This window comes from Pseudomonas sp. Cab53, assembly GCF_018325965.1.
Lineage (GTDB): Bacteria > Pseudomonadota > Gammaproteobacteria > Pseudomonadales > Pseudomonadaceae > Aquipseudomonas > Aquipseudomonas chlororaphis_E.
This window is the reverse complement of sequence record NZ_AP021902.1, coordinates 2,724,796-2,781,786: the sequence shown is the minus strand read 5'-3', so window position 1 is coordinate 2,781,786 and position 56,991 is coordinate 2,724,796. Positions and strand designations below refer to the sequence as shown.

At 62.9% G+C, this 56,991-nt stretch carries 52 protein-coding genes and 1 pseudogene (2 of these 53 cut by a window edge); 34 read left to right on the top strand and 19 right to left on the bottom strand.

Features of this window, described 5'->3' with window-relative positions; genetic code table 11:
* The 6 genes in view from KI241_RS12180 to KI241_RS28045 are tightly spaced (at most 39 nt apart) and all read right to left on the bottom strand, a layout consistent with a single transcriptional unit that may run on beyond the window.
* A protein-coding gene (locus KI241_RS12180; RefSeq protein ID WP_042728227.1) for a putative porin crosses the window boundary here: on the bottom strand, nt 1-791 show its start. Its footprint begins 901 nt before the window's first position; the window shows 791 of its 1,692 coding nt (coding positions 1-791); it begins with the start codon at nt 789-791; its stop codon lies off the left edge, out of view.
* Between the two features lie 39 nt (nt 792-830).
* A complete protein-coding gene (locus KI241_RS12175) occupies nt 831-1,535 on the bottom strand; it encodes an energy transducer TonB (RefSeq protein WP_042728226.1) in 705 nt (234 codons plus the stop codon).
* A 2-nt stretch (nt 1,536-1,537) separates the two neighbouring features.
* Nucleotides 1,538-1,963, bottom strand: coding sequence for a biopolymer transporter ExbD (locus tag KI241_RS12170; RefSeq protein WP_042728225.1), 426 nt, complete (start codon nt 1,961-1,963; stop codon nt 1,538-1,540).
* Nucleotides 1,964-1,973: 10 nt separating this feature from the next.
* Entirely contained in the window at nt 1,974-3,773 is a 1,800-nt protein-coding gene (locus KI241_RS12165; protein ID WP_047738120.1) for a MotA/TolQ/ExbB proton channel family protein, read from the bottom strand.
* Between the two features lie 17 nt (nt 3,774-3,790).
* Complete coding sequence (locus tag KI241_RS12160) at nt 3,791-5,395, bottom strand: ShlB/FhaC/HecB family hemolysin secretion/activation protein (RefSeq protein ID WP_212803754.1); 1,605 nt, start codon at nt 5,393-5,395, stop codon at nt 3,791-3,793.
* Nucleotides 5,396-5,421: 26 nt separating this feature from the next.
* The gene (locus KI241_RS28045; protein WP_338474783.1) at nt 5,422-5,757 is read right to left on the bottom strand and encodes a transposase; all 336 of its coding nucleotides are present in this window, start codon (nt 5,755-5,757) and stop codon (nt 5,422-5,424) included.
* Nucleotides 5,758-6,525: 768 nt separating this feature from the next.
* On the opposite strand from KI241_RS28045, the gene KI241_RS12150 reads away from it, so the two are divergent.
* A protein-coding gene (locus KI241_RS12150) for an IS3 family transposase (RefSeq protein WP_144419424.1) occupies nt 6,526-7,673 on the top strand; the annotation gives its coding sequence in 2 pieces (ribosomal slippage) (nt 6,526-6,781 and nt 6,781-7,673; 1,149 coding nt in all).
* Nucleotides 7,674-8,217: 544 nt separating this feature from the next.
* Here the strand turns inward: KI241_RS12150 and KI241_RS12145 are convergent.
* The 3 genes and pseudogenes from KI241_RS12145 to KI241_RS12135 form a co-directional block, all read right to left on the bottom strand.
* Nucleotides 8,218-9,015 carry a transglutaminase family protein gene (locus tag KI241_RS12145; protein ID WP_042728221.1) on the bottom strand — a complete coding sequence of 266 codons (798 nt, stop codon included), beginning with the start codon at nt 9,013-9,015 and terminating at the stop codon, nt 8,218-8,220.
* Nucleotides 9,012-9,963 (bottom strand): annotated as a pseudogene (locus KI241_RS12140) (alpha-E domain-containing protein). The gene KI241_RS12145 and the pseudogene KI241_RS12140 overlap by 4 nt, the downstream one beginning before the upstream one ends.
* Nucleotides 9,964-9,966: 3 nt before the next feature.
* Nucleotides 9,967-11,376 carry a circularly permuted type 2 ATP-grasp protein gene (locus tag KI241_RS12135; RefSeq protein WP_042728219.1) on the bottom strand — a complete coding sequence of 470 codons (1,410 nt, stop codon included), beginning with the start codon at nt 11,374-11,376 and terminating at the stop codon, nt 9,967-9,969.
* Between the two features lie 625 nt (nt 11,377-12,001).
* On the opposite strand from KI241_RS12135, the gene KI241_RS12130 reads away from it, so the two are divergent.
* From KI241_RS12130 to KI241_RS12095, 8 genes are all read left to right on the top strand, one after another.
* A complete protein-coding gene (locus KI241_RS12130) occupies nt 12,002-12,592 on the top strand; it encodes an amino acid synthesis family protein (RefSeq protein WP_212803753.1) in 591 nt (196 codons plus the stop codon).
* Nucleotides 12,593-12,637: 45 nt separating this feature from the next.
* Complete coding sequence (locus KI241_RS12125) at nt 12,638-13,471, top strand: alpha/beta fold hydrolase (protein ID WP_042728217.1); 834 nt, start codon at nt 12,638-12,640, stop codon at nt 13,469-13,471.
* Nucleotides 13,468-14,949: an aldehyde dehydrogenase gene (locus tag KI241_RS12120; protein ID WP_042728216.1), complete on the top strand. Its 1,482-nt coding sequence runs from the start codon at nt 13,468-13,470 to the stop codon at nt 14,947-14,949. Before KI241_RS12125 ends, KI241_RS12120 begins: the two co-directional genes overlap by 4 nt.
* A 12-nt stretch (nt 14,950-14,961) precedes the next feature.
* Nucleotides 14,962-15,447: a flavin reductase family protein gene (locus KI241_RS12115; RefSeq protein ID WP_042728215.1), complete on the top strand. Its 486-nt coding sequence runs from the start codon at nt 14,962-14,964 to the stop codon at nt 15,445-15,447.
* A 207-nt stretch (nt 15,448-15,654) separates the two neighbouring features.
* Complete coding sequence (locus KI241_RS12110; RefSeq protein ID WP_212803752.1) at nt 15,655-17,130, top strand: NAD-dependent succinate-semialdehyde dehydrogenase; 1,476 nt, start codon at nt 15,655-15,657, stop codon at nt 17,128-17,130.
* Nucleotides 17,127-17,531 (top strand): carboxymuconolactone decarboxylase family protein, encoded by a 405-nt coding sequence (locus KI241_RS12105; RefSeq protein WP_042728213.1) that lies wholly within the window; start codon nt 17,127-17,129, stop codon nt 17,529-17,531. Before KI241_RS12110 ends, KI241_RS12105 begins: the two co-directional genes overlap by 4 nt.
* A gap of 58 nt (nt 17,532-17,589) precedes the next feature.
* The gene (locus KI241_RS12100) at nt 17,590-18,342 is read left to right on the top strand and encodes a GntR family transcriptional regulator (protein ID WP_042728212.1); all 753 of its coding nucleotides are present in this window, start codon (nt 17,590-17,592) and stop codon (nt 18,340-18,342) included.
* 1 nt (nt 18,343) lies between these two features.
* A complete protein-coding gene (locus KI241_RS12095; protein ID WP_042728211.1) occupies nt 18,344-18,907 on the top strand; it encodes an NUDIX hydrolase in 564 nt (187 codons plus the stop codon).
* 143 nt (nt 18,908-19,050) lie between these two features.
* On the opposite strand, the gene KI241_RS12090 is transcribed toward KI241_RS12095, so the two are convergent.
* A complete protein-coding gene (locus tag KI241_RS12090; protein ID WP_042728210.1) occupies nt 19,051-19,347 on the bottom strand; it encodes a DUF1330 domain-containing protein in 297 nt (98 codons plus the stop codon).
* A gap of 83 nt (nt 19,348-19,430) precedes the next feature.
* Between KI241_RS12090 and ribBA the strand changes: the two genes are divergently transcribed.
* The 5 genes from ribBA (at nt 19,431) to KI241_RS12065 (ending at nt 24,862) form a co-directional block, all read left to right on the top strand.
* Nucleotides 19,431-20,540 (top strand): bifunctional 3,4-dihydroxy-2-butanone-4-phosphate synthase/GTP cyclohydrolase II, encoded by a 1,110-nt coding sequence (ribBA, locus tag KI241_RS12085; protein WP_042728209.1) that lies wholly within the window; start codon nt 19,431-19,433, stop codon nt 20,538-20,540.
* 382 nt (nt 20,541-20,922) lie between these two features.
* Nucleotides 20,923-21,948 (top strand): ABC transporter substrate-binding protein, encoded by a 1,026-nt coding sequence (locus KI241_RS12080; RefSeq protein ID WP_042728208.1) that lies wholly within the window; start codon nt 20,923-20,925, stop codon nt 21,946-21,948.
* On the top strand, nt 21,933-22,877 hold the full coding sequence (locus tag KI241_RS12075; RefSeq protein ID WP_199925066.1) for an ABC transporter permease: 945 nt from the start codon (nt 21,933-21,935) through the stop codon (nt 22,875-22,877). The genes KI241_RS12080 and KI241_RS12075 overlap by 16 nt, the downstream gene beginning before the upstream one ends.
* Nucleotides 22,878-22,883: 6 nt before the next feature.
* The gene (locus tag KI241_RS12070) at nt 22,884-23,693 is read left to right on the top strand and encodes an ABC transporter permease (protein ID WP_042728207.1); all 810 of its coding nucleotides are present in this window, start codon (nt 22,884-22,886) and stop codon (nt 23,691-23,693) included.
* 17 nt (nt 23,694-23,710) lie between these two features.
* Entirely contained in the window at nt 23,711-24,862 is a 1,152-nt protein-coding gene (locus KI241_RS12065) for an ABC transporter ATP-binding protein (RefSeq protein ID WP_047738112.1), read from the top strand.
* Nucleotides 24,863-25,160: 298 nt separating this feature from the next.
* On the opposite strand, the gene KI241_RS12060 is transcribed toward KI241_RS12065, so the two are convergent.
* On the bottom strand, nt 25,161-26,567 hold the full coding sequence (locus tag KI241_RS12060) for a cytosine permease (protein WP_042728205.1): 1,407 nt from the start codon (nt 26,565-26,567) through the stop codon (nt 25,161-25,163).
* A gap of 306 nt (nt 26,568-26,873) precedes the next feature.
* Between KI241_RS12060 and KI241_RS12055 the strand changes: the two genes are divergently transcribed.
* The 3 genes from KI241_RS12055 to KI241_RS12045 all read left to right on the top strand — a co-directional run bounded on the left by KI241_RS12055 (nt 26,874) and on the right by KI241_RS12045 (nt 30,072).
* On the top strand, nt 26,874-27,359 hold the full coding sequence (locus KI241_RS12055; RefSeq protein WP_042728204.1) for a flavin reductase family protein: 486 nt from the start codon (nt 26,874-26,876) through the stop codon (nt 27,357-27,359).
* A 181-nt stretch (nt 27,360-27,540) separates the two neighbouring features.
* Nucleotides 27,541-28,584, top strand: coding sequence for an LLM class flavin-dependent oxidoreductase (locus tag KI241_RS12050; RefSeq protein ID WP_047738111.1), 1,044 nt, complete (start codon nt 27,541-27,543; stop codon nt 28,582-28,584).
* A gap of 489 nt (nt 28,585-29,073) precedes the next feature.
* Complete coding sequence (locus KI241_RS12045) at nt 29,074-30,072, top strand: acyltransferase (protein ID WP_338498621.1); 999 nt, start codon at nt 29,074-29,076, stop codon at nt 30,070-30,072.
* Nucleotides 30,073-30,141: 69 nt separating this feature from the next.
* On the opposite strand, the gene KI241_RS12040 is transcribed toward KI241_RS12045, so the two are convergent.
* Complete coding sequence (locus tag KI241_RS12040; RefSeq protein ID WP_212803750.1) at nt 30,142-32,268, bottom strand: TonB-dependent siderophore receptor; 2,127 nt, start codon at nt 32,266-32,268, stop codon at nt 30,142-30,144.
* 271 nt (nt 32,269-32,539) lie between these two features.
* Between KI241_RS12040 and KI241_RS12035 the strand changes: the two genes are divergently transcribed.
* Nucleotides 32,540-34,336, top strand: a complete 1,797-nt coding sequence (locus KI241_RS12035; protein WP_047738109.1) for a methyl-accepting chemotaxis protein — start codon at nt 32,540-32,542, stop codon at nt 34,334-34,336.
* A 377-nt stretch (nt 34,337-34,713) separates the two neighbouring features.
* On the opposite strand, the gene KI241_RS12030 is transcribed toward KI241_RS12035, so the two are convergent.
* Together KI241_RS12030 and KI241_RS12025 are read right to left on the bottom strand one after the other, a co-directional pair.
* On the bottom strand, nt 34,714-34,911 hold the full coding sequence (locus KI241_RS12030; protein ID WP_042730733.1) for a YbdD/YjiX family protein: 198 nt from the start codon (nt 34,909-34,911) through the stop codon (nt 34,714-34,716).
* Nucleotides 34,912-34,927: 16 nt separating this feature from the next.
* Nucleotides 34,928-36,988 (bottom strand): carbon starvation CstA family protein, encoded by a 2,061-nt coding sequence (locus KI241_RS12025; RefSeq protein ID WP_212803749.1) that lies wholly within the window; start codon nt 36,986-36,988, stop codon nt 34,928-34,930.
* 338 nt (nt 36,989-37,326) lie between these two features.
* Between KI241_RS12025 and KI241_RS12020 the strand changes: the two genes are divergently transcribed.
* The 3 genes from KI241_RS12020 to KI241_RS12010 all read left to right on the top strand — a co-directional run bounded on the left by KI241_RS12020 (nt 37,327) and on the right by KI241_RS12010 (nt 40,230).
* A complete protein-coding gene (locus KI241_RS12020) occupies nt 37,327-38,682 on the top strand; it encodes a cache domain-containing protein (protein ID WP_042731930.1) in 1,356 nt (451 codons plus the stop codon).
* A gap of 35 nt (nt 38,683-38,717) precedes the next feature.
* A complete protein-coding gene (locus KI241_RS12015; RefSeq protein ID WP_042731937.1) occupies nt 38,718-39,350 on the top strand; it encodes a response regulator transcription factor in 633 nt (210 codons plus the stop codon).
* A gap of 88 nt (nt 39,351-39,438) precedes the next feature.
* The gene (locus KI241_RS12010; RefSeq protein WP_042731931.1) at nt 39,439-40,230 is read left to right on the top strand and encodes a transporter substrate-binding domain-containing protein; all 792 of its coding nucleotides are present in this window, start codon (nt 39,439-39,441) and stop codon (nt 40,228-40,230) included.
* 147 nt (nt 40,231-40,377) lie between these two features.
* On the opposite strand, the gene hpaR (KI241_RS12005) is transcribed toward KI241_RS12010, so the two are convergent.
* Both hpaR (KI241_RS12005) and hpaA read right to left on the bottom strand, forming a co-directional pair.
* Nucleotides 40,378-40,800, bottom strand: a complete 423-nt coding sequence (hpaR, locus tag KI241_RS12005) for a homoprotocatechuate degradation operon regulator HpaR (protein ID WP_042731932.1) — start codon at nt 40,798-40,800, stop codon at nt 40,378-40,380.
* 186 nt (nt 40,801-40,986) lie between these two features.
* On the bottom strand, nt 40,987-41,892 hold the full coding sequence (hpaA, locus tag KI241_RS12000) for a 4-hydroxyphenylacetate catabolism regulatory protein HpaA (protein ID WP_212803748.1): 906 nt from the start codon (nt 41,890-41,892) through the stop codon (nt 40,987-40,989).
* 184 nt (nt 41,893-42,076) lie between these two features.
* Between hpaA and KI241_RS11995 the strand changes: the two genes are divergently transcribed.
* From KI241_RS11995 to hpaI, 8 genes are all read left to right on the top strand, one after another.
* Entirely contained in the window at nt 42,077-42,754 is a 678-nt protein-coding gene (locus tag KI241_RS11995; protein WP_123578146.1) for a fumarylacetoacetate hydrolase family protein, read from the top strand.
* Entirely contained in the window at nt 42,751-43,521 is a 771-nt protein-coding gene (locus KI241_RS11990) for a fumarylacetoacetate hydrolase family protein (protein ID WP_123578145.1), read from the top strand. The genes KI241_RS11995 and KI241_RS11990 overlap by 4 nt, the downstream gene beginning before the upstream one ends.
* Before the next feature lie 5 nt (nt 43,522-43,526).
* A complete protein-coding gene (hpaE, locus tag KI241_RS11985; protein WP_042731936.1) occupies nt 43,527-44,987 on the top strand; it encodes a 5-carboxymethyl-2-hydroxymuconate semialdehyde dehydrogenase in 1,461 nt (486 codons plus the stop codon).
* A gap of 235 nt (nt 44,988-45,222) precedes the next feature.
* Nucleotides 45,223-46,080 carry a 3,4-dihydroxyphenylacetate 2,3-dioxygenase gene (hpaD, locus tag KI241_RS11980; protein WP_042732639.1) on the top strand — a complete coding sequence of 286 codons (858 nt, stop codon included), beginning with the start codon at nt 45,223-45,225 and terminating at the stop codon, nt 46,078-46,080.
* 24 nt (nt 46,081-46,104) lie between these two features.
* Nucleotides 46,105-46,497: a 5-carboxymethyl-2-hydroxymuconate isomerase gene (locus tag KI241_RS11975; RefSeq protein ID WP_212803747.1), complete on the top strand. Its 393-nt coding sequence runs from the start codon at nt 46,105-46,107 to the stop codon at nt 46,495-46,497.
* A gap of 52 nt (nt 46,498-46,549) precedes the next feature.
* Nucleotides 46,550-47,854, top strand: a complete 1,305-nt coding sequence (locus tag KI241_RS11970) for an MFS transporter (protein ID WP_047738101.1) — start codon at nt 46,550-46,552, stop codon at nt 47,852-47,854.
* A gap of 10 nt (nt 47,855-47,864) precedes the next feature.
* Nucleotides 47,865-48,668 carry a 2-oxo-hept-4-ene-1,7-dioate hydratase gene (gene hpaH, locus KI241_RS11965; protein WP_042732636.1) on the top strand — a complete coding sequence of 268 codons (804 nt, stop codon included), beginning with the start codon at nt 47,865-47,867 and terminating at the stop codon, nt 48,666-48,668.
* Nucleotides 48,669-48,686: 18 nt separating this feature from the next.
* On the top strand, nt 48,687-49,484 hold the full coding sequence (gene hpaI / locus KI241_RS11960) for a 4-hydroxy-2-oxoheptanedioate aldolase (protein WP_042732635.1): 798 nt from the start codon (nt 48,687-48,689) through the stop codon (nt 49,482-49,484).
* 209 nt (nt 49,485-49,693) lie between these two features.
* Here the strand turns inward: hpaI and hpaR (KI241_RS11955) are convergent, their stop codons facing one another.
* From hpaR (KI241_RS11955) to KI241_RS11945, 3 genes are all read right to left on the bottom strand, one after another.
* Nucleotides 49,694-50,116 (bottom strand): homoprotocatechuate degradation operon regulator HpaR, encoded by a 423-nt coding sequence (gene hpaR, locus KI241_RS11955; RefSeq protein WP_042732514.1) that lies wholly within the window; start codon nt 50,114-50,116, stop codon nt 49,694-49,696.
* A gap of 219 nt (nt 50,117-50,335) precedes the next feature.
* Entirely contained in the window at nt 50,336-51,277 is a 942-nt protein-coding gene (locus tag KI241_RS11950; RefSeq protein ID WP_212803746.1) for a p-hydroxyphenylacetate 3-hydroxylase reductase component, read from the bottom strand.
* Nucleotides 51,278-51,345: 68 nt separating this feature from the next.
* On the bottom strand, nt 51,346-52,515 hold the full coding sequence (locus tag KI241_RS11945; protein ID WP_042732512.1) for a p-hydroxyphenylacetate 3-hydroxylase oxygenase component: 1,170 nt from the start codon (nt 52,513-52,515) through the stop codon (nt 51,346-51,348).
* Between the two features lie 310 nt (nt 52,516-52,825).
* Here KI241_RS11945 and KI241_RS11940 point away from each other — a divergent pair, with 310 nt between their 5' ends.
* The 5 genes from KI241_RS11940 to KI241_RS11920 all read left to right on the top strand — a co-directional run.
* Complete coding sequence (locus tag KI241_RS11940; protein ID WP_042732511.1) at nt 52,826-54,124, top strand: FAD-binding oxidoreductase; 1,299 nt, start codon at nt 52,826-52,828, stop codon at nt 54,122-54,124.
* 42 nt (nt 54,125-54,166) lie between these two features.
* Nucleotides 54,167-54,532, top strand: coding sequence for a cupin domain-containing protein (locus tag KI241_RS11935; protein ID WP_047738093.1), 366 nt, complete (start codon nt 54,167-54,169; stop codon nt 54,530-54,532).
* Between the two features lie 157 nt (nt 54,533-54,689).
* Complete coding sequence (locus tag KI241_RS11930) at nt 54,690-55,349, top strand: LuxR C-terminal-related transcriptional regulator (protein WP_212803745.1); 660 nt, start codon at nt 54,690-54,692, stop codon at nt 55,347-55,349.
* Nucleotides 55,350-55,433: 84 nt separating this feature from the next.
* A complete protein-coding gene (locus tag KI241_RS11925; RefSeq protein ID WP_212803744.1) occupies nt 55,434-56,255 on the top strand; it encodes a molybdenum cofactor biosynthesis F family protein in 822 nt (273 codons plus the stop codon).
* A protein-coding gene (locus tag KI241_RS11920) for an SDR family oxidoreductase (protein ID WP_042728393.1) crosses the window boundary here: on the top strand, nt 56,248-56,991 show its 5' portion. The gene runs 60 nt beyond the window's last position; 744 of the gene's 804 nt are visible here — the first part of the coding sequence; its start codon is at nt 56,248-56,250; the stop codon falls past the right edge of the window. Before KI241_RS11925 ends, KI241_RS11920 begins: the two co-directional genes overlap by 8 nt.

Here is a 56,991-nt window from a genome sequence, read left to right as displayed (position 1 = left end):
AGCAGGTCGGTGGAGAAAAACGGGTTGGCGAAACGCCCGCCGGTCACGGTCAGCTCATCCGAGGGCTTCCAGGTCAGGTAGCCCTGGTCGAGCCAGATGTCTTTCTTGCCGAAACCACCGCCCAGGGTCTGGGTGGTGGACACCGGGTTGTTGTCCGAACCGGTGCCGATGCGGATGCCAGCGGTCCACTCCGGGGCGATCACCGCCTTCATGCCCAGGCGCGCCCGCAGGCGGAACAGGTTTTCCCGGTCTTCGCGGGTGTTGAGCAGCGGCGGCAGACCCGTGCTGCTGTTGGGGTTGACGTCGTACGGCCCCCTGTCGTTGAGCCGGGCGAAGTCGACGATCTGGTTGCTGTTGGTGCCTGAGTAGTAGCGCGACTCATCCCGCAGGCGAATGTCGCCATCGAAACTGATCCGCGAAACCCAGTCCGGAAAGGTGTTGGGCTGGGCCCAGTTTTCCTGTTTGGCGGTGGCCATGACTTCAGCCTTGACCTGGTCGCGGATCTGATCACGCACGATGTTCGGCACGTACTGCACCCGTACGTCCCCCGGCGCACCGGCCGGCGCCGCAGCCACCGCCGTGGCGGCCTGGCGCGCCTGCACCGCTTCGCGCTCGGCCTGGGCGATCAGGCCGTCGGCCTGGTCCTGCTTCAACACGCCTTGCTGCACGAGCAGGCGGATCAGATTGATCGTGGCATTCTCCGAGGGCGCCGGGGCGCAGACCCCGTGCCCGGCCAGGCTCAAGACCACCAGCCCAACCGCCCACGACAATCGATTCACATTGGAAATCATCTGCACACAACTCCTGTTGGCGAACTTTGAAATAGTCGATTAACCCGGACGCCGTCCCTGCAGGGACAGGCGTACCGGCAACGTCAGGGAAGCCGGCGGCCGCTCACTCAAATGCGGGGCGGCCCGCAGCGCAGAGATCACCTGGTTGTCCACTTGCGCATTGCCGCTGGACTTGACCAGTTCGACCCGGGTGATCTCGCCCACGGCGCTGAGCCAGACGTCGGCCTGCAGCGAGAACGCCAGGCTGCGCAGCTCGGGGTTCTCCCGCAGCAAGCGCTGGAAGGTGAAGGCCAGGAACTGGCTGTAGGTGCCATTGCCCAGCCGGCCACCGCCCGCGCCTGCCATGCCGCCCCCCTTGCCCGCGCCGATGTTGAAGGCGTCGTTGCCGGACTGGGCGTCGCCGTCCATCTGCATCGGGTTCGTCAGGTCATCCACTGGCGAGGGCGGCGCTTCTTCCTCGGGCTTGACCTCTTCGGGTTCCGGGGTCGGTTCGGGCTCGACCACCTTTTCCTCGACCTTGGGCTCCGGTTCCTTGGGTTTTTCCGGAGGGGGTGGCGGCGGTGGTGGCAGCGGGATGATGGTCGGCACCTTTGGTGCTTCACGGCGCACACCGCTCATGTCGTTGGCCCACTGCCACAGCAGCCAGGCGGCCACGCCAGCCAGCAGCAGGCCCGCGGCCCACTTGAGCAGGCGCAGCGGCGAGCGCTTCACCGGGGGCGGGTTGATGGGAAGTTTCGCGGTCATGGTCAGCCCTGGTTCGGTTTGCCGGTCACGAGGCCGACCTGGGACAGTTCCAGCCGCCGCAACAGGTCGAGCACTTCGATGACTTTCTGGTACTGCACCGTGGCGTCACCGCGCACGATGATCGGAAAGTCCGGGTTCTGGGCCTTCTCGATGCGCAAGCGCTCTTCCAGCTCGGCCAGCGTCACCGGGTAGGCGTCGAGGAACACCTGGCCGCCGTCATTCACCGAAATCGCCTTGGTCTTGGCCTCGGACAACGACACCGAGGCGCTGGCCTTCGGCAGGTTGATCTGGATGCCCGACACCTGCGCCGTGGCGGTCAGGATGAACATCACCAGCACCACCATGAGCACGTCCACCAGCGGCGTGATGTTGATGCTGTCCACTGCCGCGTCATCGTCGTCATCGTGTGAAGCATTTACGCTAGCCATCTCGATCCCCTCAGGCCGGTACGAACGATTGGGCGTGATGGTCGCGGCGATGGGCCGACTCACCGGCCTGGCCTTCACCATGCATTTCCGCCAGGCGGGTGATGAACTCGTCGACGAACACCCGCATGTCGGCGCTGACTTCCTTGTTGCGGGTGATCAGGCGGTTGTAGCCAAACAGCGCGGGGATCGCGACGAACAGGCCCATGGCGGTGGCGAGCAACGCGGCGGCCATGCCCGGGGCGATGGCGTTGATGTTCACGTCACCGGCCATCGCCGTGCCGAGGAACACCACCATGATCCCCAGCACGGTGCCGAGCAGGCCGATGTAGGGGCCGCCGGCGATGGCGTTGGACAGGGTCGAGAGCTTCGAACTCAGCAGTTGGTTTTCCCGGGTCCGCACGCCGTCCATGGAGCAACGGATCGCCTCGATGGTGGCGGCCGACACCGACGAGGTATCGGCGCCCTGCTCGCGCCGGGTGCGGATCTCCTTGACGGCCACCAGGTACAGGCGCCACAGCGAGGAATGCTGCAGGCGCTGGGCGAGGTCCTGGTCGTCGGCGAACATTTCCAGGCGCGTGCCGATCCTGGCGAACTGCTCGCGAAAGGCCTGGTTGGCCGCGCTGAGACGGCTGACCATGCGGTTTTTGCGGATCATGATGATCCACGACTGGAACATCATCAGCACCAGCACCGCGATGATCACCCAGGCGTCCAGCGGCACGGCGTTCAACAGGAACCCCAGGCTGCCGAAACCGAAACCGGACTGCTCTTCATCGACGCCGTAGGCCACCAGTTTCGATTCGGCGCCCTGGGCGTTCGCATCGGCCAGCAGCAGCGGTGCCGGACGAGCGACCTTGGAAAGGCGTGCTTCGTCCATGGCGCCGCTGAACGGTGCGAACGCACCGGCCGTGACGTCGGCGCCCAGCGCAATCGGCGAATTGAATGCCGGCATCGCCACGGCGAGGCTCGCGCTCTCGCGGCCGTTGACGTACAGCACCACCCGGTCACCCGAGGCAGTCAAGGCCAGGTGTTGCCATTGGCCGGGGTTCAGCGGCTGGGTCGAGACCGCCCGCTGGCCATCGATCGCCACGAACGGCACGCCCTGGTTCACCCCCACCAGCAGGCTGGCGGCGCCTTCATGGCGGGCCAGGACGATCTGCTCGCCGCCGGCCTGGTCCTGGCGCAGCCAGGTGCTGAACGTGAATGCCGCGCCGGCATTGTGTTGCAGCGAGGGGCTGGCGGGCAGCAGCAGCGGCTGGCCGCTGAACTGCAAGGCACGACCGATCACGCCATCGATGCTGGTGCCCGTTGCGCCCTGGGCATTGTTGCCGTAGGCGGTGGTGTCACGGGGCGGCACGCCGGTGGCGCCGTCGAAGTGGTACAGCGCGGTGTAGTCCGGGTCGAACGTCAACTGGCCGCTGCCGGTGGCCGGCGCTTTCTGGTTGCCGTAGTACATCCACAGGTCCTGGCGTTGACCGCCCTCCACGCTCGGCACATCGACCCAGATCAGCGCCATGCCCATCAACGGGTCGAAGCTTTCGATCTGGTGGTTGAGCACGGTCTTGTCGTCGGCACTGACGAAACGCAGGTCCGAGCCATCGTCCTTGACGCCGTCGAAGGTGAAGTTGCCGGTGTGCAGGCGCACCAGCAGCGCCGTGCGACCCAGGGCCTGGGCGATGGCGGCGCCCTGGGGCGTGGTGTCCACGGAAATCTGTTTGCGGTAGTGCCAATCGTCCTGCCACCAGGCATTGGCGGTCGCCGGAAGCACCAGCCCCAGGCAGATAAACACGGATAACAATAAGCGTTGCATGGACATGACTCCTGGGTTCAAAACGTCGCTTGCAGGTTGAAATGCAGGCGCGATTCCTGTTTCGAGGTGTTCGGCCCGTCGAGCAGCGGAAAGCCCCAATCGAGGCTGCCGGACAGCCATTTGCTCAGGCTCGCCCGAGTGCCGAGGCCAACGCTGGCAAGGGCGTAGTCGGCGTCCTGGTCGGGCAGCTCGTCACGCAGGTACAACTGCGCGCCCTCGGCGAAGGCGTAGAAGCGCCACTCCTGGACATAGCTGCCGAGGAACTTGGCCAGGGACGGTGTGCGCAGCTCCTGGGACAACAGGTAGCCATCGTCGCCGGTGCGTTCGGCCGCCAGGTAACCGCGTATGGATGTGGCGCCGCCGGCAGAGAATTGCTCGTTGGAGACCAGCGGCCCGGAAGCCAATTGGAATGCCGCTTTGGATGCGCTCTGCCAGTCGTTGCCGAAGGTGAAGGTGTAGTTGCCGTCGCCCTTGAGCACGGCAAAGCTGGGGCTGGCGCGGTAGCGCTTGTAGTCGAAGTCTTCGTCGGAACTGCCGTAGCCCAGCAAGCTGCGCGTACCCGCCACCAGGCTCAGGCCCAGGCCCAACTGGCTGCTTTCGGTGTAGCGCAGGCCGTTATAGGCGAAGGTAAAAGGCGCGTACTTGAGCGGTGCCTTGTCGCTGGAGCCACCCAGGCTCAGCTCTTCATCGAAGTCCTTGAAATCCACGCCAACGGAGAACGTGTTGGCCCAGGTTGGACTCGACGGGAGGCTGTAGATCGCCGAAACGCCATAGGAGTGGCCCTTGCCCAGCACGTTGCTGCCGCCGACGGTCGCCACGTTGCTGTCGGACTGGTAGCCAGAGAACTGCACGCTCCAGCGATCGTCCAACGGCGCCGTGTAGGAGCCCGACCAGACCTTGGCGTTTGCGGTGTCCTGAGGGGCGGTGAAGAAGGTCAGCGAAACGCTGTGGCCCAGTTGCCAGAGGTTGTTGTAGCCGAGGCTGGCGACGGTGCGCAGTTTTTCCGTGTCGGCGCTGTAATCGTTGTTCAGCCCGAGGCTGGCTTGCCAAGGGTTCTGGTCTTCGACCTGCAAGTCCACGTCCATGGTGCCGGGCCGCTGGCCTTCGCGCACCAGCGGCATCACCTGACGCCCCGGAATCTTGTTCAAGCGCGCCAGTTCTGCCTGGACCTGGGCGAAATCGGGCACCTCGCCCTCCTTCAGGGCCGGCACGTCGTCACGGATTTCCACCGGCGAATAATGCTTGGCCCCCACCACTCGCACGCGACCGACCTTGGTTTCGCTGACTTGCAGATAGACGATGCCGTCTTCGACCTTCTGCTCGGGCAGTTCGACGAACACCGATTGATAGCCGCGCGCCTGATAGACCTTTTGCAAGGCGTCGCGAGCCCCTTCGATGTCGCTCAAGGCCTTTTGCGGGCCGAGGAAAGGGTACACCGCTTCCTCGATAGCCCGGGCATCGAGCACGGTGTTGCCGCGCACGAAGTATTCGTTCACGTCCACCCGCCGCGCAGCAGCCGCCTCGGCCTCCTGCCCGCCTTCGGCCGCGAATGCCGACGGCCCGCCGACCGCCAGTAGCAACCAGCCCCACACCGCCGGCCGCGCTTTGGAAAAATGCTCCACACCACCCCCTGAATTCAAGATACGGCTCAATTGCTGGCAGTCGATGTCGTGGCGTGCCGGGCCAGCCAGGTGTGCAGCAGCGCAAAGTTCAAGGAGAACTCGGGCATTTGCAGCAAGGCGCCACAGAACACTTCACCGATGATTTTCTCGATGAGCCTCACCGCCCGCGCATCGCCCAGCAGCGTGGCGAGGTCTTTGCTCAAGACGTTGAAACTCCAGACCTTCTGGTTCAGGTCGAGGCCGACGAACCAGCGGAACAGCAGGTTGTAATTGAGTTGTTCGTAGAGTTGCTGCTCGCTGGGCACCGAATAGAGCAGTTGCAGCAAGAGGATGTGCATGGCGGTCTGCGGCGCGATGAGCATCTCGGCATCGGCGTTGAGGCCCTGCAACACGTCGCGATGGTCGTCGAGCAGGTCGTCGATCTGCGGACGCAGCAGGACCAGCGAATGGCCCTGCGGAATGTAGCTGGACACTTCCTTGAGCGCGCCCTGCCAGTCATCCTGGGAAACGATCCAGACCCACGGCGCGCCGTAGCGGTACACCGAAACCGGCTGCTTGCGCGCCGCCTCGACGATTTTCGACAGCCGCTGGTCAAGCTCCTGCATGCCCACTTTCGAATAACGTTCCATAGTCCCCATCGCCCTCACTCCCGGCTTCGCGCCCCGGCTCCAAACGACCCCAGAGGGGCCCCTCGAACACGTCACACAGGCATGACGGGAATGGCGATGTGCTACCGAACTTTTGTCATGAAAGCTTCATTCTTTGGCAAATGGAGGGGGTGTGGTGGGTGACTGAGCAGGTGCTTGAAAGCGGTTCTCGGGTGCTCACACCTAAGCAACGCCAGGCGCAGGTTTTGTGAGCATCCCCTACTTATTTGTGGGAGCGGGCTTGCCCGCGAAAGCGGTCTGTCTGGGCCGGTGATGCTGGCTGGGCTGGCCCCTTCGCGGGCAAGCCCGCTCCCACAGGGGATCTTTGGCTGGCGCAGGTTTTGTGGACATGCCCCATTTAATTGTGGGAGCGGGCTTACTCGCGAAGGCGGTTTGTCTGGGCCGACGATGTTGGCTGGGTGAGCTGGTCTAATAGCCCCGGACACCTCAATGGGTGAAACTACACTCATTGAGGAATATTCCATGACTAAGAAGTACAGAAAATTCGACGCCGAGTTCAAGCTGAAGGTCTGCAAGATGGTTGTTGATCAAGGTCTGAGCGTGAACTCGGTTTGTACCGATTTAGGCCTGAGCGATACCGCCGTGCGCCGCTGGGTTCAGCAGTATCAAACCGAGCAGTCGGGCGGTACGGGGATTGGCAAACCATTGACCAGCGACCAGCAGCGTATTCGCCAGCTTGAACAGCAAGTCCGCGAACTGAAGACGGATAATGACATATTAAAAAAAGCTACGGCCTTCTTTGCCCGCGAGTTGAAGTGATCCACCAGTTGGTTCACCAAGTCCAATGCAAGGCCTACCCGGTGGCGCGTATCTGCCGGGTGTTGCGGATCAGTCGTTCGGGGTTTTACGAAGCTCGTCAGCGGCGTTTGAAGCCAAAACCTGTGTGCTCGGTTTCCGCTCAGCTCAAGGCTGCCTTCGTGTCCAATGAACACTGTTATGGCAGCCGTCGTTTGGTGAAAGCGCTGCGTGACACTGGCGTCTCCGTTGGACGGAACAAGGTCCGCCGCCTGATGAAACAACAGGATTTGCGTCCGATTTGGAAGCGCAAGTTCGTTCATACCACTGACAGCAATCACAATTTTCCGGTGGCTGAGAACCTGCTCAATCGCCAGTTCAATCCCGAGCGCATCAACCAGTCGTGGGTCGCTGACATCACCTACATCCGTACCCGCAGCGGCTGGCTGTACCTGGCGGCCGTCATGGACCTGTACTCACGCAAAATCGTGGGCTGGGCCATGGCACCCCACATGCGAGCAGAGTTGGTATGCAGTGCGATGCAACTGGCCATCGCGCAGAGACAACCTGAACCGGGCTTGATCGCTCATTCGGATCGAGGCAGCCAGTATGCCGGTACGGATTACCAGAACTTGCTGACGCGACATGGAATGCGTTGCAGCATGAGTCGCAAGGGCAACTGCTGGGACAATGCGGTCATGGAGCGCTTCTTCTTGAATCTGAAGATGGAGCGTGTTTGGCGCAAGGATTACGCCAACCATGGCGAAGCGATCAAAGACATCACGGACTACATCGTGCGGTTCTATAACGGAAGGCGAATCCATTCATCCTTGGGCTATTTGCCGCCCAATCAGTATGAGCGGCAAGCAGCCTGAAAAACACCGATTGAGGTGTCCGGAAAAAATTGACCACCTCAGGGACGGCGTCTTCGCGGGCAAGCCCGCTCCCACAGGGGGATCTTTGACTGGCGCAGGTTTTGTGGACATGTCCCAATTTAATTGTGGGAGCGGGCTTGCTCGCGAAGGCGGTTTGTCTGGGCCGGTGATGCTGGCTGGGACGACCTCTTCGCGGGCAAGCCCGCTCCCACAGGGGGATCTTTGACTGGCGCAGGTTTTGTGGACATCCCCCATTTAATTGTGGGAGCGGGCTTGCTCGCGAAGGCGGTTTGTCTGGGCCGGTGATGCTGGCTGGGACGGCCTCTTCGCGGGCAAGCCCGCTCCCACAGGGGATCTTTGGCTGGCGCAGGTTTTGTGGACATGCCCCATTTAATTGTGGGAGCGGGCTTGCTCGCGAAGGCGGTTTGTCTGGGCCGATGATGTTGGCTGGGACGGCGTCTTCGCGGGCAAGCCCGCTCCCACAGGGGCTTTGACTGGCGCAGGTTTTGTGAACGCCCTGCTCGCGATTCAGTGGATCCCTCGTCTATTGATGTTGGACTTGCACCATCGAGTTCACCTGCACTCGGGCCTGCATGTGTTCCGCCCCGCCACCGCGACGCATGCCGCGTACAGGGCAGGCGTCGAGGTAGTCCAGGCCGACGGCCAGTTTCAGGTGACGGTCGGGGCGGGTCAGGCGGTTGGTGATGTCGAAGCTGTACCAGCCATCGTCCAGCCAGGCCTCGGCCCAGGCATGGCTGGCCAGGTGATGTTCATCGTCGGTGCACAGGTAGCCCGAGACATAGCGCGCCGGAATTCCCAGGCTGCGGGCGCAGGCCAGGAATGCATGGGTATGGTCCTGGCACACCCCCGCGCCACCGGCGAAGGCTTCCGCCGCCGTACTGTTCACCGCCGTGGTGCCGAGGCTGTAGGGCATTCGCGTGACCAGCCCGTCCATCAAGTCGGCCAGCGCCGCACGGTCGCGGCGCCCGGCACATTGCTCAAGGGCGAACGCACTGAGGGCCTCGTCGGCGAGCGTCAGCCGGCTGGTACGCAGGTACGGCAGCGGTGACTGGTCATCGGGTTCCTTTTCCACCGACTGATCGATTTCCACCTCGCCATAAGCGCTCAGCACCAGCGCGCCGTGGGGTTCGTCCATGGTCATCACGTGCAGGATGTTGCCGTACGGGTCGAGCTGGCTGCGCACCAGGCGCGGCAGTTCCAGGTGCCACTCCAGGATGCGCTGGCGCGGGGTGTCCCGGGGCGTCAGGCGCAGGAACTGGATGCTGGTGCAGACTTCATCGGCATAACGGTAAGTGGTGTCGTGGCGTATGGACAGTTTCATACGACCTCCAGGTAAGACTCATGAACGGTCTGGCCCAGGTGGCGCACCTGGCCAATAAGGTCGGTCAGCCATTGATGCAGGCCCGATGCGAGGATCTCGTCGATTCCCGAATAGCGCAGGCGCGCATGCAACTCCGCCGCCAGACGCTGGGCTGGCCGGCCGTTGTGGCCCGGCAGGCTGGCGAGGATCTGGTCCAGTTCCTCGATGCAGGCCAGCAACAGAACGCGGGACATCGGCACGCAGCAGCAACATCTCCGATACCTGCTCGGCATTGGGCGCATTACGGTAGATCTCGTTGAACGCCTCGAACGACGACAACGCCCGCAGCAAGGCGCTCCACTGGTAGTAACCACGGGCCGAATTGTCGCTGACCTCCTCCGACTCCTCGCCGAACATTTCGTAGCGTGCATCCAGCAGGCGCAAGGTGTTGTCCGCCCGCTCGATAAAGGTGCCGAGACGAATGAAGCTGTAGGCGTCGTTGCGCATGATGGTGCCCGACGTCGCGCCGCGGAACAGGTGCGAGCGCTCCTTGACCCACTCGCAGAAATGGCTGATGCCGTAGCGGCCCAGGCCGTTGCTGGCGATGTTGCGCATTTCCAGCCAGGTGGCGTTGATGTTCTCCCACATGTCGGCGGTGATTCGTCCGCGCACCGCGTGGGCATTGGTCCGTGCGGCCCGCAGGCAACTGTAGATGCTGCCGGGATTGGTTTCGTCCAGGGCGAAGAAATGCAGCATGTGCTCGCTGTTGAGGGCGTCATAGCGCGCGTTGTAATCGTCCAGGGTGCCGGCGGCCAACAACGACATGGCCAGCTCGGCGTGCCCGTCGCCGCGCCCGGCCTGAGGCATCAGCGACAGCGAATAACTGACTTCGAGCATGCGCGCCAGGTTCTCGGCGCGCTCCAGGTAACGGGACATCCAGTAGAGGTCCGAAGCGGTTCTTGAAAGCATGTCTTAGTCCTCCACGACCCAGGTGTCTTTGGTGCCGCCGCCCTGGGACGAATTCACCACCAGCGAGCCTTCGCGCAGTGCCACGCGGGTCAGGCCGCCGGGCACCAGGCGGGTTTCCTTGCCCGACAGCACGAACGGACGCAAGTCGATGTGCCGGGGCGCGATCCCGCTCTCGACAAAGGTCGGGCACGTGGACAGGCTCAGGGTCGGTTGGGCGATGTAGGCTTCGGGTCGAGCCTTGAGGCGAGCGCGGAAGTCCTCGATCTCCGCTGCCGTGGCGGCCGGCCCCACCAACATGCCGTAGCCGCCGGAACCCTGGGTTTCCTTGACCACCAGGTCCGGCAGGTTGGCCAGTACATGGGACAGGTCCTGGGGCTTGCGGCATTGCCAGGTCGGCACGTTCTTCAGGATCGGCTCTTCGGTGAGGTAGAAGCGGATCATCTCGTCGACATAGGGGTAGATCGACTTGTCGTCGGCGACGCCGGTGCCGACCGCATTCGCCAACACCACATTGCCGGCACGGTAGACGGCGATCAGCCCTGGCACCCCCAGCATCGAGTCGGGGTTGAACGACAGCGGGTCGAGGAAGGCATCGTCGAGACGGCGATAGATCACATCCACCTGCTGCGGGCCTGCCGTGGTGCGCATGTACACGTGGTCGTCGCGCACGAACAGGTCGGCGCCCTCCACCAGTTCCACGCCCATTTCCCGGGCCAGGAACGCGTGTTCGAAATAGGCGCTGTTGAAGCGGCCCGGGGTTAGCACCACGGCAGTGGGGTTGTCCAGGGGGCTGGAGCGCTTGAGGGTATCGAGCAACAGGTTCGGGTAATGATCGATGGGGGCCACGCGCTGGGCGGCGAACAGCTCGGGGAACAGGCGCATCATCATTTTGCGGTCTTCGAGCATGTAGCTCACGCCGCTGGGCGTGCGCAGGTTGTCTTCCAGCACGTAGTAACTGCCGTCACCGTCGCGCACCAGGTCGACCCCAGCGATGTGGGCGTAGATGCCCCGGTGCAGGTTCAGGCCCTGCATCGCGATCTGGTAACCCTCGTTGGCGAGCACCTGCTCGGGCGGGATGATGCCTTCCTTGAGGATGCGTTGGCCGTGATAGATGTCGGCCAGGAACATGTTCAGGGCCTGGACCCGCTGAATGCAGCCGCGTTCGACGGTCCGCCATTCGCTGGCCTTGATGCTGCGGGGGATGATGTCGAAGGGGATCAGCCGTTCGGTGCCCTGCTCATCGCCGTAGAGGGTGAAGGTGATACCGGCGCGGTGAAACAACAGGTCGGCTTCGCGCCGGCGTTGTTCGAGCAATTCGTGGGGCGTGTCCGCCAGCCAGCGTGAGAAGGCCTGGTAATGCGGGCGGCAGTCACCCTTGGCGTCATACATTTCATCAAAAAAAGCGTGGGGCATAGCCAACTCCCAGCCGCGTTCTACACGGCATTTCTTATCACTGCGTCATTCCAATGGTTCGGCCTTGCCTGGTTTTAATCAGCCCCTGTTTCTGCGAGCCCCTCTAATTGCAGCGGTCTCTGAACTGGCCTTTGCGTCTGGATGACGAGCGCCCCCTGGTTGAATCTGCGCGGTAATGGGCTCCTTGGGGTTTAGTCCTCTTGCGGTGGTTGCTGGATGAACCTTAGCAATCGCTGTGCCTAACCGGTTTTGGCGGGGAAAACCTGGGCGAATGTTCGCTAATGCGAAGGTGATTTGCGTGGTGCGGGTCGAAATCCGGCCTGCGGGGATGAAACGTTCAGCTCCTGCCGTCGGTGTGTCGCCTGGAACGGGTCGAATAGGTGCAATACGACGGATAACCAGCGCTCGTTGCACCGAAAGAGGGACATTATTTCCAGAGGATAGTCGGCCTTTGGCCTTTTTGTGGCCGCGAAGCCTGTTGTTACAGATTGCCCCTCACCGTGCACCCTCCCCGATCCCTCCTTTTGTCGCCCCTTGGAAACATTCTGAACGCCACCTCTTGCGCTTACAGTATTATGGTATACCATCATACGCACAGACTTCCTTCCCTCCTATGGAGCAGCTCATGAGTTTCGAAATTCGCAAGATCGTCAGCTATGTCGAAGAAACCTTCATCGAAGGCGGCAAGGCCACGGATAAGCCGGTGACCATGGTCGGGTTGGCGGTGGTCATGAAGAACCCGTGGCTGGGCCGTGGTTTTGTCGAGGACCTGAAGCCGGAGATCCGTGCCAATTGCTCCGACCTCGGCGCGCTGATGGTCGAGCGTCTGGTGGGCATCATCGGTGGTGCGCAAAAGATCGAAGCCTACGGCAAGGCCGCCGTGGTCGGTGCCGACGGTGAAATCGAACACGCGTCCGCCGTCATCCACACCCTGCGCTTCGGCAATCACTACCGTGAAGCGGTCAAGGCCAAGAGCTACCTGAGCTTCACCAACAAGCGCGGCGGCCCGGGCACTTCGATCCAGATTCCGATGATGCACAAGGACGACGAAGGCCTGCGCTCGCACTACATCACCCTGGAAATGCAGATCGAAGACGCCCCGCGCGCCGACGAAATCGTCGTGGTCCTGGGCTGCGCCGATGGCGGTCGCCTGCATCCGCGTATCGGTAACCGCTACATCGACCTGGAAGAACAGGCCGCCGAGAATGCGCAGTAATCCAGCCTGGGCAACCACAATAAAAAAGGCATGCAGGAGCGCTCCATGATTCGGCTCACCGCTGAACTCACCCCGGCCGGCACCAGTTACCTGGCGACCGGCCAAGGCCAGCCCGTGGTACTGATCCACGGCGTGGGCCTGAACAAAGAAATGTGGGGCGGCCAAGTCGTCGGCCTGGCCACGAAGTACCGTGTCATCGCCTACGACATGCTCGGCCATGGCGCCAGCCCGCGTCCGCAGAACGGCACGTCGTTGCTGGGCTACGCCGATCAGTTGCTGGAGCTGCTCGATCACCTGCAACTGCCCCAGGCCACGGTCATCGGCTTTTCCATGGGTGGCCTGGTGGCCCGTGCGTTTGCCTTGCATTATCCGCAACGCCTGCAAGGCCTGGTGGTGCTCAACAGCGTGTTCAACCGCAGTGCCGAGCAGCGCGCCGGGGTCATCGCCCGCACCGCCCAGGCCGCGGAGCACGGCCCGGACGCCAACGCCGAGGCCGCCTTGTCGCGCTGGTTCAGTCGCGAATACCAGGCAGCCAACCCGGCGCAGATCGCCGCGCTGCGCCAGACCCTGGCGCAGAACGACCCGCAAGGCTACCTGACCACCTACGAATTGTTCGCCACCCAGGACATGTACCGCGCCGACGACCTGGGCAGCATCCAGGTGCCGACGTTGATTGCCACTGGCGAACTGGACCCGGGCTCGACCCCGGAAATGGCCGAGCAACTGGCCGCGCGCATTCCCGGTGCCGACGTTGCCGTGCTCCCCGAGCAACGGCATATGATGCCGGTAGAATCGCCGCGCCTGGTCAATCAGTTGCTGCTGCAATTTCTCGACAAGGCGTACGCCCGACCCAATCCAATCAAGGGGATCGTTGCATGACTCTCGCACGCTTTTCGATGTGCATCGGCGGTGAATGGGTCGATGCCTTGTCCGGCAAGACTTTCGAAAGCCTGAACCCGGCGCTCGCGCAAGCCTGGGCCGAACTGCCCGACGCTGGCGAAGCCGATGTCGAGCGTGCCGTGCAGGCGGCGCAGACCGCCTTCGACAGCCCGGCATGGCGCGGCCTGACCGCCACCGCTCGCGGCAAGTTGCTGCGGCGCCTGGGCGACCTGATAGCCGAGAACAAAGAACAACTGGCCCAGCTGGAAAGCCGCGACAACGGTAAGTTGATCCGCGAAACCCGTGGCCAGGTCGGTTACCTGCCGGAGTTCTTCCACTACACCGCGGGCCTGGCCGACAAGCTCGAAGGCGGCACCCTGCCCCTCGACAAACCGGACCTGTTTGCCTACACCGTGCACGAAGCCATGGGCGTGGTCGCAGCGATCATCCCCTGGAACAGCCCGCTGTACCTGACCGCGATCAAGCTGGCCCCGGCGCTGGCCGCCGGCAACACCATCGTGATCAAGCCTTCCGAACACGCCTCGGCGACGATCCTGGAACTGGCCCGCCTGGCCCTGGAAGCCGGGATCCCGCCTGGCGTGGTCAACGTCGTGACCGGCTACGGCCCGAGCACCGGCGCGGCACTGACCCGTCACCCGCTGGTGCGCAAGATCGCCTTCACCGGTGGCGCGGCCACGGCCCGTCACGTGGTGCGCAGCAGCGCCGAGAACTTCGCCAAGCTGTCCCTGGAACTGGGGGGCAAGTCGCCGAATATCATCTTCGCCGACGCCGACCTCGACAGCGCTATCAACGGGGCAATCGCGGGTATCTACGCGGCCTCGGGGCAAAGCTGCGTGTCCGGCTCGCGGCTGCTGGTGCAGGACGAGATCTACGACGAGTTCGTCTCGCGGCTGGAGGAACGCGCCAAGCGCATCCGCCTCGGCAATCCGCAGGACGACGACAGTGAAATGGGCCCGATGGCCACCGCGCAGCAACTGGCCGTGGTCGAAGGCCTGGTGGCCGATGCCATCGCCGAAGGCGCGCGCCTGCGCTTCGGTGGCAAGCGTGCGCAGCAGCTGGGTGACGGCTGGTTCTATGAGCCAACCCTGTTCGAATGCGACCGCAATTCCATGAAGATCATGCAGGAAGAAGTCTTCGGCCCGGTGGCCTCGGTCATCCGGTTCAAAGACGAAGCCGAGGCCCTGGCGATTGCCAACGACTCGCAGTTCGGCCTCGCCGCCGGCATCTGGACCCGCGACCTGGGCCGTGCCCATCGCCTGGCCCGTGACGTGCGCTCCGGGATCATCTGGGTCAACACCTACCGCGCGGTCTCGGCCATGGCGCCGATCGGCGGCTTCAAGAACAGCGGCTATGGACGCGAAAGCGGCATCGATTCGGTGCTGGCCTACACCGAGCTGAAAACGGTGTGGATCAACCTTTCCCAGGCTCCCATGCCTGACCCGTTCGTGATGCGCTAGGAGTCCTGAGAAATGATCGAACCCGGCATTTACAAAGAAGTCATGGGCTCCTTCCCATCCGGCGTCACCGTGGTCACGACCCTGGACCCGGACGGGAACATCGTCGGCATCACCGCCAGTGCGTTCAGCGCCCTGTCGATCGATCCGGCGCTGGTGCTGTTCTGCCCCAACTATGCCTCCGACACCTACCCGATCCTGCGCGACAGCAAGCAGTTCGCCATCCACCTGCTGTCCGCCGACCAGACCGCCGAAGCCTACGCGTTCGCCGGCAAGGGCAAGGACAAGGCCAACGGCATCGATTGGCACCTGAGCGACCTCGGGAACCCGATCCTGGCCAAGGCCACGGCGATCATCGAATGCGAGCTGTGGCGCGAATACGATGGCGGCGACCACGCCATCATCGTTGGCGCCGTGAAGCACCTGATCCTGCCCGAGCAGGCGGTCACGCCTATGATTTACCACAAGGGCAAGCTCGGCGCCCTGCCCGCGCTGGGTTGAACAGGCCAAGAGGGTCCTGAGCCGAACCTTGTTGTGGCGAGGGGATTTATCCCCGCTGGGGCGCGAAGCGGCCCTGAAGCTGCTGCCCCGGTGCGTCAGGTCAACTGAGCAGGCAGGTTTTGGGGCTGCTACGCAGCCCAACGGGGATAAATCCCCTCGCCACAGGGAGCCAGAAGTGACTTTTCTATCTTTATTTCAGGAGCCGGCATGAGCCCAGCAGCCTTGCAACTGTTCCGCCAGCAGGCCTATATCGACGGCCAATGGCTCGAGGCGCCCGATGGCGCTTGCCAGGACATTTTCAACCCGGCCAATGGCGAGTTGATCGGCCGGGTGCCGAACCTGGGCGCCGCCCATGCTCGCCAGGCCATCGCCGCGGCCAACAAGGCCTGGCCAGCCTGGCGCGGGCTGACCGCCAAGGCCCGCAGCCAGGCCCTCAAGCGCTGGCACGGGCTGATGCTTGAACACGCCGACGCGCTGGCAGAAATCCTCACCCTCGAACAAGGCAAGCCGTTGGCCGAAGCCAAGGGCGAGATTCTCTACGCCGCCAGCTTCATCGAATGGTTTGCCGAAGAAGCCAAGCGCATCTACGGCGACACCATCCCCAGCCACAAGGACGATGCGCGCATTGTGGTGAGCAAGGAGCCCATCGGTGTGGTGGCCGCCATCACGCCCTGGAACTTCCCTGCCGCGATGATCACCCGCAAGGCCGGCCCGGCCCTCGCCGCGGGCTGCCCGTGCATCGTCAAGCCCGCGCCGGAGACGCCGTTCTCGGCCCTGGCGATGGCGGTCCTGGCGGAACAGGCCGGGATCCCGGCCGGTATTTTCAACGTGATCACCGGCGACGCCGTGGCCATCGGCGCCGAGCTGACCAGCAGCCCGCAGGTGCGCAAGCTCTCGTTCACCGGCTCCACGGCCATCGGCAAGTTGCTCATGGCCCAGTGCGCACCGACCCTGAAAAAGGTCTCGCTGGAGCTGGGCGGTAACGCCCCCTTCATCGTGTTTGACGACGCCGACCTGGAACGGGCCGTGGACGGTGCGCTGGTCGCCAAGTTCCGCAATGCCGGGCAGACCTGCGTTTGTGTCAATCGCTTCCTGGTCCAGGACGGCATCCACGATGCCTTCGTCGCACGCTTGTCCGAGCGGGTGGCCCAACTGACCGTCGGCAACGGCTTCGAGGCAGGCGTGACCCAGGGCCCGTTGATCAACGAACGGGCCGTCGCCAAGGTCGAGGAGCACGTGCAGGACGCCCTCGCCCACGGCGCCCGGTTGCTTTGCGGTGGCGAACGGCATGCCCTGGGCCATGGGTTCTTCCAGCCGACGGTTCTGGCCGGCGTGACCCCGCAAATGAAAGTCGCCCGGGACGAAACCTTCGGGCCCCTGGCGGCGGTTTTTCGCTTCGCCACCGAAGCGCAAGCCGTGCAGATGGCCAACGACACCGACTCCGGCCTCGCCGCCTATTGCTACACCCGCGACTTGGGCCGCGCCTGGCGCATGAGCGAGGCGCTGGAGTACGGCATGGTGGGCATCAATGAGGGCCTGATCTCCACCGAGGTCGCCCCGTTCGGCGGGATCAAGACCTCGGGCCTGGGCCGCGAAGGCTCCCGATATGGCATCGACGATTACCTGGAACTCAAATACACCCTCATGGGTGGACTCCAAGACAGTGGGAGCATGGCGCGATGAGCAACGACAAGTACGAACAGGGCCTCAGGATCCGCACCCAGGTGCTCGGCGAGGCCTACGTCAAGCGCTCCATCGAGAACGCCGACGACTTCACCCGACCGTTGCAGGAAATGGTCACCGAATACTGCTGGGGCCATGTATGGGGGCGCGAGGGCTTGTCCCTCAAGGAGCGCAGCATGATCAACCTGGCGATGATCTCGGCGCTCAATCGCCCGCACGAACTCAAGCTGCATGTGCGTGGCGCCTTGCGTAACGGCCTGAGTCGTGAGCAAATACGCGAAATTTTGCTTCAGGTCGGTATCTATTGCGGCGTTCCCGCAGCGGTAGACAGTTTCCGACTTGCCCGTGAAGCCTTTGCCGAAGCCGACGCCGAGGCCTCCAGTCAACCTTCGGCTGTTTGACCTGACCGTGCAGATGTTGCCCGTTGGGCATGGACAGCCTTACTACAGAGCGGACCCCATGAAACGCCTGCCACTCGACGACAGCTTCAAGGTCAATCGCAACCCCGTTACCCTGCGCGAAATCGTGCTGGATAAATTGCGAAGCGCCATCATGAACTTCCAGCTTTTGCCGGGAGATCGCCTGGTCGAGCGTGACCTGTGCGATCGCCTGGGCGTGAGCCGCACGTCGGTGCGCGAAGCCCTGCGCCATCTCGAATCCGAAGGCCTGGTGGAATTCGCCGACGCCAAGGGGCCGCGGGTCGCGATCATCACCCTGGCCGACGCCGTCGACATCTATGAGCTGCGCTGCGTGCTGGAAGGCCTGATCGTCCAGTTGTTCACCCTGCGGGCCAAGGCCAAGGACATCAAGGCCCTCGAGCGCGCCCTCGAGGAAAACCGCCAGGCCCTCAAGGAGGGCGAGCTGCAACAGGTGATCGATTCGGTGCAGGGCTTCTACGACGTGCTGCTCGAAGGCTCCGGCAACCATGTGGCGGCCACCCAGCTACGGCAGTTGCAGGCACGCATCAGCTACCTGCGGGCGACGTCCGTGTCCCAGCAAAACCGCCGCGGCGCGAGCAACCAGGAAATGGAACGCATGGTCGAGGCGATCAAGAGCGGCGATCCGCTGGCCGCCCACCAGGCCTCGGTGGACCACGTGCGCGCGGCAGCCAAGGTGGCGCTGGAGTACCTCAAGCGCAAGCAGGAAGAAACCGGCGACATCCCCGAGATCACCGCGCCCATCGCCCTGAAAGAACCTCGCATAGGCCACTGACATGTTCAGCCCGAGCTTTTGTCCAAAGTGTGGCGGCAGTGACCTGAATCACCGCCTGCCAGCGGGCGATACCCATGAACGGCTGATGTGCGACGGCTGTGGCTACATCCACTACGTCAATCCGAAGATCATCGCCGGCTGCATCATCGAGCAGGACGGCAAGTACCTGTTGTGCCAGCGCGCCATTCCACCACGTCCCGGCACCTGGACCCTGCCGGCCGGGTTCATGGAAGGCAACGAGACCACCGAGCAGGCGGCGCTGCGCGAAGTCTGGGAAGAAACCGGCGTGCGCGCCGACATCGTCTCGCCCTACTCGATCTTCAGCGTGCCGAAGATCAGTGAGGTCTACATCATCTTCCGCGCCGTCGCGTTGGAGATCACCGGCCAGTTCGGCCCCGAAACCCTCGCCTGCCAATTCTTCGCCCCGCAGGACATCCCTTGGGACAGCATCTATTACCCGGCCATCCGGCAGATCCTCGAACGCTACATCGAGGAACGCCAGGCCGGCGTCTATGGCATCTACATCGGCAACGACGACAGCGGCAAGATCCACTTCATTCGTTGATCACCCTTGTGGAGCCCAGCCTGTGAAATCCTCTGTGGGAGCGAGCTTGCTCGCGATGGCGGTGAGTCAGTAGATGATTTTTTTCTGACCCACCGCCATCGCAAGCAAGCTCGCTCCCACAGTGAATGATCTGGCATCCATGCCTACACAGGCGCCACGCCCTCGACAATGATCACTTCGGCCTGGGCCACGTCCTTGCGGTGGCGCTTGGCCTCCTGATACTGCGGCGAGTGATAGCACGCCACCGCCTGTTCGTACGAGTCGAACTCGATCACCACGCTGCGCTGCGGCGTCGCCCTGCCTTCCATTGCCTCGCTGCGCCCGCCGCGAGCCAGCATGCGCGCGCCATACAAGGCGAACGCCGCAGGCGCCCGCTGGGTGTATTGGCTGTATTGATCGGGGTCGGTGACATCCACATGAGCAATCCAGTACGCCTTCATAGTGACCTCTCGGTTTATTTTGTATTACGGTATACCATAAGTTGTTTTCATCAAGCACTCCATAAAGCACAAGAGAGCCCGACATGGCCTTTAACAGCATTCAGGAAATCATCGAAGACTACCGCTTGGGCAAGATGGTGTTGCTGGTGGATGACGAAGACCGCGAGAACGAAGGCGACCTGCTGCTCGCCGCCGACTGCTGCAACGCCCAGGCCATCAGCTTCATGGCCCGGGAAGCCCGTGGGCTGATCTGCCTGACCCTGACCGACGAGCATTGCCAGCGCCTGGGCCTCGAACAGATGGTGCCAAGCAACGGCAGTGTGTTCAGCACCGCGTTCACAGTGTCCATCGAAGCCGCCACAGGCGTGACCACCGGTATTTCCGCCGCCGACCGGGCTCGCACCGTCGCGGCCGCCGTGGCGGCTGATGCCGGCCCTGCCGATATCGTGCAACCGGGGCATATCTTTCCGCTGCGCGCCAAGGAAGGTGGCGTGCTGACCCGCGCCGGGCACACCGAAGCCGGTTGCGACCTGGCGCGCCTGGCGGGTTTCACGCCCGCTTCGGTGATCGTCGAAGTGATGAACGATGACGGCACCATGGCCCGCCGTCCGGACCTGGAAATCTTCGCCCGCAAACACGGCATCAAGATCGGCACCATCGCCGACCTGATCCACTACCGCCTGAGCACCGAGCACACCGTGGTGCGCATCGGTGAGCGTGAGTTGCCGACAGTGCATGGCACCTTCCGCCTGTTCACCTTTGAGGATCGCATCGAGGGTGGCGTGCACATGGCGATGGTGATGGGCGACATTCGTCGCGACGAACCGACCCTGGTGCGGGTGCACGTGATCGATCCGCTGCGGGACCTGGTGGGCGCCGAATACAACGGCCCGTCCAACTGGACGCTGTGGGCCGCCCTGCAACGGGTCGCCGAGGAAGGTAGTGGCGTGGTGGTCGTGCTGGCCAACCACGAATCGTCCCAGGCGCTGCTCGAACGCGTTCCACAGCTCACCCAGCCTCCCAGGCAGTTCAGCCGATCCCAATCGCGCATCTACTCTGAAGTAGGCACCGGCGCGCAGATTCTCCAGGACCTGGGCGTCGGCAAGTTGCGACACCTGGGACCACCGCTCAAGTATGCGGGGTTGACGGGGTATGACCTGGAGGTGGTGGAGAGCATTCCGTTTACCGGATGAGCCGAAGCTAACGCGGATCACTGTGGGAGCGGGCTTGCTCGCGAAGGCGGCCTTCGAGGGACAGCCATTTGCAGGTCTACCGCCTTCGCGAGCAAGCCCGCTCCCACACGGGGATCACCGCCGGGGCTGAGTATTCATTCACAGGAAGATAGAAAAAATCTGTCCTCAGGCAGATAACCGGTAAGGCAAAGTGCTTGCAGAAAGTTTGGAATACCATAATATGATATTCCATAGACCGAACGCTCCAGCCAAGCGCACCCGGCAGGGAACGCGCATTCAACCCGCCCTTGGCACGGTCAGCCGCAAGACCCGATGGACCTAAGCTCCCGATAAGCGGGCACACACAAGCCCGCTCAATAAACACAACAATGAGGGCGTGAAAATGGTGTTGAAGAAAAGTGCAGTCGCCGTTCTTTTTGCGAGCCTGCTGAGCGTCGCCAGCCAGGCGTCGATGGCCGCTGAAAGCGTCAACTTCGTCAGTTGGGGCGGCAGTACCCAGGACGCGCAGAAGCAGGCCTGGGCCGACCCGTTCAGCAAGGCCAGCGGCATCACCGTGGTCCAGGACGGCCCCACCGACTACGGCAAGCTCAAAGCCATGGTCGAAAGCGGCAACGTGCAATGGGACGTGGTCGATGTGGAAGCGGACTTCGCCTTGCGTGCAGCGTCTGAAGGCTTGCTCGAACCCCTGGACTTCTCGGTCATCCAACGGGACAAGATCGACCCGCGCTTCGTTTCCGATCACGGTGTCGGTTCGTTCTACTTCTCTTTCGTCCTCGGCTACAACGAAGGCAAGCTCGGTTCCGGCAAGCCGCAGGACTGGTCCGCACTGTTCGACACCAAGACCTACCCCGGCAAGCGCGCCCTGTACAAATGGCCGAGCCCTGGCGTGCTGGAGCTGGCCCTGCTGGCCGACGGCGTACCGCAAGACAAGCTCTACCCTCTGGACCTGGATCGCGCCTTCAAGAAACTCGACACCATCAAGAAAGACATCGTCTGGTGGGGCGGCGGCGCGCAGTCCCAGCAACTGCTCGCGTCCGGCGAAGCCAGCCTGGGCCAGTTCTGGAATGGCCGCGTTTATGCCCTGCAGCAGGACGGCGCTCCCGTTGGCGTGAGCTGGAAGCAGAATCTGGTCATGGCCGACATCCTGGTGATTCCGAAGGGGTCGAAAAACAAGGCCGCCGCCATGAAGTTCCTGGCCAACGCCAGCAGCGCCAAAGGTCAGGCCGATTTCTCCAACCTGACCGCCTACGCGCCGGTCAACGTCGACAGCGTCGCACGCCTGGACTCGGTGCTCGCTCCCAACCTGCCGACCGCCTACGCCAAGGATCAGATCACGCTTGATTTCGCGTACTGGGCCAAGAACGGTCAGGACATCGCGACACGGTGGAACGAATGGCTGGTCAAATAAAAATGTCGGCAACGGCAACCCAACACTCCGGGGGCGCTGCGGGCGCCGCCGGCGTGCCAATCACCCGGGCCGCCGCTGCACAGGCCCCGTCGCTGGCCCAGCGCTGGCGCGGGGTCGGCAACCTCGCCCCGGCCCTGCTGTTTCTTGGTCTGTTCTTCCTGGCGCCGCTGATCGGCCTGCTGCTGCGCGGCGTGCTGGAGCCGGTGCCCGGGCTCGGCAACTATGAACAACTGTTCGCCAACTCGGCCTATGCCCGGGTGTTGTTCAACACCTTTTCGGTGGCCGGGCTGGTGACGCTGTTCAGCCTGCTGCTGGGGTTCCCCCTGGCCTGGGCCATCACCCTGGTGCCCCGTGGCTGGGGCCGCTGGATGCTCAACATCGTGCTGTTGTCGATGTGGACCAGCCTGCTGGCCCGCACCTACTCCTGGCTGGTGCTGTTGCAGGCCTCCGGGGTGATCAACAAGGCGTTGATGGCGCTGGGCATCATCGATCAGCCGCTGGAGATGGTGCATAACCTCACCGGCGTGGTGATCGGCATGAGCTACATCATGATTCCGTTCATCGTCCTGCCCTTGCAAGCGACCATGCAGGCCATCGACCCGATGATCCTGCAGGCGGGCTCCATCTGCGGCGCCAGCCCGTGGACCAACTTCTTCCGGGTGTTCCTGCCGCTGTGCCGGCCGGGGCTGTTCTCCGGTGGGTTGATGGTGTTCGTGATGTCCCTGGGGTACTACGTGACGCCGGCCCTGCTGGGCGGCGCGCAGAACATGATGCTGCCCGAGTTCATCATTCAGCAGGTGCAATCGTTCCTCAACTGGGGCCTGGCGAGCGCCGGTGCCGCGTTGCTGATCGTCATCACCCTGGTGCTGTTCTACTTCTACCTGAAGCTCCAGCCGGAATCCCCGGTCGGCGCCAGTCACGCGAGGTAAACCGTCATGCTCTTGACTCCCAATGCCATGAGCCGGCGCATGCGCTTCGGTCTGTACGCCACCACCGGCCTGATCGGACTGTTCCTGCTGTTGCCGATCGTGTTCATCGTGTTGCTGTCGTTCGGCTCCTCCCAGTGGCTGGTGTTCCCGCCACCGGGCTGGACATTCAAATGGTACGGCCAATTCTTCTCCAACCCGGACTGGATGAACGCCGCGCTGACCAGCCTCAAGGTCGCCCTGCTGACCACGGTCTGCGCGGTGGCGCTGGGCTTGCCGACGGCTTTTGCCCTGGTACGCGGACGATTCCCCGGACGGGAAATGCTCTATGGCCTGTTCACCCTGCCGATGATCGTGCCGCTGGTGATCATCGCCGTGGCGGTGTATGCGCTGTTTCTCAAGCTCGGCTACACCGGGACGATGTTCGCGTTCGTGGTCAGCCACGTCATCGTCGCGCTGCCGTTCACCATCATTTCGATCATCAACTCGCTCAAGCTGTTCGACCAGTCCATCGAGGACGCGGCGGTGATCTGCGGTGCCTCGCGCCTGCAAGCGGTGTTCAAGGTGACATTCCCGGCGATTCGCCCGGGCATGGTCGCCGGTGCGCTGTTCGCGTTCCTGGTGTCGTGGGACGAAGTGGTGCTGAGCGTGATGATGGCCAGCCCCACCCTGCAAACCTTGCCCGTCAAGATGTGGACCACCCTGCGCCAGGACCTGACGCCTGTGATCGCCGTCGCTTCGACGCTGCTGATCGGCCTCTCGGTATTGGTGATGGTGATCGCCGCCGCCCTGCGCCGGCGCAATGAAATCAGCGCCTGAGCGCCTAGGAGAACACGATGAGTGCTGTCAAAGACCCTGCACAACAGAACAACAAGACCCTGGTCAGCCTGCGCAACCTGAACAAACACTACGGCGACTTCGCCGCCGTGGACGATATCTCACTGGAGATCCAGGACGGTGAGTTCCTGACCTTCCTCGGCTCCAGCGGCTCGGGCAAGAGCACCACGCTGTCGATGCTGGCCGGGTTTGAAACCCCCAGCAGCGGCGAGATCCTGGTGGACGGCAAATCCCTGGTCAACGTGCCGCCGCACAAGCGCGACATCGGCATGGTGTTCCAACGTTACTCGCTGTTCCCGCACCTGTCGGTACGGGACAACATTGCCTTCCCGCTGGCGATCCGCAAACTCGCCCCGGCCGAACGCGATCGCCGGGTCGACGCGATGCTCAAGCTGGTGCAATTGGAACAATTTGCTCATCGCCGCCCTTCGCAACTCTCCGGCGGCCAGCAACAGCGCGTGGCGATTGCCCGGGCGCTGGTCTACGAGCCTCGCATCCTGTTGATGGACGAACCCCTCGGCGCCCTGGACAAGAAACTGCGCGAAGACCTGCAGGATGAACTGCGTCAGTTGCACCGCCGCCTGGGCATCACCATCGTCTACGTGACGCACGACCAGGAAGAAGCCATGCGCCTGTCCCAGCGCATCGCCATTTTCAGCCACGGCAAGATCGTCGGCCTGGGCAGCGGCTACGACCTCTACCAGAATCCGCCGAATGCTTTCGTCGCGTCGTTCCTCGGCAACTCGAACTTCCTCAAGCTCAAAGCCCAGGGCAACGCCGTGGCGAGCTTCGAAGGCCAATCGTTGTCGATTCGCCTGACTGCCGGCCTGCAAACCGAGCAGGATGTGCTGCTGATGGTCCGCCCGGAAAAAGCCCTGGCGCTGAGCACCGAGCAGGCCGCGCAACAACCGCTTGCGGCAGGCTGGAATGAGGTGTCGGCCAAGGTCGTGGAAGTGCTGTTTCTCGGCGAAAGCCAGACCTGCAGCGTGGTGACGTCCGGCGGCACCGCCATGACCGTCAAGGCGCTTTCCGCCGCGGGCATGCCGCTCAAGGCCGGCGACCCGGTGCGCGTGCGCTGGGCCACCGCCGACGCCTGCGTCTACACCCAATGGGCCGAAAGTGACCTGAACAAGGCCGCCGGGGCGCACTGATCCCCTGCTGGCCCACTTCGGTGGGCCGTCTCAAAGATGTCACCCTCAAGGTCGCCGCAACGTCGGGTTGCGGCGGCCTTTTTTGTTTGGTGAGGGGTAAGAGCTGAGGTTGCTCGCGAAAGCGGTGGGCCCATTTGCATTGTACTGAATGTGCCGACGCCTTCGCGGGCAAGCCCGCTCCCACAGGTTCTAGGGTGTATCTGAGACTTGTGGACACCCACCCGCTCCTACCGTTTTGCAGCCACCCAAACAAGAATGCCCGGCAAAAAGCCGGGCATTCGATCAAACAGTGCTTGAATCAGTCGGTGTAACCCAGTCGCGCCGCCGCACGCCGCTGGGCCTGGCCGCGGGTCGCCAGGCAGTAATACAGCGGGCAGGTCACCAGCAGGCCCACCAGCCACGACAGGTCGGCACCGTCCACCAGGTTGGCGTAGGGCCCGACATACAGCGACGTGTTGGCAAACGGCAACTGCACGATGATCCCGATGAAGTAAGCCACGATCGCATGCAGGTTGAAGCGCCCGTAAATCCCGCCGTCGGCCCGGAAGATCGAGGCGATGTCGTAGTGGCCGCGCTTGATCACATAGAAGTCGATCAGGTTGATCGACGCCCATGGCACCAGCACCAGCAGCAAGGCCAGGATCAAGCCGATGAACTGCGAAATGAAGTCCGCCGAAGCCCCCAGCGCCACCACGCAGCAGCCTGCCAGCACGACGCCGGACAACACCACTCGCACTTTGACGCTCGGCGTCCACTGGCTGGCGAAGGTCTGGATCGAGGTGATGATCGACAATACCGCGCCATACAGATTCAAGGCGTTGTGACTGATGATGTTGAGCAGAAACAGCACCATCAGAATCGGCCCCAGCCAACCGGTGGACTGTTTGACCGCCGCCATCGCTTCAGTGCCCTCGGGGGTTGCCAGTACGGCCACCGCGCCGAAGGCAAACGACAGGATGGTGCCCAGCGTCGCCCCCAGGTAGGTGGCCAGGAACGGCCGGGCGATGCCGATATCCGCCGGCAGGTAGCGTGAGTAGTCCGAGACATAGGGCGAGAAGCTGATCTGCCAGATGATCCCCAGCGACACCGTGGCCAGCCAGCCGGACAGGTTGAAGCCGCCGCGGCTGAAAAAGTCCGCTGGCAGGTCATGGACGAAGATGTAGAAGAAACCGGCGAACAACGCACCGCCCATCACCCAGGTGCCGATGCGGTTCAAGGTATGGATGAAGCGATAGCCGATCACACCGATGGCCGTGGCACCGAGGGCACCCATCAGGATGCTGGCCGGGACCGGCACCGACGGCACGATGCCAACGATGGATTTGCCCGCCAGGACGATGTTGGAAATGAAGAACCCGACGTAGATCAGCGCGGCGAAGAACACGATCAACAGCGCGCCATAGCGACCGAACTGGCCGCGACTCTGGACCATCTGTGGGATCCCCATGCGCGGTCCCTGGGCTGACGCGAGGGCAATCACCGAGCCGCCGAGCAGGTGTCCCAGCGCAATCGCCAGCAACCCCCAGAACAGATCGAGATGGAACACCTGGACCACCATGGCGCCGGTGACGATGGGCAGCGGCGCAATGTTGGTGCTGAACCACAGGGTGAACAAGTCGCGGGCCTTTCCGTGGCGCTCTGCGAGAGGAACGTAGTCGACCGTATGGTTCTCGATCAACGGGTCTTGCCGGGACATCTGGGACATAGGCATGAACTCGAGTTTGTCTGTTCTTATCGTTGTATGAAGCCAAACCGGAGGCACTCTGGGCGCCTCTCAGATGAACACCATATTATGGTATTCCAACACTTTCACAAGACTGATCCGCTCTTTCGGCGCCCAACTGATCCGCTATCCCGCCTGGCCGCCCTAAGTGAAACCCCCGTAATCATTGACTCAAAACGCTACGAATAACGTTCATCGATTCACCGAAAAAGACCTTGCAATGAATGTATTACGGTATACCATCAGACCTACAAACCTATAAAAACCGCTTCACACGAGGACCGCGCAATGATCGACGCCGCCATCTATAAACAAGTCCTGGGTTCGTTTCCCTCCGGTGTGACGGTGATCACCACGCTGGACGAGGATGGCCAGGTCGTCGGCCTGACCGCCAGTGCCTTCAGCTCACTGTCCATGGACCCGGCCCTGGTGCTGTTCTGCCCGAACTACAGCTCCGACTCCTACCCGGTCCTGATCAAGAACAAACGCTTCGCCATCCATGTATTGTCGGGCGGTCAACAAAGCGAGGCCTATGCTTTTGCCCGCAAGGGCAAGGACAAGGCCCAAGGTATCGAGTGGACATTGAGCGCCCTGGGCAACCCAATCCTGGCGAACGCCACGGCGGTGATCGAGTGCGAACTGTGGCGCGAATACGAAGGGGGTGACCACGCGATCATGGTGGGTGCCGTGAAAAACCTGATCGTGCCTGAGCAGCGCACCAGCCCCCTGGTTTACTGCAACGGCAAGATGGGTGCCCTGCCCGTTCCGGCTTGACGGGCTGGTAGAAATATTTTGTAGATATTCCGTATTATGGTATACCAATAATCAATCAGCCAGGCCGCCGTCGACCCCTACCCCGCGCGGCCTTGCGAGAACACCCGGGAGCCCCGCGCTCGTCCCAGGCAACAGGCCCGCAAACGACAGGCCGCCAACAAAAAGATCCGAGGTAAGCGTCATGAAATTCTCGCTGTTCATACACATGGAACGTTGGGACGAAAGCGTCAGCCACCGCCAGTTGTTCGAAGACCTGACCGAACTGACCCTGCTGGCCGAAGCCGGCGGCTTCAGTACCGTGTGGATCGGCGAACACCACGCCATGGAATACACCATCTCGCCCAGCCCGATGCCGCTGCTGGCTTACCTCGCCGGCAAGACCACCACCATTCACCTGGGCGCCGGCACCATCATCGCACCGTTCTGGCACCCATTGCGGGTAGCCGGTGAATGCGCATTGCTGGACGTGATCAGCAATGGCCGGATGGAAGTCGGCCTGGCGCGGGGCGCCTACCAGGTCGAGTTCGACCGCATGGCCGGCGGCATGCCGGCTTCGTCCGGTGGCCAGGCCCTGCGGGAAATGGTTCCGGTGGTCCGCGCCCTGTGGCAAGGCGACTATGCCCATGACGGCGAGATCTGGAAATTCCCGACCTCCACCAGCGTGCCCAAGCCGATCCGCAAGCCGCACCCACCGATGTGGATCGCCGCCCGCGACCCGGACTCTCACAACTTCGCGGTCGCCAATGGCTGCAACGTCATGGTCACGCCGCTGATGAAGGGCGACGAAGAAGTCCTGGACCTGAAGAACAAGTTCCAGGCGGCCCTGGACAACAACCCCGACGTTCCGCGCCCGCAACTGATGGTGCTGCGTCACACCCACGTTCACGCGGCGGACAACCCCGAGGGCTGGAAAGTCGGCGCCCAGGCGATCGCCAAGTTCTACCGCACCTTCGACGCCTGGTTCGGCAACAAGCAAACCCCGGTCAACGGCTTCCTGGCGCCCAGCCCCGAAGAAAAGTTCGCCGGTCGCCCGGAGTTCGAACTGGAGAGCCTGCACAAGACCGCCATGATCGGCACGCCGGAAGAAATCATTCCGCGCATCAAGTACTACCAGGAACTGGGGGTCGATGAGTTCAGCTTCTGGTGCGACAACAGCTTGCCTCACGCCGAGAAGAAAAAATCCCTGGAGCTGTTCATCAAGCACGTAGTGCCAGCGTTTCGCTGAGTCCCAATGAGCCGCCAGCGTTGGCGAGCAAGCTCCCACACGGGATTTGGGTGTACGCAGCCTTTGCATGCACCACCTGACCCTGTGGGAGCGGGCTTGCCCGTGAAGATGGCGGCACATTCAATATCTTCATAGCAGACATACCGCTTTCGCGAGCAAGCCCGCTCCCACACGGGATTTGGGGTATACGCAGCCATTGCATAAAACCAGCAAGACCTGTGGGAGCGGGCTTGCCCGCGAAGACGGCGGCACATCCAACATCTGCATAACAGACACACCGCTTTCGCGGGCAAGCCCGCTCCCACACGTGTCCCCGTTGGGCACGTGGGAGCAAGCCCGCTGGCGAAGCACACGCCGCGGCGAACAGATGATGCCAAATGTGACAATCTTCCCCACTCCACTGCCGTCGCCGGTCGCGCCGCTGTTCAGCGCCGGAAAACCCCAATAACGTCTGCCACAACGGATCAACTCTGATTAAGGATGATGCGCGTGGGGGTTTATCGTCTGCTGCTGGCCTTGCTCGTGGCCATTTCGCACATGGGCGTGACGTTCATGGGGTTCAACCCTGGCGTCGTTGCCGTCGTGTCTTTCCTGATCATCAGCGGCTTCGTGATGACTTCGCTGATCGAGCGCAATTACGGCACAGCCAGGCACGTCGGCCTGTTCTACCTGGATCGAGTGCTGAGGTTGTACCCGCAGTTCCTGCTGTACTTCGTCCTGTCCTGCCTGGTGATCCACTTCCTTTTGCCCGGAACGCCCCAGGCAGAGGCCCTGACCCTGGAAAACATAGCCACCAGCCTGCCGATCCTGCCGCTGGGTTTCTACATGTTCGGCATCACCGTGCCCGAGATCCTGCCGCCAGCCTGGTCCCTCGGGCTGGAAATGTGCTTCTACCTGCTGATCCCCTTCCTGATCCTCTACAAGAGCCGGGGGATTGCCTTCGCGGTATCGGTCACGGTCTTCCTGGTAGCAGCGCTGGGCTACATCAACACCGACCTCTATGGCTATCGCCTGCTGCCTGGAGTGCTGTTCATTTTCCTGTGCGGCAGCTATTTGTACCGCGCTCGGGCAAAGGGGCTGTGGATCGCGGCCATCACCACGATCATCGCCACCTTGCTGTTCGCGGCCATTGTCCTGGGCGTCATTGCCCGGCGCCCGTTCAACGCCGAAGTCACCCTCGGCATTGCCGTGGGCCTGCCCGCCGTGTTCCTGCTGAGCCGCTTGAGGTACCACCGGTTGGATGAACTGTTGGGAAACATCAGCTATGGGGTGTTTCTCAATCACTTTGTGGTGATGTATGTACTGCGCGCGTTCTGGCCGGTGGCATACAGCGAGCTGATTGTCACGGCGGTGCTGGTGCTGTCGTTCGCCTTGAGCGGCGTGTCGTATTACTGGGTCGAGCGGCCGGCACTGAGGCTGCGCCATGCCTTGCGGACCGGCGTGCGGCGTGAAACCGTGCCAGCGCCGACTGGCAGCTCGGTGACGTAGCCACTACAACGGTTATCACCGCGGCGAGGGAGCCGGCGCCCTGGCCACGGAGGGGGCTTTAACCGAAGATCAGAACGTCACGCTGGCGCTCAAGCGTGCGGTGCGCGGCTCACCGACATTCACTTGCAACTGGCTGCCCGTGGAAGACGGGTAGTACTGCTTGTCGAACAGGTTGTCGACGTTCAGTTGCAGCGAGGTTTTGTAACCCAGCACCGGCGCCTCCCAACGCACGAAGGCATCGGCCACGGTGTAGCTGCTCAGCCAGAAGTCGTTGGCATTGTTGGCCGCACGCTCACCCACGTAGCGAGCACCGCCACCGGCGTGCCAGGCACCGAACTCGGCGGGAACGTTCAGGTGATGGGTCAGGTACAGGCTGGCGGTGTGTTTCGGTGCGTCGGCCAGGCGATGGCCTTCGTCGTCCGGGTCATCGAGGATTTCCGTGTGGGTATAGGCGTAGGTGCCGATCAGGTCCCAGCGCTCGGACAGGCGTCCGGTAATGTCCAGCTCCAGGCCTTGGGAACCGACTTTACCGGCGGCTTCCGCCAGGGTCACCCCATTGACCGTGGAAGACGTCACGACGTTCTTCTTGACGATGTCGAACAGCGCCAGGTTGATGTTCAAGCCAGGCAACGGATCGTACTTGGCCCCCACTTCGTAGCTGCGGCCCTCCTCCGGATCGAAGGTGTTGCCGGCGTCGTCCACGGTGTCATTCGGCTTGAACGAGCGGCTGTAGTTACCGTACAGCGACAACGCGTCGGTGGCTTTGTAGACCAGGCCCAGGAACGGTACGAAGGCATCGCCGTTGTCGTCGCGGTTCACTTTGTAGCTACTGCCGCGCCCTTGGTCACCGTACTGGTCGTAGTGCTGGTAGCGTCCCCCCAGGACCAGGATCCAGCGGTCATCGAGGTGCCAGTTGTCCTTCAAGTACACGGAACTGGAGGTCAGCTCGTTGCTCAGATCGCTCTGGGCGGCGCTGACCAGGCTAGGCTCCGGCAAATTGCCATAGACCGGAGCGGTGATGTCGAAACCGGCGCGGACCGCATTGCGATAGGTCTTGCCGCGAAACTGGTTGGAGACCTGGTTATCGACACCGACCAGCAAGTCATGCGCCTGACCGAACAGTTCCTGGTTGCCGATGAAATCCCAGCTCGCGTAACGGGTTTCATCGTCGTAGTGGGCACCGTTTGCTGCCCGGCGCAACGTATTGCCCGTCAGTGAGTTGGGCTGCGCAATCGAAAGACTGTATCGATCATTGTTCCAACCGTAGGTCACGCGAGTCTTCCACGCCTCGCTCAGTTCATACTCGAAACGGGCCGTCGCCGTTTCGCGAATCCCCACGCTCTTGGCCCAGCGCTCGTCGAGGCGCTTGTCGTAGTCGATGTCGACCGGGTGCCCGTTGCGAAACATCGTCCCACGGTCAAACGGGTTGGAATATTCGTTGTACTCATAGCTCAGGTTCAACGAAGCCCGTTCACCGGTCCAGGCCAGGGAGGGCGCGACCAGCGTGCTTTCATTCACACCGTAGTTGCGCCAGTAATCTTCATGACCACGCTCGGCAATCAGCCGATACGCCAACCCGGTATCGCCCACGGGCCCGGTGGTGTCCAGGCCCATGGTGCCGCCGCCTTCGCTGTAGGCAGAGCCGCTCAGGGTGGTGCTCTGGGTGTACTCGGGTTGCTTGCTGATGACATTGATCAGCCCACCGGGCTCCAACGCACCGTACAACATCGAGGCCGGGCCCTTGAGCACTTCGACCCGTTCGGTGGTGGCGCTGAAGTTGTGCCCCAGGTTCGAACGCACGCCGTCGCGCAGGATCGAGCCGTCGTCGTTGGTGCCGAAACCGCGCTTGACCAGCGAGTCCCGCGAGCCGCCCAGGGTATTGCCCTGGCTGACGCCGCTGACGAACTTCATCGCATCGCCCAGCGAACGCACCTGGTAATCGTCCAGCGTCTGCTGGGTCACCACGTTGATCGACTGCGCTTCTTCCTTGATCGGTACGTCGCTCTTGCTGGCCGTGCTGGCTTGCGACGCCGTGTAGCCTTCGTCCTGGAGGATACGACTGCCCTGGATGGCCGTGGCCGGCAGTTCGAGCGCGTCCTGCGCCCACAGTGGGGTGGCGATGAAGCAGCAGGATACGGCGGGTAGTACACAATGGATGAAGACGTTGCGTTTCGCGGAAGGGGTGGAACGATTCAAAGCGCTGCACTCACGGGAGGAATGTTAATGAGAGCGACTATACTTTGAGAATCATTCCCAGTAAATACAAATAGGAGTCAGTTTGCGTGGGAAAGCCCGGGCTTGAAACCCTGGAACACGGGTGAGTGAACGTCTTCGCGAGCAGGCTCGCTCCCACAGTGGTTTGACGGACGGGCTTGCCGTGATATCAAAACGCCCTAATCCGCTAAAGCTTTGGCCCTTGCGGTCGAATGTATTCCATTGAGAGATTTTTTTGCCCAGGAGCAGCGGCATGCAGACGTTAAAGGCCTTGTACGAGTCTATCGAGATGCAGTTTTTCGATACGCTCACGAAAAAATTGTCGAGCCTTTTCCTGCTGGTGATGGTCAGTGCGCTGCTGTACTGGGTGGCCTTGAGCGCCCGTGCCGACATCCTGCTGCAATTGCGCAATGCTCAACTGGACCCGGCGTTGCTGGGGCAGATTGAAGGCCGGCTCGACAGCCTCAGCCATGCCCTGCTCTTCGGCGCCGTCCTGACCCTGGGCATGATCAGTTTCATGGTCTGGTACTTTCGTCACCTGATCGTGCGCCCCGTCACCGCCATGACCAAGGCCCTGGAGGAAATCGCCAACGGTGAAGGCGACCTCTCCAAGGACCTGCCCCTGGTGACCCACGACGAGATCCGCGTGCTGGCCGGCACCTGCAACCGTTTCCTGGCCAAGCAGCGGGAGATCATCAGCAACGTCCAGGCGCTGACCGTGCACATTGCCGTGGAATCGGCGCGCTCGTTGAAGAACATCAGCGACTCCAGCGACAGCGCCACTCACCAGGCCCGGTTCGCCAAGGAAGTGATGGACCAGAGCAACACCGCCGTGGGCCGCATCGAAGAGGTGTCGCGCCAGACCCAGGGCATTTCCAGCACCACCGCGCAGAACCTGAGCATGGCCCGTGACTCCTACGCCGAGCTGCTGGAAGTGACCGGCAACATCAGTGAGATCTCGGCCAGCCTCGGCGAGTTCGCCACGTTGGTGAGCGCGTTGAACCAACGCTCTTCGAGCATCAAGTCCATCGTCGGGTTGATCCAGCAGATCTCGGCCCAGACCAACCTGCTGGCCCTCAACGCCGCCATCGAAGCCGCCCGGGCCGGCGAAAGTGGTCGGGGCTTTGCGGTGGTGGCCGATGAAGTGCGCACCTTGGCACAGAATGTCAGCCGGGCCACCGACGACATCTCGCGCAACATCGACGCGATGCTGGAGGAAGTCAGCTCCACCCACGAGCAGACCACCCAGATCAGCCACAGCGCCCGGGAAACCCAGAAGGTGGTGGAACGGGCCTCCGGCCACTTCGAAAGCATGATCGGCGACTTCGAATCCACCAATGGCAAGCTGGCTGACATTGCCGAGCATATCCAGCAGTTCGCCGACAGCAACACCGGCATCAACGACCGGGTGACCCAGATCCATGCCGACAGCCAGTCGATCGACCAGCGCATGCAGCAGTCGGCGACGGCCACCCGCGACCTGTCCGGCGTTGCCGAAAAGGTCCAGGCGCTGCTGGGCCGGTTCGTGCTGGGCCACGGCAAGCTGGACGCCGCCATCACCCGCGCCAGCGAATGCCGCGATACGCTCCAGGTACGCCTGGAGGCGCTGCATCGCGAGGGCCTGAACCTGTTCGACCAGAGTTACCAATTGGTCCCCGGCACCGATCCCAAGCAATACATGACCTGCTACACCGAGCGCTTCGCCCAGGTCTGCCAGGAGGAATGCGACAAGCTCACCCGTAGCACGCCGGGGGGCAAGGTGTCCTTCATCGTCGACACCAAGGGGTATTGCCCGGTGAACAACAGCTGGGTCTCCAAGCCCCCCACCGGTGACCGTGCCGTGGACCTGCCCGTGTGCCGCAACAAGCGCATCTTCAACGACCCGATCGGCCTGCGCGCGGCGGGCAACGTCCAGCGTTTCCTGCTCCAGACCTACCTGCGCGATACCGGTGAAATCATGACCGAGATCGACGTCCCCTTCTTCTTCGGCGGCCGCCATTGGGGCAACCTGCGGGTAGGGTTCGATGCAGCGGTGTTGTTGGCGGAGTGAGAGTGATCGCCCTGCGACAGGAGTAAGGCCGCAGCCACTTCATCGCTGAGCGGCCGTCTTCGCGGGCAAGCCCGCTCCCACACAAGAGATCTGTGGCGCACCCACCTCTTGAGTCCACCAAAAAACACTGTGGGAGCGGGCTTGCCCGCGAAGGCGGTGGCTCAGTCAACCTCTCATCGACTGACCCACTGCATTCGCGAGCAAGCCCGCTCCCACACAGGGAATCTGTGACGGACACACATCTTGTGCCCCACCAAATAACTCTGTGGGAACGGGCTTGCCCGCGAAAGCGGTGGGTCAGCCAACCTCTTCATCGACTGACCCACTGCATTCGCGAGCAAGCCCGCTCCCACAGGGGGTACCTCAGGGCTGCCGGGTCAGCAGCACTTGGGCCCGGCCTTGCCGCCGTAACGGGCTTCCTGGCGTTCGCGGAAGAACGTCTCGTAGTCCATCAGCGGCTTGTCCGGATGCTGGGTCTGCATGTGCTCGACGTAGTTGTCGTAGTCGGGCATGCCGACCATCAGGCGGGCGGCCTGACCGAGGTATTTACCCAGGCGACTCAAGTCATTGAACATCGTTGCAATCCTCGTTTCAGGCGTCCGGCAGCGGTTGGAAAGGCGCTTCCTTGTCCGTGCGTTCCTTCGTGCCCCAGGCGGCGATGCCGACCTTGAGCGCGTAGAACAGGATGCTGAAGACCACGAACAGGAACAGTGCCGTCAACGTCGCGTTGGTGTAGGCATTGAACACCACGTGCTGCATCTGCTCGATGCTCTTGGCCGGGGCCAGGACTTGCCCGGCGGCCAGCGCCTCGTTGTATTTGCGCGCCAGGGCCAGGAAGCCGATCGCCGGGTTGGCGTCGAACAGCTTGATCAGGCCCGCGGTGGTGGTGCAGATCAGCAGCCAGGTCGCCGGCAGCAGCGTGACCCAGACGTAGCGCTGGCGCTTCATCTTGATCAGCACCACGGTGGCGAGCATCAGCGCGATACCGGCCAGCATCTGGTTGGAGATGCCGAACAGCGGCCACAAGGTGTTGATGCCGCCCAGCGGATCGATCACGCCCTGATACAGCAGGTAACCCCACAGCGCCACGCAACCGGCGGTGGCGATCAGGTTGGCGGTCCAGGATTCGGTGCGCTTGAGGGCCGGCACGAACGAGCCCAGCAGGTCCTGCAGCATGAAGCGCCCGGCACGGGTGCCGGCGTCCACCGCGGTGAGGATGAACAGCGCTTCGAACAGAATCGCGAAGTGGTACCAGAACGCCATGGTGTTCTCACCCGGCAGCACCGAGTGCAGGATCTGCGCGATGCCCACCGCCAGGGTCGGCGCGCCGCCGGCACGGGCCAGGATGGTGGTCTCGCCGATGTCCTTGGCCACGGCCTGCAGGGCGTCCGGAGTGATGGCGAAGCCCCAACTGCTGACGGTCTGCGCCACGGCCACCACGTCGCCGCCGACGATGGCCGCCGGGCTGTTCATGGCAAAGTACACGCCCGGCTCGATCACCGACGCGGCAACCATCGCCATGATCGCCACGAAGGACTCCATGAGCATGCCGCCGTAGCCGATGTAGCGGGCGTTGGTTTCGTTATCCAGCAGCTTGGGCGTGGTGCCCGAGGAAATCAGCGCGTGGAAACCCGAGACCGCGCCACAGGCGATGGTGATGAACAGGAACGGGAACAGACCGCCCTTCCACACCGGGCCCAGGCCATTGGTGAACTGGGTCAGCGCCGGCATTTTCAGCTCGGGCATGGTGACCAGGATGCCGATCGCCAGGGCGACGATGGTGCCGATCTTGAGGAAAGTCGACAGGTAGTCCCGCGGTGCCAGGATCAGCCACACCGGCAGCACGGCGGCGACAAAGCCGTAGCCGATCAGCATCCAGGTGATCTGGATCCCGGTGAAGGTGAAGGCCTTGGCCCAGACTGGGTCGGCGGCGATCTGCCCGCCGAGCCAGATCGACCCCAGCAGCAACAGCACGCCGATCAGCGAGATTTCGCCGATGCGGCCCGGGCGGATGTAGCGCATGTAAAGGCCCATGAACATCGCGATCGGGATGGTCGCCATCACCGTGAAGATCCCCCACGGGCTCTCGGCCAGGGCCTTGACCACGATCAGCGCCAGCACCGCGAGGATGATGATCATGATCAGGAAGCAGCCGAACAGCGCGATGGTGCCGGGAATGCGGCCCATTTCCTCGCGGACCATGTCCCCCAGGGAGCGCCCGTTGCGGCGGGTGGACAGGAACAGGACCATGAAGTCCTGCACGGCCCCGGCCAGCACCACGCCGGCGATCAGCCAGAGCGTGCCGGGCAGGTAGCCCATCTGCGCGGCCAGCACTGGCCCGACCAGCGGCCCCGCGCCGGCAATGGCGGCGAAGTGGTGACCGAAGAGGATGTGCTTGTTGGTCGGGACGAAGTCCAGGCCATCGTTGTTGAGCACGGCAGGCGTGGCCCGGCGCGCATCGAGTTGCATCACGTTGTTGGCGATGAAGAGGCTGTAGTAGCGGTAGGCGACCAGGTAGATGGCCACGGCTGCGACGACGATCCAGAGGGCGTTGATGGCTTCGCCGCGGCGCAAGGCCACGACACTCAACGCACAGGCTCCCAGAACAGCCACGGCAAACCAGGCGAGGTGTTTAACCAGACGGGTTGTCATTGCGTGTCTCCTGCCGAGGTCCAGTGGACTGCGGCGATTGTTTTTATAATGTGCCCCGCTATTCGGAGCCGGCCCAATATCCCCGTAGGCCGTCAATAAATAAATCCGTAGTACTACGTAGACCGCCCCTGTGGGAGCGGGCTTGCTCGCGAAGGCGGTGTGTCAGTTAAAGCAGATGTCGCTGATCCACCGCATTCGCGAGCAAGCCCGCTCCCACAATGTCGCTGAGTGCCTACGGATTCGATGTCCAGCGCAGGTTACCTCTCCTATTCGGGGGAAGGTTTGGCATATGATGCCGAGCATCCACCTCCCCTCGTCAGGCCCTGACAGGAGTCCAGATGCTGCTCAAACACAAAATCGTCGCCCTCGGAATCCTGCCGCTGGTCCTGGCGATCGCTGTTATCTGCGCCCTGGTGATCTCGCTCAACCGCCAGTTGGGCGACCAACAGGCACAGCTCATCGAAGACAGCATCCTGGCCAGCAAGCGCGCCGAGCTGAAAAACTACGTGGAAATGGCACAAAGCCTGATCGCCCCGTTGTACAACGACGGCCAGGGCGACGAACGTGCACAGCAGCAAGTGCTGGAAGAACTGCGCAAGCTGAGCTTCGGCATCAACGGTTATTTCTTCGTGTACGACCGCCAGGGCCGCAGCCTCATGCACGCGCGCCAGTCGGAGTTGGTGGGGCGAGACCTGTGGGACATGAAGGACCCTCATGGCCTGCCGGTGATCCAGGCGCTGCTCAAGAGCGCCCAGTCCGGCGAGGGCTTCCAGCGTTATGCCTGGAACAAGCCCTCCTCCGGCCAGGTCACTGAAAAACTGGCCTACGTGGTCATGCTGGACCGCTGGGGATGGATGCTCGGCACCGGGATCTACCTCGAAGACGTCGAGCGCGCCACCCAGCAGGCTCGCGCCGAAGTCGCCCAAGGCATCCACACCACCATGCAGGCCATCGCCGCCATCGCCCTGGTGGCCGTGTTGCTGGTGTTCGCCGGTGGCATGACCCTCAACGTCAGCGAGCACCGCCTGGCCGACAAGAAACTGCAGCGCCTGAACCAGCGCATCGTCAGCCTGCAGGAAGAGGAACGCTCGCGAGTGTCCCGTGAGTTGCACGACGGCATCAGCCAACTGCTGGTGTCGATCAAGTTCCAGTTCGAACTGGCCAGCCATGTGCTGGAAAACGGCCAGGAAAACGGCCTGGGCATTCTCAAGAATGCGACAGACCGCTTGGGCGAAGCCATCGGCGAGATCCGCAGCATCTCCCATGACCTACGCTCTTCCCTGCTCGATACCCTGGGCCTGCCCGCCGCCATCGGCCAACTCGCCTCCGAGTTCCAGCAGCGCAGCGGGCTGGAGGTGTCCTACCGCACCAATGAGTTCGATTGCCGGCTGGAAAACGGCGCACCGGTCTCGCTGTTCCGCATTGCCCAGGAAGCGCTCACCAACATCGAGCGTCACGCCGGGGCGAAAAGCGTCGGCATCAGCCTGTTCGGCTCCGCCGAGTCCTTGCGCCTGACGGTGGTGGATGATGGCATGGGCTTCAACGTGCCACAGGTCGAGCGGGGGCACGCCGGCATCGGCCTGCGCAATATCCGCGAACGGGTCGAACACTTCGGTGGACGCCTGGAAGTCACCTCCGAACCGGGGCGCAGCGAGCTGGACATCCTTTTGCCCATGAACATGGCGGCCACGTAAAGCTGATGACCCCTGATCCCAAGCCCCCCTTGTCGATGAACCTGCCGCCTGCGATCCGCGTCGCGCTGGTCGATGATCACTCACTGGTGCGCGATGGCATCCGGGCGCTGCTGTCCGTCATGCCACGGCTGAACGTGGTCGGCGAAGCCGAGAACGGCGCACAGGCGATCGAAATGGTGGGCCGCTGCACACCGGACCTGCTGCTGATGGACATCAGCCTCAAGGACATGAACGGCCTTGAGCTGACCCGGCTGCTGGGCAAGCAATACCCGAGCCTGAAGATCCTCATCCTCAGCATGTACGACAACCATGAATACGTGAGCGAGTCAGTGCGCTGCGGTGCCAGCGGCTACGTGCTCAAGAACGCGCCCTCGCGGGAGATCGTCGCGGCGATCGAGGCGATCATCGGCGGCGGCACCTTCTACAGCGCCGAAATCGCCCAACGCCTGGCCACCGACCCGAACACCGATAACGAACTGACCCCACGGGAAAGCCAGGTGCTGCGCAAGATGGTCGAGGGCTTGAACAACAAGGAAATGGCCCGCGAGCTGGACATCAGCGTGCGTACCGTCGAGACCCATCGCCTGAGCATCCGCCGCAAGCTCAACATCGATAAACCCGCGGCATTGGTGAAATACGCGATCGACCACGGGATCGTTTCACGCTGACAAAAGGCCGCCACACAGAGACAACCCACAGACACTTTTACTACACTGGCCCGTCTTGTCCCCTTCCCTTGCGAGACGTCCCATCCCCATGAAAACCATAACAAGCACGATGACGTTCTGCGGCCTGCTGGCCTTGTGTGGCAATGCCCTGGCCGAGCCTGGCGCCTCTCACCTGGACGAGGTCCTGCAACGCGGCGAGCTCAAGGTGTGCACCACTGGCGACTACAAGCCCTACACCTACAAGGCTGAAAGCGGCGACTACGAAGGGATCGACATCGACATGGCGCGTTCGCTGGCCGCGAGCCTGGGCGTCAAGGTGCAATGGGTCCAGACCACCTGGAAAACCCTGATGCCGGACATGCTGGCGGGCAAGTGCGACATCGGCATGGGCGGGATCTCGGTGACCCTGGAACGCCAGAAGAAAGCCTACTTCAGTAACACCCTGGACGTGGATGGCAAGATCCCGCTGGTGCGCTGCGAAGACCAGTCGCGCTACCAGACCCTCGAACAGATCAACCAACCCTCGGTACGCCTGGTGGAGCCGGCCGGTGGCACCAACGAAGCCTTCGTCCGCGCCTTCGTACCCAAGGGCCAACTCGCCTTCCACGACAACGTGACCATCTTCCAGGAACTGCTGGACAAGCGCGCCGACGTGATGATCACCGACGCCTCGGAGGCGCTCTACCAGCAGAAACTCAAGCCCGGCCTGTGTGCCGTCAACCCGACCCACTACCTGCAGTATGGCGAGAAGGCCTACCTGCTGCCGCGTGACGACAGCACCTGGAAGATGTACGTCGACCAGTGGCTGCACCTGAGCAAGGCGAACGGCAGCTATCAAAAAGTGATCGGCCAGTGGCTGGCGGTTCCCGCCGCTCAGTGACGGCGACGCCGCATTGAAACCCTGTGGGAGCGAGCTCGCGAAGACGCCAGCCAGCCCGGCAAAGTTGCAGACGGGTCCACCGCCTTCGCGAGCAAGCTCGCTCCCACAGGGTTTGACCCCCTTTGCCATGGAGGGTTGTGGGGCGGCCTACGGCTTGATGTTCTTCAATTCATTGAGCAGCCCCAGCAGTTGCTGCATCTTTTGCTCGCCGAACTGCGCTTCGATCCGGCGGTAGTTGCCTTCCATGCCTTCGCTCATCGACTCGAAGCACTGCTCGCCGCGTTCGGTGAGGGCCACGAACACCCGACGCTGATCCTGGCTGGATTTCTGCCGGCGCACCAGGCCATCGCGCTCCAGGCGGCTGAGCACACCGGTCATGCTCGGCTTGAGGATGCAGGCCTGCTGGGCAAGCTGGTGGCTTTCCAGTTCGCCTTGCTGGTGCAGGATGCGGATCACCCGCCATTGCTGCTCGGTGAGGTCATGCTGGTTCAACGCGGGACGGAAAAAAGCCATGGCGGCTTCACGGGCTTGCAACAGGGTCAGCGTCAGGGAGGGTCTGGGGTTGGCCATGTTCGAACTGCTTGGGTGGGCGAACGGGCAGCTTAGTGGCGCAGGCAAGGCGCTGCAAGAGACCTGTGGCGAGGGAGCTTGCTCCCGCTCGATTGCGCAGCAATCGTCAAAAGCCTCGGGCTACTGCTCACCCCAGCGCAAGCAAGCTCCCTCGCCACATAAGCACGTGTTCAATCGCAGGGAAGTTCAGCGCAACCCCGACTGTCGTTGGCGATACTCGCCCGGCGTGAGCTGGGCATAACGCTGGAAAAACCGGCTGAAATAGGCCGGATCCTTGAAGCCAAGCTGGTAGCAGATTTCATTGGCCGAACTGCCGGTAAACAGCAGCAGACGCTTGGCCTCCTGCATCAAGCGCTCCATGATCAACCGCTTGGAAGGCAGGTCGGCGATGCGCCGGCACACGTCGTTGAGGCGCGCCTCGGTCACCCCGATGCCCTCGGCATAGCGCGACAGCGGCCAATGCTGCAGGTAGTGGGCTTCGATCAGCTCGTTGAAGCGGTGGAAGATCTTCAGGTCTTCATGCCGCGCCGGCCGGGCTTTCAGGGAGTTGGTACACAAGCGCAGCAGGCTGATCATGATCAGCCGTGTCAATCCGTCCAGGGCCACGTTGCGCCCTGGCCGCGCGGCCGCCACCTCCTCGCTCAGTTGCTCGAACAGGTACTCCAGCCGTCCCACCTCCCCCGCCAACTCCGGCCCCAGTTGCGCCAGCGCCACGCAGGCCGCCGGCAGTTGCACACCGGCCGGCGCCAGGCTCGGATCGGCGTCGATCAACTGCCACACCAACTGCTGGCGCACCGTCAGCACATGCCCGTCACTGTCGGCCTCGGTCACGAAGGCATGCGCGATGGTGGGCGGCGTGAGAAAGAACATCGGGCCCGATTCGACGTATTGCTGGTCGTCGAGATACACCCGCACGGTGCCGCTCTTGACGTAGTGCACCTGGAAGAAGCGGTCGTGGCGGTGCACCGGCATGTTGCGACCGAAAAAGTCCGCGAGGTTGGCGAGCCGGTCGTAATGCACCTCGGCATCGCTGTAGCGCTGGTCGTACACCTGGCCGATGTTGATGTTGGGGATCGGTTGACGATCGGTCATCACGCAGTACTCGTTTTTATTCTGATTCAAGCGTCGCCGAGCCCCATCCTGCAACGAATCCGGAGGGTCATCCAGCGCCCGGTCATTCTGCCACGCTTGACGATAGTTAACATCTTAATTATAACTGTTAACACATTAACAATAACGCAGAGCCCTCATCCCTCTGCACCGCCAGGAGACAAGCATGAGCCGTGCCCTGCATGACGTCGCTAACGGCACCCTGTTCGGGGTCGCGCTGAACTATCAGGGGCTGCTGAAACAGCACCTCGCCGAGTTCGAGCAGCCGCCCTACCAGAAACCGCCGGTCAAGCCGGTGCTGTTCATCAAGACGCCCAACACCCGTAATCGACACGACGCCGATGTGGTCCATCCCGGCCACGGCGAGCGGCTGCAACCAGGGCCGGCCCTGGGCGTGGTGATGGGCAAGTCGGCCAGCCGCGTCAGCGCCGCCGAGGCGCTGGGCTACGTGGCCGGCTACACCGTCGTCAACGAATTCAGCCTGCCGGAAGACAGCTACTACCGCCCCGCCGTCAAGGCCAAGTGCCGGGATGGCTCGTGCGCCATCGGGCCGGAACTGGTGCCGACCGCCAACCTCGCAGATCCCCACAGCCTGGCGATCACGCTGTACGTCAACGGCGAGGCACGCCAGCAAAACAGCACGGCCAACTTCGTTCGCAACATCCCCCAACTGATTGCCGAGATCAGCGAGTTCATGACCCTGCACGCCGGCGACGTGTTGATCACCGGCACGCCCGAGGGCCGGGTCGACGTGTTGCCTGGCGACCGCGTCGAAGTGCACATCAACGGCGTGGGCCGTCTCGTCAATACCGTCGTGGCCGAGCAGCCAGGAGCCGTTTCATGAAACACGCGCGCATTCGTTTTGAAGGCCAGGTCCACGCCGTCACCGTTGAAGCCGGCAATGCCGTGCGCTTGCTCGACGGTCGCCTGCTGGGCGAAGACCAGGTCGAGTGGCTGCCGCCGGCCACCGGCAACATGTTCGCCCTGGGCCTGAACTACGCCGACCACGCCGCCGAACTGGCCTTCAAGCCGCCGACCGAGCCCCTGGCGTTCATCAAGTCGCCGGGCACCTACACCGGCCACAACCAAAAGACCTGGCGCCCGGACAACGTCGCCTACATGCATTACGAGTGCGAACTCGTGGCGGTCATCGGCAAAACCGCCCGTAACGTCAAGCGCGAAAATGCGCTGGATTACCTGGCCGGCTACACCGTGTGCAACGACTACGCGATCCGCGACTACCTGGAAAACTACTACCGCCCCAACCTGCGGGTGAAGAACCGCGACGCCACCACCCCTGTCGGGCCATGGATCGTCGACGTCGCCGACGTGCCGGACCCGAGCGACCTGAAACTGCGCACCTGGATCAACGGTGAGCTGCGCCAGGAAGGCAGCACCAAGGACATGATCTTCGACATCCCGTACCTGATCGAATACCTGTCCAGCTTCATGACCCTGCAACCCGGCGACATGATCGCCACCGGCACGCCCGAAGGCCTGGCCGACGTGGTGCCCGGTGATGAAGTGGTGGTGGAAGTGGAAGGCGTCGGCCGCCTGGTCAACCGAATTGTCAGCGAAGCCGCGTTCTTCGCATCCCGTAGAGAGGCTTGAGCACAATGATCAAACACTGGATCAACGGCCGTGAGGTCGAAAGCAAAGACGTCTTCGTCAACTACAACCCGGCCACCGGCGAAGCCATTGGCGAAGTCGCCAGCGGCGGCGCCGAGGAAGTCGCTCAGGCCGTAGCCGCCGCCAAGGATGCCTTCCCGAAGTGGGCCAACACGCCCGCCAAGGAACGCGCCCGGTTGATGCGCAAGCTCGGAGAGCTGATCGAGCAGAACGTGCCGAAACTGGCCGAACTGGAAACCCTCGACACCGGCTTGCCGATCCACCAGACCCGCAACGTGCTGATCCCGCGGGCGTCCCACAACTTCGATTTCTTCGCCGAAGTGTGCACCCGGATGGACGGCCACACCTACCCGGTCGACGACCAGATGCTCAACTACACCCTGTACCAGCCGGTGGGGGTCTGCGGCCTGGTGTCGCCGTGGAACGTGCCGTTCATGACCGCGACCTGGAAGACCGCGCCGTGCCTGGCCCTGGGCAACACCGCTGTGCTGAAGATGTCCGAGCTGTCGCCGTTGACCGCCAATGAACTGGGGCGACTGGCCGTCGAGGCCGGGATCCCCAACGGTGTGCTCAACGTGATCCAGGGCTACGGCGTCACGGCGGGCGATGCATTGGTGCGTCACCCGGATGTGCGGGCAATCTCCTTCACCGGCGGCACCGCCACCGGCAAGAAAATCATGCAGACCGCCGGGCTGAAGAAGTACTCCATGGAGCTGGGCGGCAAATCGCCGGTGCTGATTTTCGAAGACGCGGACCTGGAGCGGGCCCTTGATGCGGCGCTGTTCACGATTTTCTCGCTCAACGGCGAACGTTGCACCGCTGGCAGTCGGATCTTCATCCAGGAAAGCGTCTACCCGCAGTTCGTCGCCGAATTCGCCGCCCGTGCCAAACGCTTGATCGTGGGCGACCCCCAAGACCCCAAGACCCAGGTCGGCTCGATGATCACCCAGGCCCACTACGACAAGGTCACCGGCTACATCAGGATCGGCCTCGAAGAAGGCGCCACCCTGCTGGCCGGCGGCCTGGAACGCCCGGCCAACCTGCCTGCACACTTGAGTCGCGGCCAGTTCATCCAGCCGACGGTGTTCGCCGACGTGAACAACAAAATGCGTATCGCCCAGGAAGAGATCTTCGGCCCGGTGGTCTGCCTGATCCCGTTCAAGGACGAAGCCCAGGCGTTGCAACTGGCCAACGACACCGAGTACGGCCTGGCGTCGTACATCTGGACCCAGGACATCGGCAAGGCCCATCGCCTGGCCCATGGCATCGAGGCCGGCATGGTGTTCATCAACAGCCAGAACGTGCGCGACCTGCGCCAGCCTTTCGGCGGCGTGAAGGGTTCCGGAACCGGGCGCGAAGGTGGACAGTACAGCTTTGAAGTGTTTGCCGAGATCAAGAACGTTTGTATTTCCATGGGCGGTCATCACATTCCACGGTGGGGCGTGTAATCCATGGCTGGGGGCTAACTCTGTGGCGAGGGGATTTATCCCCGCTGGGGCGCGAAGCGGCCCTGAATCAGTCAACCTCGATCAACCTGACACACCGAGGTGTTTGATTTGAGGTCTGCTGTGCAGCCCAGCGGGGATAAATCCCCTCGCCACAAGAGCTGCGGTCCAGTTGAACAGGCTGTGATTCACCGATTACCCAAGACTCAACAAGAACAACTTTTTCAGGAGAATCATCATGGGCGAAGTCGTCCTGGCTGCGAAGATCTGCCACGTTCCCTCGATGTACCTGTCGGAGCTGCCCGGTAAACACCACGGTTGCCGCGAGGCCGCGATCGCCGGCCATAAGGAAATCGGCCGTCGCGCCCGCGAGCTGGGCGCCGACACGGCCGTGGTGTTCGACGTGCACTGGCTGGTCAACAGCGCCTACCACGTCAACAGCGGCGAGCATTTCAAGGGCATCTACACCAGTAACGAGCTGCCGCATTTCATCAAGAACATGGAGTACGAATACGCGGGCGCCCCGGAACTGGGCGAGTTGATCGCCGCCGAAGCCAACGCCGCCGACGTCCGCACCCTGGCCCACAACATCCCCAGCCTGGAGCTGGAGTACGGCACGCTGGTGCCCATGCGCTACATGCACATGGACGTCCCGCCGGCGCAGAAACTCAACGTGGTGTCGATTGCCGCCTGGTGCGCCTGGCATCGCCTGCAAGACAGCTTCACCTTTGGCGCCGCCGTACGCCGGGCCATCGAGAAGAGCGACCGCAAGGTCCTGGTGCTCGCCTCCGGTTCGCTGTCCCACCGGTTTTCCGATGATCGCAACGCCGAAGCCAACATCCACAACTGGACCCGTGAGTTCGACAAGCAGGTGGACCTGCACGTGGTGCAGATGTGGCGCGAAGGCCGCTGGAAGGAGTTCTGCGCGATGCTCCCGGACTACGCCGAACACTGCTTCGGCGAAGGCAAGATGCATGACACCGCCATGCTCCTGGGGTTGCTCGGCGGAGCGGACTACGACAAGCCGGCCGAAATCATCACCGAGCCGTTCGGCAGCTCGGGCACCGGCCAGATCAACGCCATTTTCCCGGTTTGAAACGCCTGCGCAGGAGCACCGACCATGCCGCACTTCATCGCTGAATACACCGACAACATCGAACACCAGGCCGATTTGCCCGGCCTGTTTGAAAAGGTCCACGCCCTGCTCGGCGACAGCGGCGTGTTCCCCCTCGGCGGCATCCGCAGCCGGGGTCTGCGCCTGGACACCTGGCGCATGGCCGACGCCAAGCACGACTACGCCTTCGTGCACATGACGTTGAAAGTCGGCCATGGCCGCGACCTCGCCACCCGCGAGAAGGTCGCGCAGAAACTCTTCGAGGTGATCACTGCGCACTTCGCCGACTTGCAGGCCCAGCGTCTGCTGGCCCTGTCGTTCGAGATGATCGAGTTGCACGAGCACCTCAACTTCAAGGCCAACAACGTCCATGCCTTCCTCAAGGCCCAGGCGGGATAGCCACGCCCGATCGCTTGCCCCCATCGGCCTCTCGGACAAAAAGTACAAGATCATGAGCACAGCCAATCCCGCTGGCACTGCCGGCTCCGTCGTGCACGACCGCACCCATGCCACGATCACCTGGCGGCTGATGCCGTTGTTGCTGGTCTGCTACCTGTTCGCACATCTGGACCGGATCAACATCGGCTTTGCCAAGATGCAGATGAGCGCCGACCTGCAGTTCAGCGACACGGTCTACGGCTTCGGCGCCGGCCTGTTCTTCATCGCCTATGCGCTGTTCGGCGTGCCGAGCAACATGGCCCTGGACCGGGTCGGCCCGCGCCGCTGGATCGCCACGCTGATGGTGGTCTGGGGAGCCTTGTCCACCGGCATGTTCCTGATTGAAAGCGCCGCCGGTTTCTACCTGCTGCGTTTTCTGCTGGGGGTGGCCGAAGCCGGGTTCTTCCCGGGGATCCTGGTGTTCCTCAACCGCTGGTACCCGGCACGCCGGCGCGCCCAGGTGACCGCGCTGTTCGCCATCGCCGTGCCGATGGCGGGCGTGATCGGCGGGCCGCTGTCGGGGGCGATCCTCGAACATTTCCACGATGTCGGCGGCCTGCGTGGCTGGCAATGGATGTTCGTCATCGAGGGGCTGCCGGTGATCCTCCTGGGCCTGGTCGTACTCAAGTGCCTGCCCGACAGTTACCAAAGCGTCAGCTGGCTCTCACCCCACGCCAAGCAGCACCTGCGCGAACAACTGAGCGTGGAGGAACAGCGAAAATCCATCACCTCGTTTTCGGCGATCCTCGCTAACCCCCAGGTCTGGTTGCTGGTGGCGGTGTACTTCGCCGTGATGCTGGCGGTGAACACCCTGGCTTTCTGGATGCCCACTCTGATCCACGGCGCCGGCATCGGCAGCGAAGGCCAGGTCGGCCTGCTCAGCGCGGTGCCTTACCTGGCCGGTTGCTTCTTCATGATCGGTTGTGGCCGCTCCTCCGACCGCCACCGCGAACGTCGCTGGCACCTCTGCGTACCGTTGTTGATGGCGGCAGCCGGTATCGCCATCGCCGGGCTCTCTCCCGGCAATCCGACCCTGGTGCTCGGCGGCCTGATTGTCGCCGGCATGGGCGCCAGCGCGGCGTTGCCGATGTTCTGGCAACTGCCGCCGGCGTTTCTCTCCAACAACACCCAGGCCGCCGGAATCGCCCTGATCAGTTCCTTTGGCAGCATCGCCTCATTCTTCGCGCCGTACCTCATCGGCTGGATGCGGGACACCACGCAGAGCGCCAGCCTGGCCCTGTATGTCCTGGCGCTGTTCATCACCCTGGGTGGCCTGCTGGTGCTGCGCACCCGGGCCGCCGTCGTCAATCCTCAATAGAGACCTTGTCATGCTCGATCAAAGCCTCATCCAGCAAGCCGCTGCCCGCCTCGACCACGCCGAGCGTTCCCGGGAGCAGGTGCGCCAGTTTTCCCTCGATCACCCGGCCATCACCCTCGATGACGCCTACGCCATCCAGCGCGCCTGGGTGGCGCAGAAAATCAACGACGGGCGCAAGCTGGTCGGCCACAAGATCGGCCTGACCTCCCGGGCCATGCAAGTGTCCTCGAACATCACCGAGCCGGACTACGGCGCGCTGCTGGATGACATGTTCTTCGACGAAGGCACCGACATTCCCTTCTCGCGCTTCATCGTGCCGCGAGTGGAAGTCGAACTGGCGTTCATCCTCGGCAAACCGTTGAAAGGCCCGAACGTCACGGTGTTCGACGTACTGGATGCCACTGAATGGGTGATCCCGGCACTGGAAATCATCGACGCACGCATCCAGCAGATCGACCCGCAGACCCAGGCCACCCGCAAAGTCTTCGACACCATTTCCGACAACGCGGCCAACGCTGGCGTGGTCATGGGCGGACGTGCGGTGCGCCCCACCGAGATCGACCTGCGCAAGGTGCCGGCGGTGCTCTACCGCAACGGCGTGATCGAAGAGTCCGGCGTCTCGGCGGCGGTGCTCAATCACCCGGCCAAGGGCGTGGCCTGGCTGGCGAACAAGCTGGCGGCCTATGACGTCACCCTGCAACCGGGGCAGATCATCCTCGGTGGCTCCTTCACCCGCCCGGTGGCGGCCAACCCGGGCGATACCTTCCATGTCGACTACGACATGCTTGGCTCCATCGCTTGCCGTTTCGTCTGACTGCTCGAGGACTGCTTCATGGACATGCCGATCAACACGTTCAAACAACGGCTGAAAAGCGGCGAGGCGCAGATTGGCCTCTGGCTCGGACTGGCCGACGCCTACTGCGCCGAGCTGGCTGCCAATGCCGGTTTCGACTGGCTGCTGATCGACGGTGAACACGCGCCCAACGACGTGCGCACCCTGCTCGGCCAGCTCCAGGCCGTGGCGCCCTACGCCAGCCAACCGGTGATTCGCCCGGTGGTGGGTGACACGGCGCTGATCAAACAAGTGCTCGACCTCGGCGTACAGACCCTGCTGGTGCCGATGGTGGAAAGCGCCGCGCAGGCCCGCGAGCTGGTGCGCGCCATCCATTACCCGCCCAGTGGGGTGCGTGGTGTCGGCAGCGCGCTGGCTCGCGCGTCGCGCTGGAACAGCATCCCCGGTTACCTGGACAAGGCCGATGAACAGATGTGCCTGCTGGTGCAGATCGAAAGCCGCGAGGGTCTGGCCAATCTCGACGCCATTGCCTCGGTGGACGGCGTGGACGGGGTGTTCATCGGCCCGGCGGACCTGAGTGCGTCCATGGGGTTTCGCGGCAATCCGGGGCATCCGGACGTGCAAGCAGCCATCGAAGACGCCATCGCCCGCATTCGCAAGGCCGGCAAGGCCGCCGGAATCCTCAGTGCCGACGAAAAACTGGCCCGGCGCTACATCGAGCTGGGGGCAGCGTTCGTAGCCGTCGGAGTGGACACGACCGTGCTGATGCGCGGCCTTCAAAGCCTGGCGTCGGCGTTCAAGGGTGTGCCAAAGCCTGCGGCGGGTGGGGTGTACTGACCTAAGTCGAGCCTGCCTGTGGCGAGGGGATTTATCCCCGCTGGGCTGCGCAGCAGCCCTAAAGCCTGACACCCGATGTATCAGGCAGATTGAGTTGGACTCTCTTGGGGCTGCTGCGCAGCCCAGCGGGGATAAATCCCCTCGCCACAAAGGCTTCAGCACTTCGCTCAGCTATCAGCTATCAGCTATCAGCTATCAGCTATCAGCTATCAACGCCTGACCGCCTTCAACTCATTCAGCAACACCAATAACGTCTGCAACTTCTCCTCCCCCAGTTTCTCCTGCAAGCGCTGGTAGTTGGCCTCCATGCTGTGGCTCATCGAGTCGAAGCACGCCTGCCCTTGTGGTGTCAGGCGCACCAGTACGCGCCGCTGATCCTGCTCGGCCTTGCGCCGAACAACCATGCCCGCAGCCTCCATGCGCACCAGCACGCCGGTCATGCTGGGCTTGAGGATGCAGGCCAGTTCGGCCAGGCGATTGATCTCCAGCTCCGCGTGCTGGCTGAGGATGCGGATGACCCGCCATTGCTGTTCGGTCAGGCCGTGTTGATTGAGGGAGGGACGGAAAAACCCCATGGCCGCTTCACGGGCCTGTAGCAGGGTCAGGGTCAAAGATTGGCGCAGCTTGGGCATGGAGAGTGTTCGCCAGGGTATTAGTTAATGAGTTAACTAAATCTTAGCATCACCACTGTCCCGCTGTCCGTGCCAAGGGCAATTGAACACCCAAGTACCTTGTGGGAGCGGGCTTGCCCGCGAAGGCGACGGCACAGCCAACATCATCGCAAGCTGAATGACCACCATCGCAGGCAAGCCCGCTCCCACAGGGGTGTAGCTATTTTCAGTGCTCTGGCATCAAGCGCCCTTGATCACCCCTTTGAGCACCGCCTTGAAATGCTCCACCTGGGCCTCGCCGAACTGGCCGAACACCTTGTCCTGCTGTTCCCTGGCAATGGCCCAGAGCCCTTCGGTCTCATCGATGCCCTTGACGGTCAGGCGGACCCGGTCGCCATCATCGCTCACCAGGCCCTTGCGCTTGAGGTTGGCCACGGCTTCTTCGATCTCGCGCACCGGCATCGCCACTTCTCGCTGCAGGTCGACCAGGTTCAGCCCGGCGTCATTTTCCAGCACCATCAGCATTCGCGCTTCGCTGGTGCGCAGCCCCGTGGACAATTGGCGGGGCTGGTAACTGGCCTGGTAGGCCCGCAGTGCCTGGGTCATCAGGTAGTAGAGGTTGTGACTCAAACGGCCCTGGAAGTGGCTGCTGGGCGCCTGCCCCTCTTCGCGCCGCGTCATGCGCGTGTGGGGCAAGACCATCGAGTAGGCACCCTGGTGATAAAGCAACGGCGAACGTCCGAAATCGTCGAAGGCCACGACCTTGCCCAGCATGATCCAGTGATCGCCACCGTCCACCTGCTGGAATTTTTCACAGTGAAACCGCGCGGCGCAATCGGCAAACACCGGCGCCCCGCCCTCGCCGTTGTCGAATTCGATCTCGGCGAAGCGATCCTCCCTGGGCCGGGCGAAGTTGTTCGACAGGTCGATCTGGTCGGCGGCCAATACGTTCACCGCAAAGTGGCTGGCGGCTTCGAACACGCCGTGGCTGCTGGAGCGCTTGTCGATACTCCAGAGAATCAGCGGCGGATCCAGGGACACCGAATTGAAGCTGTTGGCCGTCACGCCGACCTTTCGGCCATCTTCCGTCGCGGCGGTGATCACGGTCACACCGGTGGCAAAATTGCCCAGGGCGCGGCGGAATGCGCGGGTATCGAACGCGGTATCGCAATCATTGGACATGCAAGACTCCCGGCCGCCTCATGCGACGGCCTCGATTTGTTGTTATGGGGCGGCGCTGGGGCAGGTACTCAGACCATGCTGGGATCGGGTTCCAGGCCCATCAGCTCACGCCCGAGGATCTGCGCGCAGACGTCGTAGTCGGTGTAGGCATGGGCACCGGTGAGGTGCGCATCGCGAAACAGCCGTTGCAGCTCGTTGGACTCGAACCAGGCGCCGCCGCCGGCCGCTTCCATCAGCCGGTCCACTGCCTGGATGCACATCTTGGTGGCATAGCCCTGGTTGGTCCGCCAGAACGCCAGGGTTTCCCGGCTCGGGTACTCGTGGCGTTCTCCATGCTCGGCGTGGTCCTGCCAGGTTTTTTCGAGAAAAGCCCGCGCCGCCGCCACCTGGTGAGTGGACTCGGCCAGGCGCATCAGCGCCGGGGTGGCAGCGCCCACGGCCGCACCGGTGTAGGCCCGCACACGGTTGCGGGTTTTCTCGCGAAACACTTCGAGCATGCGCTCGGCCACGCCCAGGCTGACCGTGGAAAAACCGCTGGCAAAATAGGGCCGGTACGGCGAGTAGAAAATCTTGCTGTCGGGGTACAGGCCGAAGCCACCGGACTTGCCTTCCATCATGTCCTTGGCCTTCTGGATCCGATGCTCCGGCACGAACACGTTGGTGATGATCAGGGTCTTGCTGCCACTGCCGCGCATGCCCACGGCGAACCAGTCGTCACGAATCTCATAGTCGCGGCGAGGCAACACGGCGAAGCAATAGTCCTGGGTGCCTTCGGCGTTCTTGCGGCGAAATCCGACAATGGCCCACTCGGCATGGTCACAGCCGCTGCTCCAGCCCATTTCGCCGCTGAACATCACGCCGCCCTCGACTTCCTCGGTGCGGCCAAACGGCGCGATGCTGCTGCTGGCGGTGGCATCGGGATCGGCGCCCCAGATTTCTTCCTGGGTCTTGGCCGGGAACATCGCCAACTGATGGCTGTGGGTGCACAACAGGCTCATGGCCCAGGCCGTGCTGGCACAGGCGCCGGCCAGCAGCGCGATGCAATCGGCAAACTGCGGCAGGGAAATCTCCAGGCCGCCATACGCCTTAGGCTGGAAGGCCCGATGCAGGCCGATGCCCTTGAGCAAGGCGATGTTCTCGGCAGGAACGCTACGGTCCTGCTCCGCCTGGAAGGCATTGGCGGCAATGATCGGCAGGAGGGGCTTGAGGTCTTCGAGCAACGGGTTTGGCTTTTTCATGGACGGACTCTTTTATTATTGGCGTCTGCCGATCCCGCCTGGCCTTGCACCTCACGGCAGGCTCGTGGTGCAGAAAACAGCGGGATCAAATGATTGAGGCCGGTCCAGTATGGGCATTGGCAAGACGTCGAAAAATGCACCTTCCAGATCCAAGATTGTACTTTTCATGGTGCCGATCCAGGCCGATGGCGCGCTCGGTCAAGTGCCCCGGCACGGATGATCAAGACAAACACCCTCGCCTAGGCCCTTAATAGGGGCATCGCGTGCAGCGCTTTGCACGGAGTCTCCTTTCACTTTGTCAGGTTGCGTCATGATCAATATCGAAACGCCCACCTATTACACAGCCACCAAGAAGTACAACCTCAGTTTCCCGACCCTGGAACAGGACGTGGAAGCCGATGTCGTGGTGATTGGCGGCGGCTTCTCCGGCATCAATACCGCGCTGGAGCTTGCTGAAAAAGGCATCACCAACATCGTGGTGCTCGAGGCGCGCTACCTGGGTTTCGGCGGCACCGGGCGCAACGGCGGGCAGATCATGGCCGGCATCGGTCATGACCTGGAAAAGATCAAGAAGGACGTCGGCGAAGACGGTCTGCGCCAGGTCTTCGAGATCAGCGACCTGGGGGCGGACATCATCAAGGACCGCATCGCCAAGTACGCCATCGATGCCGACTTCTGCCATGGCTACGGCTACATGGGTTTCAACGCCCGCCAGGAAAAAACCCTGCGGGCCTGGGAAAAAGACTTCAAGTCGATCAACAGCAAGCACGAGATCCGCTTTCTCGGCGGCTCCGACGTCCAGCAGATCATCGGCTCCAAAGCCTACGGCAGCGCATTGCTGCACATGGGCGGTGGGCATGTGCATTCGTTGAACCTGCTGCTGGGCGAAGCCAAGGCACTGGCCGGCCACGGCGTGCAGATCTACGAGAACAGCCCCGCCCTGGAAGTCCGTTATGGCGAGCGCATCACCGTGCGCACCGGGCGCGGCTCGGTCAAGGCCAGCAAGCTGTTGTGGGCCTGCGACAGTTTCCTCAACAAACTGGAGCCGGAACTGCATCGCTCGACGATCAACACCTACGCCTTCCAGATGATGACCGAGCCACTGTCGGACGAGCTGATCCAACGCATCAGCCCGATTCGCGGTGCCTACAGCGATATCCGCCCGGTCATCGACTATTACCGCGTTACTAACGAAAATCGCCTGCTGTTCGGTGCCGCGACGCCGCTGGTGGAGCACATTCCCCAGGACCTCAAGGCCTGGAACCGGAATCTGATGCTGAAGATTTTCCCGTACCTCAAGGACGTGAAGATCGACCTCGCCTGGGGCGGTCCGATGGCGTGCAGCCCGAATCTGTTCCCCCAGATCGGTACCCTGCCCGGCCGCCGCAATGCGTTCTTCGTCCAGGGCTACTCCGGGTTTGGCGTCACGCCGAGCCACATCATCTGCAAGGTCCTGGCCGAAGGCATGAGCGAAGGTTCGGCGCGTTATGACCTGGTCAGTTCCGTCAGGCGCCCGACCATCATCGGCAAGGACGCCATCCGTCCGCTGTTGCTGACTGCCGGCAAGTCCTGGCACCAGCTGTCGGGCTACTGGAACGGCCGTCGCTGACAACCACACCGCTTTCTATTTCAATCATCAGGAGTCACTGCCATGCCCCTTATCACCCTCAAGAAAGACATCCAGCTGTCCGAACTGGACGCCTGGGGTACCGTCGCCGACCTGGGTTCGCAAATCCTCGAAGGCGAAGTCAAGGCCTTCGGCAAGATGACCTTCGGCGCCCCGACCGATCCCGTCAGCAGCGCCTACTTCGGCACCACACAGGGCAAGTTCCGGATGGTGTATCCGTTTGCCGAGCAAGCCACCGTGGTCACCGGCGAAGTGGTGCTCACCGACGAAGCCACCGGCCAGAGCACCCGCTACAAGGCTGGCGACAGCTGGTTCGTGACCAAGGGCACGCCGGTACTGTGGGAAGTGGTCAGCGAGAGTTTCGTCAAGCACTACTTCGCGGTAGTCTGAGCACCGTGACCGTGGCGAGGGAGCTTGCTCCCGCTGGGCTGCGAAGCAGCCCCGCTTTTATGCGATTCGGGAGCAAACTCCCTCGCCACAAAAACGCCCTGGCCCTAGGGGTTCACGTTCTTCCCTCAACCGCAATGTGCTTGCGAAGGTTGCGCCCATGAACCTCATTCCCACCCAGGACATCGCCGGCCACTGCCTGCACGCGTTCACCCAGTTGATTCCCGCCAGCCGGGCGGCCTTCTACTGCGTCGACCGCCACTTGCAAGCCCATGACTTCAGCCTGCACGGCATGAGTAGCGAGATGCACCGCGACTACCTGGACAACTACCGCCAGTTCGATCCGCTGCAACCGTCCAACTGTGTCTGCGATGAACAGGCCGTGGTGCCGCTGAGCCTGGCGATGACCCGCCAGCCGGTGCGCGACAGCCAGCGCTACCGCAGCTTCCTGCAACGCTACGGCGTAGTGGATGTGGTGGAAGTCTTCGCCCGTCGGGACGGCCAGCCGCAAGCCGCCATTTCGTTATTGCGCACCGCCGAACAAGGCGCCTTCACGCCTCAGCAGTTGTCCCAGCTCGGCGCGTTGCAAACCCTGTTGCAACTGGCGGTGGCGCACCTGCCTGCCCAGGCGGATGCCCTGGACGGCTTGACGCCCAAGGAGCGCCAGATCGCCCTGCTGCTGCGCGAGGGCGTCAGCAACAAGCACCTGGCCCGGGAGTTGAACGTCGGCTTGCCGACCATCAAGACTCACCTGATCAACCTGTTCCGCAAGGTCGGCGTCAGCAGTCGCACCGAGTTGGTCAGCGCGCTGTTTCTCTGAACGGTTCAACCATCCGGTTGATAGTGCACAGATGCCCCAGAGCCCATGATCCGGCGGGTGACTACACCCAACCGGAGCCTTGCAATGAGCACATCTACAGACTGGATCACCGTCGGCGCCCTGGCCGATGGCTTTGCCCCCGACGCCTTCATCCTGCCGAACCTGGCAGACCTGAGCGGCAAGACCTTTACCCTGAACTTCGCCAATGGCTGGCAGATCGAGCATCGGTTCGAGCAGGACACGTTGTCCTGGCACGCCGCCGACGGGCACTCCAGCGGCACCGCGCCCTACCGCGCCACATCGGTTCGCCCGGGCCTGTACCTGGTGGACTTTCTCAAGGGCGAGGGCCGCCAGACCCTGTCGGTCAGCCTGGTGCTTGACACCGCCAACGCTGCGTTCACCGCCGTGATCGGGCGCATGCCCGAGCCAGAGCAAACCCGTGAAGGGCTCTACGGCCGCGCCCTGGCGGGCAAGCCCCTGACGAGCGTCGGCGTCGACTTCCTCCACGGCAGCCTCGACCGGCCCTGGCAAGAGGGCCTCTGCCCGCACGCACCGAGCAACGAGCTGGTGGGGCTGCGCAACCTGTATCGCTACAGCCCAAGCGAAGTCTACGAACACATCTACCTCAATGACCGGTTCTACGCCTGGCAGTGCCTCAAGGGCGTGGAACAAGGCCTGTGCGACACCGACCGGTGCGACACCTACAAGGTCGCCGACCAGCTGTATCTGTTCGTCTGGCGGGAAAAAATCATCCCGACCCTCGGCCTGGTGCTGATCGACCTGCAACAACACCGCAGCGACGGCAAGATTTTCGGCTACGCCGGTGCGTCCTTCGATGAATACTCCAATTTCCCGGTCAGTTCCTACTGCCAGGTCCTCAACCAGACGGAGTATCCCGATGCCTGAATCACGCACCGTGGTGATTACCGGCGCAGGCACCGGCATCGGTGCCGCCTGCGCCCGGTTGTATGCCGCCGAAGGCGCCAACCTGGTCTTGATCGGCCGACGCCGCGAGCCCCTGGAAGACCTTGCCAGGGAAGTCGGCGGCCTGGTGTTGGTGGGCGATGCCGCGTGCCCGACGACCTGGGACGGTTTCATCGCGCAGATCCGCCAGCGTTTCGCTCGACTCGATGTGCTGTTGGCCTGTGCCGGCGGCATGGGCCAGGGCAGCGCCACCCAAACCAGCCCGCAAGCCTGGGACGCAGCCATGCGCAGCAACCTCGACAGCGCGTTCTACAGCGCGCGGGCCTGCCTGCCCTTGCTGCAGGAAAGTGCCGGCAACGTGGTGTTGATCGGGTCCATCGCGTCGTTGGCGGCCGGGCCGCAAGTGTGCGGCTACACCACCGCCAAACACGCACTGCTGGGCCTGAACCGCTCCCTGGCGCGGGACTACGGGCCCCAAGGCGTGCGGGTCAACGCGGTCTGTCCGGGCTGGGTCCGCACGCCGATGGCCGATGAGGAAATGCAGGTGCTGATGCAGTTCCACGGTGAAACGCTGCAACAGGCCTACGACCGAGTCTGCGCCGACGTGCCGTTGCGCCGCCCCGCCAGCGCCGAGGAGATCGCCCTCGCCTGTCGTTTCCTGGCGTCCCGGGACGCCTCGATCATCACCGGCGTGGCGCTGGTGGCCGACGGTGGTTCG

Bases quoted from the DNA above. Each gene is read 5' to 3' on its own strand.
- KI241_RS12020 (WP_042731930.1), top strand. From the start codon at position 37,327: ATGCTGCTCAAACACAAAATCGTCGCCCTCGGAATCCTGCCGCTGGTC.
- hpaE (WP_042731936.1), top strand. From the start codon at position 43,527: ATGATCAAACACTGGATCAACGGCCGTGAGGTCGAAAGCAAAGACGTC.
- KI241_RS12115 (WP_042728215.1), top strand. From the start codon at position 14,962: ATGATCGAACCCGGCATTTACAAAGAAGTCATGGGCTCCTTCCCATCC.
- KI241_RS11945 (WP_042732512.1), bottom strand. From the start codon at position 52,515: ATGAAAAAGCCAAACCCGTTGCTCGAAGACCTCAAGCCCCTCCTGCCG.
- hpaR (WP_042731932.1), bottom strand. From the start codon at position 40,800: ATGGCCAACCCCAGACCCTCCCTGACGCTGACCCTGTTGCAAGCCCGT.
- hpaH (WP_042732636.1), top strand. From the start codon at position 47,865: ATGCTCGATCAAAGCCTCATCCAGCAAGCCGCTGCCCGCCTCGACCAC.
- KI241_RS12110 (WP_212803752.1), top strand. From the start codon at position 15,655: ATGAGCCCAGCAGCCTTGCAACTGTTCCGCCAGCAGGCCTATATCGAC.
- KI241_RS11925 (WP_212803744.1), top strand. From the start codon at position 55,434: ATGAGCACATCTACAGACTGGATCACCGTCGGCGCCCTGGCCGATGGC.
- KI241_RS12035 (WP_047738109.1), top strand. From the start codon at position 32,540: ATGCAGACGTTAAAGGCCTTGTACGAGTCTATCGAGATGCAGTTTTTC.
- KI241_RS11935 (WP_047738093.1), top strand. From the start codon at position 54,167: ATGCCCCTTATCACCCTCAAGAAAGACATCCAGCTGTCCGAACTGGAC.
- hpaI (WP_042732635.1), top strand. From the start codon at position 48,687: ATGGACATGCCGATCAACACGTTCAAACAACGGCTGAAAAGCGGCGAG.
- KI241_RS11930 (WP_212803745.1), top strand. From the start codon at position 54,690: ATGAACCTCATTCCCACCCAGGACATCGCCGGCCACTGCCTGCACGCG.
- KI241_RS11990 (WP_123578145.1), top strand. From the start codon at position 42,751: ATGAAACACGCGCGCATTCGTTTTGAAGGCCAGGTCCACGCCGTCACC.
- KI241_RS12095 (WP_042728211.1), top strand. From the start codon at position 18,344: ATGTTCAGCCCGAGCTTTTGTCCAAAGTGTGGCGGCAGTGACCTGAAT.
- KI241_RS12050 (WP_047738111.1), top strand. From the start codon at position 27,541: ATGAAATTCTCGCTGTTCATACACATGGAACGTTGGGACGAAAGCGTC.
- hpaA (WP_212803748.1), bottom strand. From the start codon at position 41,892: ATGACCGATCGTCAACCGATCCCCAACATCAACATCGGCCAGGTGTAC.
- hpaD (WP_042732639.1), top strand. From the start codon at position 45,223: ATGGGCGAAGTCGTCCTGGCTGCGAAGATCTGCCACGTTCCCTCGATG.
- KI241_RS12030 (WP_042730733.1), bottom strand. From the start codon at position 34,911: ATGTTCAATGACTTGAGTCGCCTGGGTAAATACCTCGGTCAGGCCGCC.
- KI241_RS12055 (WP_042728204.1), top strand. From the start codon at position 26,874: ATGATCGACGCCGCCATCTATAAACAAGTCCTGGGTTCGTTTCCCTCC.
- KI241_RS11995 (WP_123578146.1), top strand. From the start codon at position 42,077: ATGAGCCGTGCCCTGCATGACGTCGCTAACGGCACCCTGTTCGGGGTC.
- KI241_RS12130 (WP_212803753.1), top strand. From the start codon at position 12,002: ATGAGTTTCGAAATTCGCAAGATCGTCAGCTATGTCGAAGAAACCTTC.
- KI241_RS12080 (WP_042728208.1), top strand. From the start codon at position 20,923: ATGGTGTTGAAGAAAAGTGCAGTCGCCGTTCTTTTTGCGAGCCTGCTG.
- KI241_RS12120 (WP_042728216.1), top strand. From the start codon at position 13,468: ATGACTCTCGCACGCTTTTCGATGTGCATCGGCGGTGAATGGGTCGAT.
- KI241_RS12065 (WP_047738112.1), top strand. From the start codon at position 23,711: ATGAGTGCTGTCAAAGACCCTGCACAACAGAACAACAAGACCCTGGTC.
- KI241_RS12105 (WP_042728213.1), top strand. From the start codon at position 17,127: ATGAGCAACGACAAGTACGAACAGGGCCTCAGGATCCGCACCCAGGTG.
- KI241_RS12075 (WP_199925066.1), top strand. From the start codon at position 21,933: ATGGCTGGTCAAATAAAAATGTCGGCAACGGCAACCCAACACTCCGGG.
- KI241_RS12175 (WP_042728226.1), bottom strand. From the start codon at position 1,535: ATGACCGCGAAACTTCCCATCAACCCGCCCCCGGTGAAGCGCTCGCCG.
- KI241_RS12165 (WP_047738120.1), bottom strand. From the start codon at position 3,773: ATGCAACGCTTATTGTTATCCGTGTTTATCTGCCTGGGGCTGGTGCTT.
- KI241_RS12145 (WP_042728221.1), bottom strand. From the start codon at position 9,015: ATGAAACTGTCCATACGCCACGACACCACTTACCGTTATGCCGATGAA.
- KI241_RS11950 (WP_212803746.1), bottom strand. From the start codon at position 51,277: ATGTCCAATGATTGCGATACCGCGTTCGATACCCGCGCATTCCGCCGC.
- KI241_RS12025 (WP_212803749.1), bottom strand. From the start codon at position 36,988: ATGACAACCCGTCTGGTTAAACACCTCGCCTGGTTTGCCGTGGCTGTT.
- ribBA (WP_042728209.1), top strand. From the start codon at position 19,431: ATGGCCTTTAACAGCATTCAGGAAATCATCGAAGACTACCGCTTGGGC.
- KI241_RS12010 (WP_042731931.1), top strand. From the start codon at position 39,439: ATGAAAACCATAACAAGCACGATGACGTTCTGCGGCCTGCTGGCCTTG.
- KI241_RS11940 (WP_042732511.1), top strand. From the start codon at position 52,826: ATGATCAATATCGAAACGCCCACCTATTACACAGCCACCAAGAAGTAC.
- KI241_RS12015 (WP_042731937.1), top strand. From the start codon at position 38,718: ATGAACCTGCCGCCTGCGATCCGCGTCGCGCTGGTCGATGATCACTCA.
- KI241_RS11970 (WP_047738101.1), top strand. From the start codon at position 46,550: ATGAGCACAGCCAATCCCGCTGGCACTGCCGGCTCCGTCGTGCACGAC.
- KI241_RS12125 (WP_042728217.1), top strand. From the start codon at position 12,638: ATGATTCGGCTCACCGCTGAACTCACCCCGGCCGGCACCAGTTACCTG.
- KI241_RS12100 (WP_042728212.1), top strand. From the start codon at position 17,590: ATGAAACGCCTGCCACTCGACGACAGCTTCAAGGTCAATCGCAACCCC.
- KI241_RS12060 (WP_042728205.1), bottom strand. From the start codon at position 26,567: ATGTCCCAGATGTCCCGGCAAGACCCGTTGATCGAGAACCATACGGTC.
- KI241_RS12070 (WP_042728207.1), top strand. From the start codon at position 22,884: ATGCTCTTGACTCCCAATGCCATGAGCCGGCGCATGCGCTTCGGTCTG.
- KI241_RS12170 (WP_042728225.1), bottom strand. From the start codon at position 1,963: ATGGCTAGCGTAAATGCTTCACACGATGACGACGATGACGCGGCAGTG.
- KI241_RS12090 (WP_042728210.1), bottom strand. From the start codon at position 19,347: ATGAAGGCGTACTGGATTGCTCATGTGGATGTCACCGACCCCGATCAA.
- KI241_RS12135 (WP_042728219.1), bottom strand. From the start codon at position 11,376: ATGCCCCACGCTTTTTTTGATGAAATGTATGACGCCAAGGGTGACTGC.
- hpaR (WP_042732514.1), bottom strand. From the start codon at position 50,116: ATGCCCAAGCTGCGCCAATCTTTGACCCTGACCCTGCTACAGGCCCGT.
- KI241_RS28045 (WP_338474783.1), bottom strand. From the start codon at position 5,757: ATGCTCATCGCGCCGCAGACCGCCATGCACATCCTCTTGCTGCAACTG.
- KI241_RS11975 (WP_212803747.1), top strand. From the start codon at position 46,105: ATGCCGCACTTCATCGCTGAATACACCGACAACATCGAACACCAGGCC.